Source organism: Streptomyces mutabilis, assembly GCF_014649815.1.
Classification (GTDB): domain Bacteria; phylum Actinomycetota; class Actinomycetes; order Streptomycetales; family Streptomycetaceae; genus Streptomyces; species Streptomyces mutabilis.
Genome location: NZ_BMTT01000029.1, coordinates 1 through 55,048 on the forward strand (window position 1 = coordinate 1; position 55,048 = coordinate 55,048).

At 71.7% G+C, this 55,048-nt stretch carries 56 protein-coding genes; 19 read left to right on the plus strand and 37 right to left on the minus strand.

Annotated elements, in window-relative coordinates:
- From IE142_RS32105 to metK, 5 genes are all read right to left on the minus strand, one after another.
- A partial coding sequence (locus IE142_RS32105) for an adenosylhomocysteinase (RefSeq protein ID WP_191888987.1) occupies window positions 1-234 on the minus strand: 234 nt, incomplete at its 3' end.
- Window positions 224-1,081 carry a methylenetetrahydrofolate reductase [NAD(P)H] gene (metF, locus tag IE142_RS32110; RefSeq protein ID WP_191888988.1) on the minus strand — a complete coding sequence of 286 codons (858 nt, stop codon included), beginning with the start codon at window positions 1,079-1,081 and terminating at the stop codon, window positions 224-226. The genes IE142_RS32105 and metF, both read right to left, overlap by 11 nt.
- Window positions 1,081-1,299, minus strand: coding sequence for a hypothetical protein (locus IE142_RS32115; protein WP_043385053.1), 219 nt, complete (start codon window positions 1,297-1,299; stop codon window positions 1,081-1,083). The genes metF and IE142_RS32115 overlap by 1 nt, the downstream gene beginning before the upstream one ends.
- A complete protein-coding gene (locus IE142_RS32120; protein ID WP_191888989.1) occupies window positions 1,296-2,282 on the minus strand; it encodes a carbohydrate kinase family protein in 987 nt (328 codons plus the stop codon). The genes IE142_RS32115 and IE142_RS32120 overlap by 4 nt, the downstream gene beginning before the upstream one ends.
- Window positions 2,283-2,312: 30 nt before the next feature.
- Window positions 2,313-3,521: a methionine adenosyltransferase gene (metK, locus tag IE142_RS32125; protein ID WP_191888990.1), complete on the minus strand. Its 1,209-nt coding sequence runs from the start codon at window positions 3,519-3,521 to the stop codon at window positions 2,313-2,315.
- Window positions 3,522-3,651: 130 nt separating this feature from the next.
- On the opposite strand from metK, the gene IE142_RS32130 reads away from it, so the two are divergent.
- Window positions 3,652-3,798: a hypothetical protein gene (locus IE142_RS32130; protein WP_154693846.1), complete on the plus strand. Its 147-nt coding sequence runs from the start codon at window positions 3,652-3,654 to the stop codon at window positions 3,796-3,798.
- A gap of 14 nt (window positions 3,799-3,812) precedes the next feature.
- On the opposite strand, the gene IE142_RS32135 is transcribed toward IE142_RS32130, so the two are convergent.
- From IE142_RS32135 to IE142_RS32200, 14 genes are all read right to left on the minus strand, one after another.
- The gene (locus tag IE142_RS32135; protein WP_191888991.1) at window positions 3,813-5,261 is read right to left on the minus strand and encodes an MFS transporter; all 1,449 of its coding nucleotides are present in this window, start codon (window positions 5,259-5,261) and stop codon (window positions 3,813-3,815) included.
- A gap of 163 nt (window positions 5,262-5,424) precedes the next feature.
- Complete coding sequence (locus IE142_RS32140; RefSeq protein ID WP_229831084.1) at window positions 5,425-6,390, minus strand: Gfo/Idh/MocA family protein; 966 nt, start codon at window positions 6,388-6,390, stop codon at window positions 5,425-5,427.
- Complete coding sequence (locus IE142_RS32145) at window positions 6,387-7,790, minus strand: NDP-hexose 2,3-dehydratase family protein (RefSeq protein WP_191888992.1); 1,404 nt, start codon at window positions 7,788-7,790, stop codon at window positions 6,387-6,389. The genes IE142_RS32140 and IE142_RS32145 overlap by 4 nt, the downstream gene beginning before the upstream one ends.
- On the minus strand, window positions 7,787-9,091 hold the full coding sequence (gene rfbH / locus IE142_RS32150; protein ID WP_191888993.1) for a lipopolysaccharide biosynthesis protein RfbH: 1,305 nt from the start codon (window positions 9,089-9,091) through the stop codon (window positions 7,787-7,789). The genes IE142_RS32145 and rfbH overlap by 4 nt, the downstream gene beginning before the upstream one ends.
- The gene (rfbB, locus tag IE142_RS32155; protein WP_191888994.1) at window positions 9,088-10,098 is read right to left on the minus strand and encodes a dTDP-glucose 4,6-dehydratase; all 1,011 of its coding nucleotides are present in this window, start codon (window positions 10,096-10,098) and stop codon (window positions 9,088-9,090) included. Before rfbB ends, rfbH begins: the two co-directional genes overlap by 4 nt.
- 141 nt (window positions 10,099-10,239) lie before the next feature.
- Window positions 10,240-10,575, minus strand: a complete 336-nt coding sequence (locus tag IE142_RS32160) for a hypothetical protein (RefSeq protein WP_191888995.1) — start codon at window positions 10,573-10,575, stop codon at window positions 10,240-10,242.
- A 244-nt stretch (window positions 10,576-10,819) separates the two neighbouring features.
- Window positions 10,820-11,089, minus strand: a complete 270-nt coding sequence (locus IE142_RS32165) for an acyl carrier protein (RefSeq protein WP_043385039.1) — start codon at window positions 11,087-11,089, stop codon at window positions 10,820-10,822.
- Window positions 11,090-11,188: 99 nt separating this feature from the next.
- Window positions 11,189-12,406 carry a ketosynthase chain-length factor gene (locus tag IE142_RS32170; protein WP_191888996.1) on the minus strand — a complete coding sequence of 406 codons (1,218 nt, stop codon included), beginning with the start codon at window positions 12,404-12,406 and terminating at the stop codon, window positions 11,189-11,191.
- The gene (locus IE142_RS32175) at window positions 12,403-13,671 is read right to left on the minus strand and encodes a beta-ketoacyl-[acyl-carrier-protein] synthase family protein (protein WP_191888997.1); all 1,269 of its coding nucleotides are present in this window, start codon (window positions 13,669-13,671) and stop codon (window positions 12,403-12,405) included. Before IE142_RS32175 ends, IE142_RS32170 begins: the two co-directional genes overlap by 4 nt.
- 354 nt (window positions 13,672-14,025) lie before the next feature.
- On the minus strand, window positions 14,026-14,943 hold the full coding sequence (locus IE142_RS32180) for an MBL fold metallo-hydrolase (RefSeq protein WP_229831087.1): 918 nt from the start codon (window positions 14,941-14,943) through the stop codon (window positions 14,026-14,028).
- Between the two features lie 46 nt (window positions 14,944-14,989).
- A complete protein-coding gene (locus IE142_RS32185; protein ID WP_229831090.1) occupies window positions 14,990-15,490 on the minus strand; it encodes a flavin reductase family protein in 501 nt (166 codons plus the stop codon).
- Between the two features lie 126 nt (window positions 15,491-15,616).
- Complete coding sequence (locus IE142_RS32190; protein ID WP_191888998.1) at window positions 15,617-16,879, minus strand: ketosynthase chain-length factor; 1,263 nt, start codon at window positions 16,877-16,879, stop codon at window positions 15,617-15,619.
- Window positions 16,876-18,147, minus strand: a complete 1,272-nt coding sequence (locus tag IE142_RS32195; protein WP_191888999.1) for a beta-ketoacyl-[acyl-carrier-protein] synthase family protein — start codon at window positions 18,145-18,147, stop codon at window positions 16,876-16,878. The genes IE142_RS32190 and IE142_RS32195 overlap by 4 nt, the downstream gene beginning before the upstream one ends.
- 85 nt (window positions 18,148-18,232) lie before the next feature.
- Window positions 18,233-19,399 (minus strand): DegT/DnrJ/EryC1/StrS aminotransferase family protein, encoded by a 1,167-nt coding sequence (locus tag IE142_RS32200; protein WP_191889000.1) that lies wholly within the window; start codon window positions 19,397-19,399, stop codon window positions 18,233-18,235.
- A 182-nt stretch (window positions 19,400-19,581) separates the two neighbouring features.
- On the opposite strand from IE142_RS32200, the gene fabG reads away from it, so the two are divergent.
- Genes fabG through IE142_RS32215 form a run of 3 tightly spaced genes read left to right on the plus strand, consistent with a single transcriptional unit; the run spans window position 19,582 to window position 22,193 of the window.
- Window positions 19,582-20,367, plus strand: a complete 786-nt coding sequence (gene fabG, locus IE142_RS32205; RefSeq protein ID WP_191889001.1) for a 3-oxoacyl-ACP reductase FabG — start codon at window positions 19,582-19,584, stop codon at window positions 20,365-20,367.
- A 30-nt stretch (window positions 20,368-20,397) separates the two neighbouring features.
- A complete protein-coding gene (locus IE142_RS32210) occupies window positions 20,398-21,339 on the plus strand; it encodes an aromatase/cyclase (RefSeq protein WP_191889002.1) in 942 nt (313 codons plus the stop codon).
- The gene (locus tag IE142_RS32215; RefSeq protein ID WP_191889003.1) at window positions 21,336-22,193 is read left to right on the plus strand and encodes an oxidoreductase; all 858 of its coding nucleotides are present in this window, start codon (window positions 21,336-21,338) and stop codon (window positions 22,191-22,193) included. Before IE142_RS32210 ends, IE142_RS32215 begins: the two co-directional genes overlap by 4 nt.
- A 97-nt stretch (window positions 22,194-22,290) precedes the next feature.
- On the opposite strand, the gene rfbA is transcribed toward IE142_RS32215, so the two are convergent.
- The gene (rfbA, locus tag IE142_RS32220; RefSeq protein ID WP_191889004.1) at window positions 22,291-23,250 is read right to left on the minus strand and encodes a glucose-1-phosphate thymidylyltransferase RfbA; all 960 of its coding nucleotides are present in this window, start codon (window positions 23,248-23,250) and stop codon (window positions 22,291-22,293) included.
- A gap of 280 nt (window positions 23,251-23,530) precedes the next feature.
- Here rfbA and IE142_RS32225 point away from each other — a divergent pair, with 280 nt between their 5' ends.
- From IE142_RS32225 to IE142_RS32245, 5 genes are all read left to right on the plus strand, one after another.
- A complete protein-coding gene (locus IE142_RS32225; protein WP_229831092.1) occupies window positions 23,531-24,589 on the plus strand; it encodes an acyl-CoA dehydrogenase family protein in 1,059 nt (352 codons plus the stop codon).
- Window positions 24,590-24,653: 64 nt separating this feature from the next.
- On the plus strand, window positions 24,654-25,124 hold the full coding sequence (locus IE142_RS32230; protein ID WP_209440695.1) for a nuclear transport factor 2 family protein: 471 nt from the start codon (window positions 24,654-24,656) through the stop codon (window positions 25,122-25,124).
- Window positions 25,125-25,142: 18 nt separating this feature from the next.
- Window positions 25,143-26,210, plus strand: a complete 1,068-nt coding sequence (locus IE142_RS32235) for an LLM class flavin-dependent oxidoreductase (protein WP_191889006.1) — start codon at window positions 25,143-25,145, stop codon at window positions 26,208-26,210.
- A complete protein-coding gene (locus tag IE142_RS32240; protein ID WP_191889007.1) occupies window positions 26,207-27,154 on the plus strand; it encodes a 3-hydroxyacyl-CoA dehydrogenase NAD-binding domain-containing protein in 948 nt (315 codons plus the stop codon). Before IE142_RS32235 ends, IE142_RS32240 begins: the two co-directional genes overlap by 4 nt.
- Window positions 27,151-28,383 (plus strand): NADP-dependent oxidoreductase, encoded by a 1,233-nt coding sequence (locus tag IE142_RS32245; RefSeq protein WP_306432635.1) that lies wholly within the window; start codon window positions 27,151-27,153, stop codon window positions 28,381-28,383. The genes IE142_RS32240 and IE142_RS32245 overlap by 4 nt, the downstream gene beginning before the upstream one ends.
- A gap of 78 nt (window positions 28,384-28,461) precedes the next feature.
- Here the strand turns inward: IE142_RS32245 and IE142_RS32250 are convergent, their stop codons facing one another.
- The 11 genes from IE142_RS32250 to IE142_RS32300 form a co-directional block, all read right to left on the minus strand.
- Complete coding sequence (locus tag IE142_RS32250) at window positions 28,462-29,406, minus strand: aromatase/cyclase (RefSeq protein ID WP_191889008.1); 945 nt, start codon at window positions 29,404-29,406, stop codon at window positions 28,462-28,464.
- A gap of 188 nt (window positions 29,407-29,594) precedes the next feature.
- Entirely contained in the window at window positions 29,595-30,425 is an 831-nt protein-coding gene (locus IE142_RS32255) for an NmrA/HSCARG family protein (protein ID WP_191889009.1), read from the minus strand.
- A 91-nt stretch (window positions 30,426-30,516) separates the two neighbouring features.
- Window positions 30,517-31,695 (minus strand): nucleotide disphospho-sugar-binding domain-containing protein, encoded by a 1,179-nt coding sequence (locus tag IE142_RS32260; protein ID WP_191889010.1) that lies wholly within the window; start codon window positions 31,693-31,695, stop codon window positions 30,517-30,519.
- An 82-nt stretch (window positions 31,696-31,777) separates the two neighbouring features.
- Window positions 31,778-33,250, minus strand: coding sequence for an MDR family MFS transporter (locus IE142_RS32265; RefSeq protein WP_191889011.1), 1,473 nt, complete (start codon window positions 33,248-33,250; stop codon window positions 31,778-31,780).
- 10 nt (window positions 33,251-33,260) lie between these two features.
- Window positions 33,261-34,346: a hypothetical protein gene (locus IE142_RS32270; protein ID WP_191889012.1), complete on the minus strand. Its 1,086-nt coding sequence runs from the start codon at window positions 34,344-34,346 to the stop codon at window positions 33,261-33,263.
- Between the two features lie 4 nt (window positions 34,347-34,350).
- On the minus strand, window positions 34,351-35,382 hold the full coding sequence (locus IE142_RS32275; RefSeq protein ID WP_191889013.1) for a hypothetical protein: 1,032 nt from the start codon (window positions 35,380-35,382) through the stop codon (window positions 34,351-34,353).
- Between the two features lie 21 nt (window positions 35,383-35,403).
- Window positions 35,404-36,450 carry an LLM class flavin-dependent oxidoreductase gene (locus tag IE142_RS32280; protein ID WP_191889014.1) on the minus strand — a complete coding sequence of 349 codons (1,047 nt, stop codon included), beginning with the start codon at window positions 36,448-36,450 and terminating at the stop codon, window positions 35,404-35,406.
- Between the two features lie 13 nt (window positions 36,451-36,463).
- Window positions 36,464-36,907, minus strand: coding sequence for a PPOX class F420-dependent oxidoreductase (locus IE142_RS32285; protein WP_052412426.1), 444 nt, complete (start codon window positions 36,905-36,907; stop codon window positions 36,464-36,466).
- Between the two features lie 20 nt (window positions 36,908-36,927).
- Window positions 36,928-37,638 (minus strand): class I SAM-dependent DNA methyltransferase, encoded by a 711-nt coding sequence (locus tag IE142_RS32290; RefSeq protein WP_191889015.1) that lies wholly within the window; start codon window positions 37,636-37,638, stop codon window positions 36,928-36,930.
- A gap of 166 nt (window positions 37,639-37,804) precedes the next feature.
- The gene (locus tag IE142_RS32295; protein WP_191889016.1) at window positions 37,805-38,260 is read right to left on the minus strand and encodes a nuclear transport factor 2 family protein; all 456 of its coding nucleotides are present in this window, start codon (window positions 38,258-38,260) and stop codon (window positions 37,805-37,807) included.
- A 58-nt stretch (window positions 38,261-38,318) separates the two neighbouring features.
- Window positions 38,319-39,170 carry an AfsR/SARP family transcriptional regulator gene (locus IE142_RS32300; protein WP_052412425.1) on the minus strand — a complete coding sequence of 284 codons (852 nt, stop codon included), beginning with the start codon at window positions 39,168-39,170 and terminating at the stop codon, window positions 38,319-38,321.
- 753 nt (window positions 39,171-39,923) lie between these two features.
- On the opposite strand from IE142_RS32300, the gene IE142_RS32305 reads away from it, so the two are divergent.
- Complete coding sequence (locus IE142_RS32305) at window positions 39,924-40,634, plus strand: response regulator transcription factor (RefSeq protein WP_229831094.1); 711 nt, start codon at window positions 39,924-39,926, stop codon at window positions 40,632-40,634.
- 129 nt (window positions 40,635-40,763) lie between these two features.
- Here IE142_RS32305 and IE142_RS32310 read toward each other — a convergent pair whose 3' ends face one another.
- From IE142_RS32310 to IE142_RS32325, 4 genes are all read right to left on the minus strand, one after another.
- Window positions 40,764-41,699, minus strand: coding sequence for an aromatase/cyclase (locus IE142_RS32310; protein ID WP_191889018.1), 936 nt, complete (start codon window positions 41,697-41,699; stop codon window positions 40,764-40,766).
- A gap of 176 nt (window positions 41,700-41,875) precedes the next feature.
- The gene (locus tag IE142_RS32315; RefSeq protein ID WP_043384981.1) at window positions 41,876-42,697 is read right to left on the minus strand and encodes an AfsR/SARP family transcriptional regulator; all 822 of its coding nucleotides are present in this window, start codon (window positions 42,695-42,697) and stop codon (window positions 41,876-41,878) included.
- A gap of 206 nt (window positions 42,698-42,903) precedes the next feature.
- Complete coding sequence (locus IE142_RS32320) at window positions 42,904-43,569, minus strand: HAD family hydrolase (RefSeq protein WP_191889019.1); 666 nt, start codon at window positions 43,567-43,569, stop codon at window positions 42,904-42,906.
- Window positions 43,570-43,716: 147 nt separating this feature from the next.
- Window positions 43,717-44,124: a nuclear transport factor 2 family protein gene (locus IE142_RS32325; RefSeq protein ID WP_191889020.1), complete on the minus strand. Its 408-nt coding sequence runs from the start codon at window positions 44,122-44,124 to the stop codon at window positions 43,717-43,719.
- A 220-nt stretch (window positions 44,125-44,344) separates the two neighbouring features.
- On the opposite strand from IE142_RS32325, the gene IE142_RS32330 reads away from it, so the two are divergent.
- Window positions 44,345-45,793, plus strand: a complete 1,449-nt coding sequence (locus tag IE142_RS32330) for a multicopper oxidase family protein (RefSeq protein WP_191889021.1) — start codon at window positions 44,345-44,347, stop codon at window positions 45,791-45,793.
- Window positions 45,794-45,993: 200 nt separating this feature from the next.
- Window positions 45,994-46,674, plus strand: a complete 681-nt coding sequence (locus IE142_RS32335; protein WP_191889022.1) for a ScbR family autoregulator-binding transcription factor — start codon at window positions 45,994-45,996, stop codon at window positions 46,672-46,674.
- Between the two features lie 45 nt (window positions 46,675-46,719).
- On the opposite strand, the gene IE142_RS32340 is transcribed toward IE142_RS32335, so the two are convergent.
- The gene (locus IE142_RS32340) at window positions 46,720-47,487 is read right to left on the minus strand and encodes an SDR family NAD(P)-dependent oxidoreductase (RefSeq protein WP_191889023.1); all 768 of its coding nucleotides are present in this window, start codon (window positions 47,485-47,487) and stop codon (window positions 46,720-46,722) included.
- Between the two features lie 158 nt (window positions 47,488-47,645).
- Complete coding sequence (locus IE142_RS32345; RefSeq protein WP_191889024.1) at window positions 47,646-48,299, minus strand: ScbR family autoregulator-binding transcription factor; 654 nt, start codon at window positions 48,297-48,299, stop codon at window positions 47,646-47,648.
- A gap of 598 nt (window positions 48,300-48,897) precedes the next feature.
- On the opposite strand from IE142_RS32345, the gene IE142_RS32350 reads away from it, so the two are divergent.
- The 7 genes from IE142_RS32350 to IE142_RS32380 all read left to right on the plus strand — a co-directional run.
- Window positions 48,898-49,944: a ParB/RepB/Spo0J family partition protein gene (locus tag IE142_RS32350; protein ID WP_191889025.1), complete on the plus strand. Its 1,047-nt coding sequence runs from the start codon at window positions 48,898-48,900 to the stop codon at window positions 49,942-49,944.
- Window positions 49,945-50,065: 121 nt separating this feature from the next.
- Complete coding sequence (locus tag IE142_RS32355; protein WP_191889026.1) at window positions 50,066-51,220, plus strand: inositol-3-phosphate synthase; 1,155 nt, start codon at window positions 50,066-50,068, stop codon at window positions 51,218-51,220.
- On the plus strand, window positions 51,217-52,122 hold the full coding sequence (locus IE142_RS32360) for an SCO3242 family prenyltransferase (protein WP_229831096.1): 906 nt from the start codon (window positions 51,217-51,219) through the stop codon (window positions 52,120-52,122). The genes IE142_RS32355 and IE142_RS32360 overlap by 4 nt, the downstream gene beginning before the upstream one ends.
- Window positions 52,123-52,228: 106 nt before the next feature.
- Window positions 52,229-52,843, plus strand: a complete 615-nt coding sequence (locus tag IE142_RS32365) for an EboA domain-containing protein (protein ID WP_191889027.1) — start codon at window positions 52,229-52,231, stop codon at window positions 52,841-52,843.
- Window positions 52,843-53,691, plus strand: a complete 849-nt coding sequence (locus IE142_RS32370; RefSeq protein WP_191889028.1) for a TatD family hydrolase — start codon at window positions 52,843-52,845, stop codon at window positions 53,689-53,691. Before IE142_RS32365 ends, IE142_RS32370 begins: the two co-directional genes overlap by 1 nt.
- A 3-nt stretch (window positions 53,692-53,694) precedes the next feature.
- Window positions 53,695-54,864 carry a metabolite traffic protein EboE gene (gene eboE, locus IE142_RS32375; protein WP_191889029.1) on the plus strand — a complete coding sequence of 390 codons (1,170 nt, stop codon included), beginning with the start codon at window positions 53,695-53,697 and terminating at the stop codon, window positions 54,862-54,864.
- Window positions 54,861-55,048 (plus strand): alkaline phosphatase family protein (locus IE142_RS32380; protein WP_191889030.1); only part of this gene is annotated, 188 nt, incomplete at its 3' end. The genes eboE and IE142_RS32380, both read left to right, overlap by 4 nt.

Sequence of the window (55,048 nt, forward strand, 5' to 3'; positions counted from 1 at the left end):
GACCTCGGCGCCCAGGGCGACCAGGGTCTCGATGAGCACGGCGGTCTGCACGGTCATGTGCAGCGAGCCGGTGATCCGGGCACCGGCAAGCGGCTGCGCCCCGGCATACTCCTTGCGGATCGCCATCAGACCGGGCATCTCGTGCTCGGCGAGGGTGATCTCCTTACGGCCGAAGGCGGCCAGGGAAAGGTCGGCGACCCTGAAGTCCGTGAAGTCGCTGCGGTCAGCGGGCACTGAGGCTCCTGATGGTCTGGACGTTGCGGTGGATGTCGAGGGCGGCGGTGGACCGGTTGAGGGTGATGTAGTGCAGCCCGGGGGCGCCCTCGGCCAAGAGCCGCTCGGCCATGGCCGTGGCGTGGTCGACGCCGATGCGGTGTCCGGCGGCCGGGTTGCCGCGCGCCCGCTCCAGACGGTGAGCGAGGTCCTCGGGGAAGGCCGCACCGGAGAGTTCGGCGAAGCGGCGGATCTGGCGGACGTCGGTGGCGGGCATGATCTCGGGGATGATCGGGGTGTCACAGCCCGCGGCGGCGACCCGGTCACGCAACCGGAGGTAGTCCTCGACGTGGAAGAACATCTGGGTGATGGCGTAGTCGGCGCCGGCCCGGCACTTGGCGACGAAGTGCCGGATGTCGCTGTCCCAGTCCGGCGAGCGCGGGTGCCGTTCGGGGAACGCCGCGACGCCGATGGTGAAGTCACCCAGGGAGCGGAGGAGTTCGACCAGTTCCCGGGCGTGGGTGAAGCCGTCGGGGTGGGGCACCCAGGGCCCGTTGGGGTCGCCCGGCGGGTCCCCCCGCAGGGCCAGGACGTCCCGGATGCCGGCGTCGGCATACTGGCCGATGATCCGGCGGAGTTCGGCCACCGAGTGGCCGACGGCGGTGAGGTGGGCGACGGGACGCAGCGTCGTCTCGGCGGCGAGGCGCCGGGTGACGGCGATGGTCCGGTCCCTGGAGGAGCCGCCCGCCCCGTAGGTGACGGACACGAAGTCGGGGCGCAGCGCCTCCACCCGGCGGATCGCCTCCCAGAGGGAGCGCTCGCCCTTCTCCGTCTTCGGCGGGAAGAACTCGAAGGAGAAGGTCGTCATCACCTGGCTCCCGTGTCGAAGCGGCCGGCCTGTGGGTGGTGGACCACGACGGCGTCGGTGGACTGCACCGGCGGCCCGCACATGGCGTGCGCATCCGCCTTGTGCTCCTCGGCCGCCTCCAGGACCGCCGGGAGCATGGTGCCCGTCGCCCGGCCGGCGGCCACCGGCCGGATGGTGCGCGCCTCGCGCGGCGCGGCGACCCGGGCGGTCGTCGTCATCGCACGCCCTCCAGGTGCGGGGCGAGAAACCGGGCCGCGTCGGCGCCGTAGGCACGGGTGAGGTGGCCGAGCAGGGCCTGCCGGTCGGGCTCGTAGGTCTGCGGGCCGATCGCGGCCAGGGACAGCGCCGCCAGCGAGCAGCCGAGGCGGGCGGCCGGGACAGCCGATAGGCCGCGGTCGGTGGCGGCGAGGAAACCGGCGCGAAAGGCATCGCCCACTCCGGTGGGGTCGGCCACGGGGACGTCGGGTACCGCGGGCACGGTCACGTCGAGGCCGTCGGCGGCACGACGGATGCGCGCGCCGCCCGCGCCCAGGGTGGTGACCCAGGCGCCGACCCGGTCCAGCACGTCGGCGTCGCGCCAGCCGGTCCGCTCCTGGAGCAGCGCGGCCTCGTACTCGTTGGTGAACAGCCAGCCGGCGCCGTCCACCAGTTCACGTGCCTCGCCGCCGTCGAGCCGCGCCAGTTGCTGGGAGGGGTCGGCGGCGAAGGGGATGTGCAGCTCGCGGCACTGGCGGGTGTGGCGCAGCATCGCCGCCGGGTCGTTGGGGCCGACGACGACCAGCCCCAGCTCGTCCGGGCGGACCGGCAGCCGGGTCAGGTCGATGTCGCGGGCCTGGGACATGGCGCCCGCGTAGAAGACGGCGATCTGGTTGTTGTCGGCGTCGGTGGTGCACATGAAGCGGGCGGTGTGCCGTTCGGCGGACACCAGGACCCCGCCGGTGTCGACCCCGTGCTCCTTGAGCCACACCTCGTAGTCGGCGAAGTCGCTGCCGACGGCACCGACCAGCAGGGGGTGCAGGCCGAGGCGGGCGAGTCCGTAGGCGATGTTGGCGGCCACGCCTCCCCTGCGTACCTCGAGACGGTCCACCAGGAAGGACAGTGAGACGTGGGCCAGTTGGTCGGGGATCAGCTGGTCCGTGAACCGGCCGGGAAAGACCGTCAGATGGTCGGTGGCGACGGACCCGGTCACCGCGATGCGCACGTGGGCACTCCCTCGAGCTCGGCGGTCGGCTCAGAGCCCGGCCGCGGCCTTGAGCTGGGCGGCGCGGTCGGTGCGCTCCCAGGTGAAGTCGGGCAGTTCGCGGCCGAAGTGGCCGTAGGCGGCGGTTTGGGCGTAGATGGGCCGCAGCAGGTCGAGGTCGCGGATGATAGCGGCCGGGCGCAGGTCGAAGACCTGGTCGATGGCCTGCTCGATGCGTTCCTGGGCGACCTTGCCGGTGCCGAAGGTCTCCACGAACAGGCCGACCGGCTCGGCCTTGCCGATGGCGTAGGCGACCTGGACCTCGCAGCGGGCGGCCAGACCCGCGGCGACGACGTTCTTGGCGACCCAGCGCATCGCGTACGCCGCCGAACGGTCCACCTTGGAGGGGTCCTTGCCGGAGAAGGCGCCGCCGCCGTGCCGGGCCATGCCGCCGTAGGTGTCGATGATGATCTTCCGGCCGGTCAGCCCGGCGTCGCCCATCGGTCCGCCGATCTCGAACCGGCCGGTGGGGTTGACCAGCAGACGGTAGTCGTCCGTCTCCAGCTTGATGCCGTCGCCGGCGAGACCGGCCAGGACGTGCTCGACGACGTGCTCGCGGACGTCCGGGAGCAGCAGGCCCTCCAGGTCGACGTCGCTCGCGTGCTGGGAGGAGACCACGACCGTGTCCAGCCGGACGGCCCGGCTGCCCAGGTACTCGATGGTGACCTGGGTCTTGCCGTCGGGGCGCAGATACGGCACGGTGCCGTCCTTGCGGACCTCGGTGAGCCGCCGGGACAGGCGGTGGGCCAGCTCGATCGGCAGCGGCATCAGCGTCGGGGTCTCGTCGGTGGCGTAGCCGAACATGATGCCCTGGTCGCCGGCGCCCTGCCGGTCCAGCTCGTCCTCGTCGCCCTCGACCCGGGCCTCGTAGGCCGCGTCGACGCCCTGCGCGATGTCCGGTGACTGCGCGCCGATCGAGACCGACACGCCGCAGGAGGCGCCGTCGAAGCCCTTGGCGGAGGAGTCGTAGCCGATGTCCAGGATCGTCTCGCGCACCAGCTGCGCGATCGGCGCGTACGCCTTGGTGGTGACCTCACCGGCGATGTGCACCTGGCCGGTGGTGATCAGGGTCTCGACGGCCACGCGGGAGGACGGGTCCTCGCGCAGCAGGGCGTCGAGGACCGTGTCGCTGATCCGGTCGGCGATCTTGTCGGGGTGGCCCTCGGTAACGGACTCCGAGGTGAACAGGCGACGGGACATGGCACTCCAGATGGTTGCGGCCCACAGCACGAAGGACGTGGGAGACCCGGCAAGGTCACCCGTACCGCAACCACGATGGACAGCCGGGAACGAGAGGCGCTCGAGGGGCGACGGAACAGGAGCGGAGTGGTTGTTCACGACCACCGCCCGGCGCCGCTTGGGCCCTGCTGGGCAGCACTGGGCCGCGGCGGCCGTCGCGCTCACCCGCCCGGACGCGGGGGATGACGACCATGACAACACCGGGCCCGCGCCGGGCGACAAGCCGCGGCCCGGGTGATCCGAGGACAGGCCCTAAGCGGTGCCGGAGGCGGCCGGGTCCGGCCCGCGCAGGCGCCCGGGACCGGCGAGAGCGGCGAGTGCCGCGGCCGCGAGGGCGACGGCCGACATGACGAATGCCGTCGTGTAGCCGGACTCCGCGGGGAATCCGGTGCCCGGGACGGTGCGGGAAGCGACGAGCGACGCGGTGATCTGCGCGCCGAGTGCGCTGCCGATGGTCCGCATGATGGTGTTGATGCCGGTGGCCTCGCCGACCTGCTGGGGGGTCACGGCGCCGACGACGAGGTTGGCCAGGGCGGCGTAGGCGAAGCCCACACCGATACCGAGGACGCCGGAGCCGATGTACATGGCCCCTTCGCTGCCGTGTGCGACGGCATAGACGACGAAGCCCGCCACACCGATCAGGCAGGCGAGCACGAGCGGCAGTTTGAAGCCGACGGCCGCGCCGATGCGGCCGGCCAGGGGGCTGGAGACGAGCATGGTGACGGCGAGCGGCATCATGACGAGCCCGGATTCGGTCACCGAGGAGCCGAATCCGTACCCGGCCTCGGGCGGGGTCTGGGCCAACATCGGGACGAGGGTGAAGGCCCCGTACGTGCCGAATCCGATGACGAGCGCGGCAGCGTGGGAGGTGGCGACGGCGGGGCGGCGCAGCAGATCGATGTCGATCAGCGGTTCGGCCACACGTCGTTCCACGGCCAGGAACAGCGCACCGAGGATCACGGCGGCGGCGAACAGGGCGATGACGACCGGGGAGCCCCAGCCCCAGGCCTGACCCTGGCTGATGGGGAGCAGCAGGGCGACGACGGCGCCGCTCAGCAGGAGGGCTCCGGCCCAGTCGATCCGTCCGGGCGTGCGGCTGGGTGACTCCTTGATGAACGCGATGACCGAGGCGAGGCCCAGCAGGGACACGCCGAGTCCGAGCCAGAAGATCCAGTGCCAGCTCAGGGCGTCCACGAGCGGGCCGGGCAGGACGAGTCCGATGCCGAAGCCGATGCCGAAGGTGGAGCTGATCAGGCCGAGGGCGACGGGCACCTTGCCGGGCGGGAACTGGTCGCGGACGATCCCGAAGGCAAGCGGGAAGGCGGCGGAGCCGACACCTTGTACGGCGCGGGCGGTGATCAGCAGCGCGAGGGAGTTCGACATGGCACACAGCAGGGTGCCGAGGGCGAACACGGTAAGGGTGATGATCAGGACGCGGCGTTTGCCGAACATGTCACCGGCCCGGCCGAGCAGGGGGGTGGCGACGGTGGCCGTGAGCAGGAACGAGCTGAGCACCCACGAGATGCCGGTAGTGCCGGCGCCGAAATCGCGTTGCAGGTCCGGAAGCGTGGGGACGACCATGGTCTGCATCAGCGAGAACGACAGGACGGCGAGCAGCAGGGCGGTGAAGGGGGCCGTGATGCCGGGGGTGTCGGTCGCTGAGGGAGCCGGCGGGCGGCCCGGGGTGGTGGTGTCGGTCATGGCTGGTTCCTTCGGCGTCTGGACGGAGCGGTCCTGGGGCCGGCCCTCTGGCATGGGCACCGGTCGCGCCGGGCCCGCGCCTCGAAATGATCACGCGGGCGGGTGGATTCCGGCTCGAGCGGCGCTCGCGCCGCATCGGCCCGGACGCGCCGCCCCGGTGTCCTCACAGTCGCACGGCCTGGTGGCGGATGGTCTGGAGCAGGTCCGCCTGGTGCAGTGAGGCTGGGTCGGTGGTGCTGTGGGTGCGAACGGCGTGGGCGAATGCCGCGAGGGTGTTGGTCACTTGGTCATCGGCCTCGAGGGGGAGGTACTCCGTCATGGTGGCACGTTCGAGACGGACCTGAGGCCGGTGGTCGGCGGGCGGGGTGAAGGCCCGGTCGACCGTGATGCGCCCTTCGCTGCCCCACAGTTCGTACGTGGAGCGGTATCCGTGGTCGAGGCCGAAGGCGAGCTGGGCCGTGACGCGCCGCGGGCTGTGCAGCAGCGCGGTGCCGGCGATGTCGACCGCGTGGTCCGGGTCGGAGGTGAGGGTGGCTCCGGTGACCCGGAGGTCCCCTCCGAGGAAGTACAGGGCAGCCCTCACCGGGTAGACACCGGTGTCCCACAGGGCCCCGCCGCCGAGGTCGGCACGCAGCCGGATGTTGCCGGGCGGAAGCCGGGGGACGGCGAACGTCGCCCGCAGGGAGTGGAGCCGGCCGATCGCGCCTTGTTCGACCAGCTCGCGGACCGTGCGGTGCTGGGCGTGGTGGACGAACATGACGTTCTCCATCAGCACCAGTCCGTGCCGGGCGGCGAGGCGGGCGAGTGCCCGGGTGCGTTCCGCGTCCAGGGTGAGGGGCTTTTCGGCGAGGACGTGTTTGCCCGCGTGCAGGGCCCGCTCGGTCCACTGTTCGTGCAGGGCCGCGGGCAGCGGGATGTAGACGGCGTCGATGTCGTCCCGGGCGAGGAGCACGTGGTAGCCGTGGACGGGACGGCAGCCGAAGGGCCGGGCGGTCTCGCGTGCCGTGGCCGCGCTGCGGCTGGCGACGGCGGCCGGCTCCACGTCCGGACTGCCGGCCATCGCGGGCAGCATGCGGCGCCGTGCGATGTCGGCGCAGCCGAGGACGCCGATGCGCAACGGCCGGGTCACAGCCGCACCGCGTTCGTGGTCAGGCAGGACAGCAGGGTGCGGGCCTGGACGTTGAGGTAGTGGTTGTGGCGCAGCAGGGCGGACAGTTGGCCGGGGGTTGCCCAGCGGTAGCCTTCGGGCGCGCTGTCGTCGGTGGCCTGTACGAACAGGTAGCGGCTCTCGGCGTTGAGGAACCGGCCGCCTTCCTCGGAGTGGACGGCTTGGTACCGGATGCGTGCGGGGTCGGCGGTCATGACGTCGTCGAGGAAGGCGGGCCGCTCCTCGGCGGGCAGGTGCGCGTAGTTGGCGGGGGTGTACTGCACGGTGGGGCCGAGTTCGATGGTGTCCGCGAAGCCGGCCTCGAGGCGGGCGTGGACGAGCAGGTGGGGGACTCCCGCGAACGTCCGGGTGAGGAAGGCGGTGACGCCGAGACCGCGCGGGGCGAACAGCGGCTGCGTCCAGTGGGCCACCTCGCGGCTTGCCGCCCCGACGGAGACCGCCACGACGTCGAAGTAGCGGCCGCTCTCGTGGACGATGGAGTCCTCGCGGTACTCCCAGCCCGGCAGCCCGGCGAGCGGGACGCGCTCGGCCCGCAGGTCGTGCCGGGCGCGCTGGGCAGTGATCCAGGAGAGCAGTTCGGTGTCGCTGTGCAGGGCGGTGGTCTGGGTGTCGGGGATGGGAGCACAGGCCAGGACGGTGCGGGCGTCCATGTTGACCACGTTGTCCAAGCGCAGCAGTTCGCCGATCTGGCCGAGGGTCAGCCAGCGGAAGTCGTCGTGTTCGGGGACGTGACCGACGGCTTCGACGAGCATGTTGCGGTTGCTCTTGCGGTAGAACCAGGAGCCGTGCTCGGACTGGAGCACGTCGGCGAGGACACGGCCGCGGGCGGGGTCGGTGAAGTACTCCAGGTAGCGCACTTTCGTGCCGCGGTGGGCCTGGGTGTAGTTGCTGCGGGTGGCCTGCACGGTGGGCGAGAGCTGGAGGAGGTTGCGGTTCCCGGGTTCCATCTTCGCTTGCAGCAGAAAGTGCAGGACGCCGTCGATCTCCTTGACGAGGATGCCGAGGATGCCGACTTCCGGCTGTTTGATGATGGGCTGGTGCCACTGCTGGTGCCTGTGGCGCGGTGTGGTGACGCGCAGGCCCTCGACGCTGAAGAACCGGCCGCTGTCGTGGACGAGGTTGCCGGTTCCCTCCTGGAAGGACCAGTTGTCCATGGCGGCGAAGGGGATGCGGTCGACCCGGAAGGCGTGGGCTCTGAGGCGTGCTTCGAGCCAGGCGGGCACGTCACCGGTGGACAGGTCGGAGCCGGTGGTGGTGGCCGAGCGGGCGATGCGGTGGGCGGTGGCGGCGTCGTGACGCGGCTGGGTACGGGGCCGTTCCGTCGTCCGGTGCGCCGGGCCAAAGGCAGTGGGCAGGATCATGTGTGGGCTCCCACGAACTCCCTGACCGACTGGACCACGTAGTCGAGCATCTCATCGGTCAGGGCCGGATACACGCCGATCCAGAAGGTCTGTTCGGTGACGATGTCGCTGTTGGTGAGGTCGCCGGCCACGCGGTGCGTCTGGTTGAGGTAGGCGGGGTGCCGCGTGAGGTTCCCTGCGAACAGACGCCGGGTGCCGATCCTGCGGTTTTCCAGGAAGTCGACGAGCGCGGCTCGGGTGAAGGGCGCCTCGGTGTCGACGGTCAGGGCGAAACCGAACCAGCTGGGGTCGCTGCGCTCGGTGGCGCGGGGCAGGATCAGATGCGGCACGCCGTCCAGGCCCTCGCGCAGCCGGTTCCAGTTGTGCCGGCGGGCGGCGCAGAAGTCGTCGAGCTTGTCGAGCTGGGTGAGGCCGAGCGCCGCCTGGATGTCGGTGGCCTTCATGTTGTAGCCGACGTGGGAGAAGATGTACTTGTGGTCGTAGCCCTCGGGGAGGGTTCCCATCTGGTAGGTGAACCGCTTGAGGCACTTGTTGGTCTCACCCGGCTCGCACCAGCAGTCGCGTCCCCAGTCACGCAGGGACTCCACGATCCGGGCGAGTGCGAGGTTGGAGGTCAGGACACAGCCTCCTTCCCCCATGGTCAGGTGGTGCGCCGGGTAGAAGCTGACCGTCGTCAGGTCGCCGAAGGTCCCGGTCAGCCGGCCGTCGTAGGTGGAGCCGACCGCGTCGCAGTTGTCTTCGATCAGGAACAGGCCGTGGTCGTCGGCGAGCTGGGCGATCTCGGCCACCTCGTACGGGTTGCCGAGGGCGTGCGCGATCATGATGGCGCGGGTGCGGGGGCCGATGGCCTGGGCCACCCGGTCGGCGGTCGTGTTGTAGGTCCCCAGCTCGATGTCGACGAAGACCGGGACGAGCCCGTTCTGGATGATGGGGTTGACGGTGGTCGGGAAACCGGCGGCGACCGTGATCACCTCGTCGCCCGGTCGCAGCGCGCGGTCCTCGAGCAGATGCGAGGTGAACGCGGTCATCGCCAACAGGTTCGCGGAGGAACCGGAGTTGGTCAGGTGCGCTTTGCGGTGGCCCAGCTTGCGGGCGAAGCGCGATTCGAAGGTACGCGAGCTCTTGCCGGCGGCGATCCGCATCTCCAGGGCGGCTTCCACCAGCGCCGTCCGGTCGTGCTCGTCGAGGCAGGCGCCCGCGGGCCATATCTCGGTGGTGCCGGGAACGAAGGGGCGGTCGTCCGAGGCGTCCACGTGGAATTTCCGTGTCGCGTCGAGGATCAGTTCCTTGTGGGCCTTCATGCTGTGCTTCCCTTCCGGCGCCGGGCGCCACTGTCGTCGCTCGGGTGCTTGACGGGCTTCCACCAGGCCGGGTTGGCGCGGAACCAGTCGACGGTGGCGGCCAGTCCTTCGTCGAAGGGGATCCTCGGGGCGTACCCGAGTTCCTCACGGATCTTGGTTTCGTCGAGGGAGTAACGCTGGTCGTGGCCCTTGCGGTCGGTGACGCGGTGGATCAGGGAGGGGGCGGCGCCGCACAGGTCGAGGAGGCGTCGGGTGATGTCCAGGTTGGTCAGCTCGTTGCCGCCGCCGACGTTGTAGATCTCGCCCGGGCGGCCCCGGGTGAGGACGAGTTCGATCGCCCGGCAGTGGTCGTCGACGTGCAGCCACTCGCGGACGTTGGTGCCGTCGCCGTACAGCGGTACGGGCAGCCCCTCCAGGAGGTTGGTGGTGAACAGCGGGATGAGCTTTTCGGGGTGCTGGTAGGGGCCGTAGTTGTTGGAGCAGCGGGTGATCGTCACGTCGAGGCCGTGAGTGCGCCAGTAGGCACGGGCGATGAGGTCGGAGGACGCCTTGGAGGCCGCGTAGGGGGAGTTGGGCCGCAGCGGCCACTCCTCGGTCCAGGAGCCCTCGTCGATGGATCCGTAGACCTCGTCGGTGGAGACGTGCACGAAGCGCTGGACGCCTGCGGTGAGGCAGGCGTCCAGCAGGGTCTGGGTGCCGGCCACGTTGGTGCTGACGAAGTCGGCCGCGGAGTGCAGCGACCGGTCGACGTGGGACTCGGCGGCGAAGTGGACGACCGCGTCGTGCCCGGGCAGCAGGTCGTTAAGGAGCGTGCGGTCGCAAATGTCCCCGGTGACGAAGGCGAGGCGGGGGTGGTGGAGCGGGAGGTTGTCGCGGTTGCCCGCGTAGGTGAGTTTGTCCAGGACGGTGACGTCGGTGTGCTCGTGGCCGGCGTATCCCCCGTCGAGCAGGGTGCGGACGAAGTGGGAGCCGATGAATCCGGCGCCACCGGTGACCAGCAGTCTCATCACGTCACCGGGCCCGGGCGCGGGGCGATGCCCCGTACGACAGTGATGTCTTCATGGAGATCTCCTCGTGGCGTGAGGTGGTCAGGCGGTTCGGACGACGCGTGCGCCGGCGGGCGGGGGCGAAGTGGTCGGCGCCGGGTGTCAGCAGCCATGCCCCGGGGAACCGGCGGACGTCGACGGTGGTGGGTGCGGGCCGCGCACCGCGGCCGCTGCGGTGTGCCGCGCCCCGCACGGAATGTCGATCACGGTCCAGCCCGGCGGGTGGCGTCCGGTGTCGGCGCCCAGGCAGTCGGCGGCCGGGGAGCGGCTCAGACCGGTGCCGAGACCTTTGCGACAGGGCTCCTCGCGGGTTCGGATCCGGCCGAACAGGATGCGGCGTTCCTCGCCCGGTGCGGCCTCGGCCAAGTCCGCCCGCTCGTCCGGGTGCAGCGCGCGCGAGCAGGCCTCGACGGTTACCGCACCGGGTGTCCGCTCCACGTCGACACCGAGGGGAACGGGTGCCAGGGCCTTCGGTCTCCGGTACCGGTTGGGCTGTCATCAGGTTTCCCAGGGTGGGAGGGGACGGGGTGCGGGCGGCGACAGCCGTCGCGCCGTCAGGTGCGCGGCGGCTGTCGCGGTCGGCTGGACGGGGGCCGGGGAGGCGCGTCGTGGCGGGGCGCCGGGGTCCGCCTTCACGGCGGGCCGTGGGCGACCGACCCCTTAGGGCACCGCCGGCGGGGCGTCAGGCGCTGGCCATGCGACCCAGTTGTGCATTGACGGCGGCCACGAGGGCGCGGGGCGTGGGATTGTCCGTGAAGATCTCATCGTGGAGCTCGACACCGTATTCCCGCTCGATGCGGCCACCGGTCTCCAGGAGGGCGAGGGATTCGTAGCCGAGCTGTTCGAAGTCGGTGTCCAGGATGTCGCCGTCGAGATCCACGCTCTCGTCCGCGCCCGCGCCGTCCAGGAGGATGCGCTTGAGGTCCTGGAGGGTGAATTCCTGCTGTGACATGTGGGTCCCTTCATCGGTCTGCCGCATCCGGGTTGCGCGGATGCGGGGCTTGGGGGCGTCTGCCGCCGGGTGAGGGAGGCGGCGGACACCGGCATCGGCTCAGTCGACGGCTCGCACGACCATCGCCGAGTTGAATCCGCCGTGCCCGCGGGCGATGACGAGCGCGGTGCGCACCGAAGCCGGGCGCGGATGGGTGGTCACCAGGTCGATGTCGTATTCGGGCGACGGCTCCACATGAACGGTCGGCGGGATCAGGCCCTCGCGGATGGCCAGGGCGGCCATGACCACGTCGACGGGGGCGCCGCCGCCGCAGAGCCGGCCGATCGCCGTCTTCGGCGCGGTCACCGGTACGGCGAAGGCACCGAAGACCGCGATGAGCGCCTCGGCCTCCTCCCGGTCCATGCGTGCAGTGGCCGCGGCATCGGCGAAGACGAGGTCGATCTCCCACGGCCCGAGGGCGGCGTCGGCGAGTGCCAGCTCGATGGCGCGACGCAGCCCCGGTTCCCTGCCGTCACCGGGCCGTGGGTCGAAGGTGGAGGCGTAGCCTGCGATCTCGCAGTAGACGTTGTCGGCACCCCGCTCGATCGCCGCGCGCTCGTCCTCCAGGATCAGCAACGCCCCGCCCTCCCCGGGGACATGGCCGTCGGCGGCACGGTCGAACGGCAGATAGGAGCGCTCCGGGTGCTCTCCGGCGGAGATCTGGCCGGTGGCCAGATGGGCGGCCCAGCCCCAGGAGCACAGTGACGCGTCGACGCCCCCGCTGACGATCAGCCGACTGCCCCGGCGGATCCGCCGGCGCGCCTGGGCGAGCGCGTCGAGGCCGCCCGCCTGGTCGCCGACGAGCACGCCCGCGTGACCGCGCAGTTCGTGGCGAACGGAGATCTGCCCGCTGGTGGCGGCGTGGAACCAGGCGAAGGACTGGTAGACGCTGACGTAGCGGCTGCCCCGCGACCACAGGTTCCGCAACTCGTTCTGGCCGAACTCGATGCCGCCGAACCCTGCGGCGGTGACGACGCCTCCGCCGTACTCGGGGACATCGGCGGGGCGGACTCCGGCGTCCTCGAAGGCGTGCGCGGCCGCCGTCAGCGCGAGCTGGCTCGACCGGTCGGTCTGCCGGACCAGACGGTCCGGCAGATGGTCCCGCGGGTCGAAGTCCCGGATCTCGCCCGCGAGTCGGCTGGGGTACGGCGAAGGGTCGAAGCGGGTGATGCGGCCGATGGCGTTCTTTCCCGCGCGCGTGGCCGCCCAGGAGTCCGCCACCCCGATCCCGTGCGGGGTGGCCATGCCGACACCGGTGATCAGGGTCCTGGCCTTCATGCCGCGCTCCCGTCCGGACGGGACAGCACCATGGCGCTCTGGAGGCCGCCGAATCCGCTGGCGACGGTGAGCACCGTGTCGGTGCGGTGTTCGCGCGCGGTGATCGGCACGTAGTCCAGGTCGCACTCCGGGTCGGGAGTGTGCAGGTTCGCGGTCGGTGGAACGACGTGGTGGCGCATCGCCAGGACCGAGGCGGCGATCTCCAGGGAGCCGACCGAACCCAGGGAGTGCCCGACCATGGACTTGATCGAGCTGATCGGTGTGCGGCGGGCGTGGGCGCCGAGTCCGCGTTTGAGGGCGGCGGTCTCGTGGCGGTCGTTCTGTCGGGTGCCGGAGCCGTGGGCGCTGACGTAGTCGACGTCCTCGGGGCTGGTGTGCGCCTCGTCGAGCGCCGCGGTGATCGCCTCGGCCAGCTCGCGTCCGTCGGGACGCAGCCCGGTCATGTGGAAGCCGTTGCTGCGGGTGGCGTGCCCGGCGATCTCGGCGTAGATCCGGGCGCCTCGGTCACGTGCGCCGGTGAGCTCCTCCAGGACGAAGACCGCGGCCCCCTCTCCGAGCACGAATCCGTCACGGTCGGCGTCGAAGGGGCGGGAGGCGGCCCGGGGCTCGTCGTTGCGGGTGCTGGTCGCCTTGATCGCGTCGAACGAGGCGAGCGTGATCGGTGAGATCGGCGCGTCCGTGGCACCGGTGATCATCACGTCCGCCGTGCCGTCCCGGATCAGGTCGGCCGCGTGGGCGACCGCGTCGAGCCCCGACGTGCAGCCCGTCGACACGACGGTGGCGGGGCCCTCGGCACCGGTCGCCCAGGCCACCTCGACGGCGAACGAGCTCGGCACGCACTGCCGGTACAGATGCCTGGAGGCGTAGGCGTGGTCCACCAGATCGAGTCGTCCGTCGTCGCTGACCACGCGGTACTCGCTGTCGAGGCGGCGGACGGCACCGGCTCCGCTTCCGATGCTCACGCCCGTGCGGTGCGGATCGAACGCGACGGTGGCGAGTCCGCTGTCCGCAATGGCCTCACGCGCGCCCACCACGGCGAACTGGGCGGCGCGGTCCATGCGCTGGATCTCCTGCGGAGTCAGGCCGTGCCCGGCCGGATCGAAGTCGATCTCGGCTGCCACCCGGGAGCGGAAGGAGCCGGCGTCGAAGAGGGTGATGCGCCGGGTCGCGGTGCGGCCTTCGGTCAGCAGGTCCCAGAAGTTCTGAACACCGGTACCGCCCGGCGCGAGGACGCCGACGCCGGTGATCACTGCCCGTCGGTTCACTGGTGGCCTCTCCTGGTGTCGGTGGCGCGCGGCCCGAGGGCCCCTTTGCGGCCAGGTCCGGGGTACTGGCACAGCGCGGCTCAGGACAGAGCGGCGGAAGCACCTACGAGCCTCTCCGCCCGGCGGGCGCGCATCAAGGAGCTCTTGGTCAGGCGGAAGTGAGATTCGGTCAGGGCTTCTCAGAATTCATCGGAGCAGGTGAGAGAAACTACAGAGAAGGTGCAGCGAGGCGGGGAAGGGGCGGCGCGGGCGGCCGGGGATCCTGGCGTTCCGCGGTGCGGAGGAGCCCGTACGTGAAGAGTCCCCCGGCCCGTCAGGGCCGGGGGACTCGGGTGATCGCGGTGCGCAGGGCACTCAGGCACAGCAGACGGGCAGCCCGCCGTTGAAGGTGACCATCTCGGAGAAGAGTTCGCCGATGTCGAGCGGGTGGCCGGGGGGCGCGCCGGACGCCTCCGCGTAGGCGCGGTGCAGATTGGGCACGAGACGTTCGCTGTCGAGGAGTCCGGCGAATTCCCCCAGGTCCGCCTCGCGCGCCGCCTGCAGCGGGGTGAGTCCTGCGGCGATGCCCTCGGTGGCCAGGTACTGGACGTGGCGCAGATAGCGCTCGGTGGCGTCCAGGAGTTCCGGGCCGCCCACCGGGCCGTGCCCGGCGACGACGGTCCGCGGCGCGAGGGCGCGCAGTTCCGCGATGGCGGTGAGCGAACCGGCGACGGACCCGGTGAGGCAGAACGGCGTGGCGCCCGACATCACGATGTCTCCGGTGAACAGGACACGCTCCGCGGGCAGCCACGCGACGGTGTCGTTGGTGGTGTGGGCGATCCCTGGGTGCAGGAGTTCGACGCGGGTCTCGCCCAGGTGCAGCGTGAGCGTCTTTCGGAAGGTGAGGCTGGGCAGTCGCACCGTGACGCCACCCCACTGGACGTCGGGCCACAGACCGGTCAGATGGAGACCTGCCAGGTCCATCTCCGCCCGGGTCGCCTCCTGCGCGACGATCACCGCTTCATCGGCGAAGACGCTGTTGCCGAACGTGTGGTCGCCGTGGGGATGGGTGTTGACGACGTAGCCGGGGGCTCGGGGCGAGACCGTGGCGACCGCGTCCTTCAGGGCCAGTGCGCGGTCACGGGTGGCGGCGGTGTCGATGAGCGCCGGCCGGGCGCCGGCCGTGATGAGACCGGCGTTGTTCAGGCACCAGCCGCCGTCCGGCTGGACGTACGCGTACACATGCTCGGCGACCTGTTGCAGATACGCGCCGAAGCGGGGTTTGGGTGTCACTTCCGTCTCCCAGGGCAGGGCAGCGCCCGGCGGCTCGGCCGCGCGGTCAACTGGCCGGGGTGAGTGCGCAGCTCTCGGGCCGCGTGAAGTCTCGGTTGTAGTAGACGAGCGGCTCCGACCCGCCGGTGAACACCGCGTCGACCCGGCCGACCAGGATGCTGTGGTCGCCGCCGTCCAGGACCTCGTGCAGCGTGCAGGCCAGGCGGGCGGCGGCGGTGCTCAGTCCGGGCAGGCCGTACTCGCACGGCTCCATGGAACCGTCGGCGAACTTGTCGTGGCCGGAGCGGGCGAAGTGACGCGCGACTGCGGACTGGTTCACGGACAGGACGTTGATCAGGAAGCGGTCCGCCGCGACGAACGCTTTGTGGCAGGAGGCGGTCTTGGCCGGGCAGACCAGGACCAGGGGCGGGTCGAGGGACAGCGAACTGAACGAGCTCGCGGTGAATCCCCAGCGACGGCCGGTGCCGTCCATGGTGGTCACCACGGTGACCGGACTGGGGACATGGGCCATGGTGCGGGCGAACTCCGCGGGGTCGATGGCGGACAACGGTCCTCCTGGATCTCCAGACAGCGGTGCAGCTCCCGGTCGAGTGCCCGTGGCCGCGCGGTGCCGGCCACGGGCTGGGGTGGTGCGGTGGACGGCCGGGGGGCTGCCCCGGTCCGGAGGCACTGGTCACGGCGACGCGCGGACCACCATGGCCGAGTTGAAGCCGCCGCGGCCGCGGGCGAGGACGAGGGCAGTGCGCAGGCCCGGTGCCGGGCGGGTGCTGGTCACCAGGTCGACGGGGCAGTCCGCCGCGGTCTGCCGGACGTTGACGGTGGGCGGGATGGCCTGGTCGCGCAGGGCGAGGCAGGCCGCGGCCAGGTCGAGGGAGGCGGCACCCGCGGCGAGGCGTCCGGTCATCGTCTTGGGTGCGGTGACGGGCACGCCGCGTTCACCGAACAGACCGGTGAGGGCCTCGGCCTCCTCCCGGTCGGCGGTGCGCCGCCCGGCCGCGTCGGCGAACACCACGTCGACGTCGGCGGCGTCCAGGCCGGCGTCCCGCAGGGCGAGTTCGGCGGCGGCACCCAGCCGTGCGCCGCCCGGTGTGCCGGGTGGCGCGTCGAAGGTGGCCGCGTATCCGGTGACCGAGCCATAGGTACGGGCACCGCGGCCGGCGGCTCGCGCCGCGTCCTCCAGAACGAGCAGAGCACCGCCCTCGCCGACGACGTGGCCGTCGGCGTCGGCGGAGAACGGCAGGTAGGCACGGGCCGGGTCCGCGCTGGTGCTCAGCTCTCCGCCGGCCAGATGCGCCGCCCACCCCCAGGGGCAGATGGAGGAGTCCACTCCCCCGGTGACCAGGAGCCCGACGCCCTTGCGCAGCTGCCGCCGGGCCTGGGCCACGGCGTCCAGGCCCCCCGCCTGTTCGGTGACGAGCACGCCGCTGGGGCCCCGCAGCCCGTTCTTGATGGAGATCTGGCCGGTGTTGACGGCGTAGAACCAGGCGAAGGACTGGTACGCGCTGACGTACTGGCCCCCCTTGCTCCACAGCGCCTGCAGCTCCCGCTGGCCGAACTCGAAGCCGCCCGCGGAACCGGCGGTGATGACGCCGGCGGCGTAGTCGGGGAGTCGTTCGGTGTCCACGGCGGCGTCGCCGAGCGCCTCGTCGGCGGCGACCAGGGCGAGCCGCGTCATGTGGTCGGTCTGCGGCAGCAGCCGGCTCGGCAGGTGCTCGGTGGCGTCGAAGTCCGGTACCTCTCCGGCGAGGCGGGCCGGGTAGGAAGCGGCGTCGAAGCGCGACAGCGGCCGGATGCCGCTCTCGCCCCGCAGGACGGCCGACCACCACTTCTCGGTGCCCAGGCCGTTGGGCGCGGCCACACCGATGCCGGTGACGACCGGTGCGCCGGTGTCCGCCTCGGTGGCGCCGGTGGGCTTGCGCAGGGTTTCGGTGCTCATGCTGCCGCTCCCAGGTGTGGGCGGGTGAGGACCATGGCGCTCTGGAAGCCGCCGAACCCACTGCCCACGCTGAGCACGGTGTCGGTACGGTGTTCACGCGCCGTCAGCGGCGTGTAGTCCAGGTCGCAGGCCGGGTCGGACTGGTGCAGATTCGCGGTGGGCGGCACGGTGTTGTGCTCGATCGCGAGGGCGCTGGCGGCCACTTCCAGGGCGCCGATGGCTCCGAGGGAGTGCCCGATCATCGATTTGATGGAGCTGACGGGGACCACGTAGGCGTGGGCGCCGAGGCTGCGCTTGAAGGCCGCGGTCTCGTGCCGGTCGTTCTGCTTGGTGCCCGAGCCGTGAGCGTTGACGTAGTCGACGGCGGACGCGTCGAGCCGTGCCTCGTCGAGGGCGACCCTGATGGCCTCGGCCATCTCGACCCCGTCGGGGCGCAGGCCGGTCATGTGGTAGGCGTTGCACCGGCTGGCGAACCCGGCTACCTCCGCGTAGACGTGAGCGCCGCGGTGGCGAGCGCTCTGCAGCTCCTCCAGGATCAGGACGGCCGATCCCTCGCCGAGCACGAAGCCGTTGCGGGTGGCGTCGAAGGGCCGTGAGGCCGTCTCGGGCTCCTCGTTGCGCGGTGACGTGGCCTTGATGGCGTCGAAGCAGGCGACGGTGATCGGGGAGATGGGGGCCTCGGTGGCGCCCGCGATCATCACGTCCGCGCTGCCTTCGCGGATGAGTTCCACCGCGTGGCCGACGGAGTCCAGGCCGGAGGTGCAGCCGGTGGAGACCATGGCGACCGGCCCCTGGGCGCGCTGGCGCCGGGCCACCTCCACCGCCATGGAGCTGGGCACGAAGTAGTCGAAGAGGTGAGGGACGGCGAGGGTGTGGTCGACGTTCCAGCCGCTGCCGCCGCGGCTGACGACGTTGTACTCGATGTCGAGCCCCATGGTGCAGCCGACGGCGCTGCCCAGGGTGACACCGGTGCGCGTGGGATCGAGCTCGGCCATGTTCAGCCCGCTGTCGCCCATGGCCTCGGCGGCAGCGGTGACGGCGAACTGGGCGGCGCGGTCCAGACGGTCGGCCTCTTCGGGACTGAAGCCGTGCCGCAGCGGGTCGAAGTCGGCCTCGGCCGCGATGCGGGAGCGGAATCCGGAGGCGTCGAAGAGGCTGATGCCACGGGTGGCAGTGGTACCGGAAGTGAGCAGGGACCAGAATTCCTTGGTCCCCACTCCTCCGGGCGCGACGACGCCGATCCCGGTGATGACGACGCGACGGGTCATGGGGTGTCCTTCATGGGGGTCAGTCCTCCTGCGATGCTCTCGGCACGCCGCCGGCGCGGTGGTGCCGCGGACGCGGGCCGGGTCGTCATGCGGCCGGCGCTCCGGCGGTGGCGGCGGCCGTCCGGGCCGCCACGGCCCGTCGCAGCGCTGTGGCGACCGTGCGCACGTCGGTGTCGCTCAGGCCCGGGTGCAGCGGCAGGCACAGGGTGCGGTCGGCGGCCCAGTCGGATCCCGGCAGCGTGATGTCCGGTGAGCCGTAGGCGGCGACCTTGTGCAGCGGGGCGTAGCGGAACGTCGTGTAGATGCCGGCGCGGTACAGGTCACCGGCCACGTCGTCCCGGATTTGCGGGTCCATCTGGACCCAGTAGAAGTAGTGCGTGGACTCGTGGCCCGCGGGCAGGGCGGGCGGGGTCAGCAGGCCGGGGACGTCGGTGAGTTCCCGGTCGTACTGGGCGACGATCTGCCGGCGCCGGCCCACCAGCTCGGGGAGCCTGCGCAGCTGCACGGCGCCGATGGCCGCGGTCAGGTCGTTGCCGATGACGCGCCGGCCGGGTTCCGGCACCTCCAGTTCCCACCAGCGGGCGGAGACCTTGGCGTAGCCGAAGCCGCTGGGCTGGGCGAGCCCGTGATAGGCCAGGCGTCGTACGCGGGCGGCCTGCTGCGGGTCCTTGACGTAGATCATGCCGCCGTCCCCGGTCACCAGGACCTTCATCGCGTCGAAGCTCCACATGGCGAGGTCCCCGAAGGTGCCGACGGCCCGGCCGTGCACCCGGGAGGCGACGGAGCAGGCGGCGTCCTCGATGAGGGTGATGCCGCGTTCGCGGCAGTGGTCGGCGATGCGGACGGTGTCTCCGGGGTAGCCGCCGTAGTGCAGGACGACGACGGCCTTGGTGCGCTCGGTCAGCACCCGCTCGACGTCCTCGAGGGTGGGGTTCAGGGTGCGCCGGTCGACGTCGCAGAAGACCGGCCGCGCTCCGGTGGTGACCACCGCGTTCGCTGCGGCGAGGAAGCTCAGCGAGGGCAGCACTACCTCGTCGCCGGCCTTTAGGGCGAGCGACTCCATGGCGAGGAACAGGCCCGCGGTCCCGGAGTTGATGAAGACGACATGCTCCGGGCCGACGCCGAGGTGCTCGGCGAACGCCGCCTCGAAGGCCTTCGTACGGGGGCCGTGGCCGAGCCAACGGTCCTGGAAGACTCCGGCAACTGCGTCGAGTTCTTCATCCCCGACCTGGGGCTGGAAGAGATTGATCATAGCCGCCTCTCACGTCCTGATGACACCCCCGAGCCTGGAAAGCCCCGCTCGACCCGGAATCGAAGACCGGTGGTGTTCCGGCCGGAGCGGGTCGTCCCGAGGAGGCTTCGAGCGCCTTTCCAGGGGCGGCCCCGAGCCTCCCTGTACGCACGTCACCCGCCGAGGTCGAGGAGATGGATGTCATGACGGATCAGGGCAAGCGGGTCGCTGTGGTCACCGGCGCCACCAGCGGGATCGGGCTGGCGGTGGCCCGTCGGCTCGCCGCGTCGGACCACCGGGTGTACATCGGTGCACGCAGTGCCGACCAGGTCGCCGCGACCGTCAAGGATCTCCAGGCCGAGGGCTGGGAGGTGGACGGAGCCGTCCTCGACGTGCGCTCCGCGGAGCAGGTCCGGGCGTGGATCCAGGGTGCCGTGGACCGCTTCGGCGGAGTCGACGTGGTCGTCAACAACGCCGGCCGGTCCGGTGGCGGAGTGACCGCCGACATCGACGACGAGCTGTGGCACGACGTCATCGACACCAATCTCCACAGCGTCTTCCGCGTCACACGCGAGGCGCTGACCACGGGCGGCATGCGCCACAAGTCGTGGGGCCGGATCATCAACATCGCGTCCACCGCGGGCAAGCAGGGTGTCGTCCTGGGCGCGCCGTACTCGGCGTCCAAGCACGGCGTCGTGGGGTTCACCAAGGCGCTGGGCAACGAGCTCGCACCGACCGGTATCACCGTCAACGCCGTGTGCCCCGGCTATGTGGAGACCCCCATGGCCCAGCGGGTGCGTGCGGGTTACGCGGCCGCCTACGACACTTCGGAGGCGGCCATCCTGGAGAAGTTCCAGGCCAAGATCCCCCTCGGCCGCTACTCCACTCCGGAGGAGGTCGCGGGCCTGGTCGGCTATCTGGCCTCCGACACCGCCGCGTCCATCACCTCGCAGGCCCTGAACGTCTGCGGCGGCCTCGGCAACTTCTGATCCCATCGACCGCTCGGAGGAGTACCCACCATGACGATCCGTGAGGTGGAGCACGAGATCACCGTCCAGGCCCCGGCCACTGCCGTGTACCGGCTGATCGCCGAGGTGGAGAACTGGCCGCGGATCTTCCCGCCCACCATCTATGTCGACCATTCCCCCCAGGGACCGGGCGAGGAGGTCATCCGGATCTGGGCCACCGCCAACAGTGAGGCCAAGACCTGGACGTCGCGCCGGACGCTGGACCCGGAGGCGCTGCGGATCACCTTCCGGCAGGAGGTGTCCGCTCCCCCGGTCGCGGCGATGGGTGGCGCCTGGGTCATCGAACCGGTCTCCGACACCTCCAGCCGGGTACGGCTGCTGCACGACTACCGCGCCGTCGACGACGATCCGAAGGGCCTGGAGTGGATCGACGAGGCCGTCGACCGCAATTCCCGCTCCGAGCTGGCGGCCCTCCGCAAGAACGTCGAACTCGCCTATGCCTCGGACGACCTGACGTTCTCCTTCGAGGACACCGTGCAGATCGCCGGGTCCGCGAAGGACGTCTACGACTTCGTCGACCAGGCCGGCCTGTGGTCCGAGCGGCTGCCCCACGTGGCCACCGTCCGTCTGACCGAGGACACCCCGGGGCTGCAGGAACTGGAGATGGACACCCGTGCCAAGGACGGCTCGGTGCACACGACGAAGTCGTACCGGGTGACGTTCCCGCACCGGAAGATCGCCTACAAGCAGACCACGCTGCCGGCGTTGATGACGCTGCACACCGGCTACTGGACGTTCACGGAGAACGAGGCGGGAGTCGCCGCCTCCTCGCAGCACACCGTCACGATCAACACCGACAACATCGCGGCGGTCCTCGGGCCGGACGCCACCGTCGGGGACGCCAAGGAGTACGTGCGGACCGCGTTGAGCACCAACAGCCGGGCCACGCTCGGCCACGCCAAGGACCACGCCGAGCAGCGAGCCGGCCGGTGAGCCCCCGGGAGCCGCGGACCTGGTTCGTCACCGGAGCCTCCCGGGGACTGGGCCGCGCCGTCACCGAGGCCGTCCTGGACGCCGGCGACACCGTCGTGGCCACGGCACGCCGTGCGGAGACACTGGACGGCCTGGTCGAGACCCACGGTGAGCGGGTCGTGCCGCTGCCCCTCGATGTCACGGACCGCGCTGCGGTCTTCGCCACGGTGGCCGAGGCCGTCGAGCGGACGGGCCGCATCGACGTGGTCCTCAACAACGCCGGCTACGGGCTGTCCGGCGCGGTGGAGGAGGTGACCGAGCAGCAGGTCCGCGACCAGTTCGAGGTGAACGTCTTCGGCATGCTGTGGGTCACCCAGGCCGTGCTGCCGGTGCTGCGCCGGCAGGGCAGCGGCCATCTGCTGCAGATGTCCAGCATCGCGGGTGTCACCACCTACCCGAACCTCGGCCTGTACTGCGCGAGCAAATGGGCCCTCGAAGCCGTCGGCGAGACTGTGGCGCAGGAGGTCGAGGCGTTCGGTGTCCGCGTCACACTGGTCGAGGCCGGCGAGTTCCGCACCGACTGGAGCGCGGACAGCATGGTGCGGGCCACCCCCATGAGCGACTACGACGAGGTGCTGGCCAAGCGCCGCCACGGGATGTCCGGCGCCTACGCGCATCTCCAGCCCGGTGACCCGCGCCGGGCGGGCGAGGCACTGCTGGAGCTGGTCGACGCCGACGAGCCGCCGCTGCGCCTCCTGCTGGGCAACGGCGCGGCCGACCTGGCGCCGCGGGTGCTGCGGCGTCGCCTTGCCGAATGGCGTGCCTGGGACCGCCTGTCGCGGACCACCGATTCTCCCCCGCGGGACGCCTCGTGACCACGGACGCCTCGGCCGCCCCCGCGTCCCCTGCCGCCGTGCGGCAGGGGACGCGGACACCACGTCCGCGCCCCTGAAGGACCGGCCTCGCCGGCGGTCAGGCCTTGAGACCCACGGCGGCGCCGATTCCGCGGCGCGGGCCGTGTTCCGCTCCGATCGACCCTCCGCGTTCCTCGGGTCCCGCTCCGCGCAGCGACTCGGCGACGTCCATGACGTAGCGGCCGTACCCGGAGTGGCCGAGCCGTTCGCCGAGCCGGTAGCACTCCTGGGGGCTGATGAACCCCTTGCGCAGGGCCACTTCCTCGACGCAGGCGATCCTCAGCCCTTGGCGGCGCTCCAGGGCCTGGATGTAGGTCCCCGCCTCGAGCAGCGAGTCATGCGTGCCGGTGTCCAGCCAGGTGAAACCCCGGCCCAGATCCACCAGGTGGGCTTTGCCGCGGGCCAGGTAGTGCCGGTTGACGTCGGTGATCTCCAGTTCGCCGCGCGGCGAGGGGCGCAGTTCCCGGGCGATGGAGACGATGTCGTTGTCGTAGAAGTACAGGCCGGTGATCGCACGGTTGGAGCGCGGCCTGGCGGGCTTCTCCTCCAGCGAGACGAGCCGGCCCCGGTCGTCGGCCTCGCCGACCCCGTACCGCTCCGGGTCCCGCACGGGATAGCCGAACAGCAGGGCGCCGTCGGTGTGCGGCACGTGCTCCTGGAGCAGCAGCGAGAAGCCCGGCCCGTGGAAGATGTTGTCGCCCAGGATCAGCGCGACCGACTCGTCGCCGATGTGGCCGGCGCCGATGGTGAACGCCTCCGCCAGACCGCGTGGGGCGAGCTGCTCGGCATAGGAGAGGCTGATGCCGAGCGAGCTGCCGTCACCGAGCACGGCCCGGTACTGCGGCAGGTCCCGTGGTGACGAGATGACGAGGATGTCGCGGATGCCGGCCAGCATCAGCACCGACAGCGGGTAATAGATCATGGGCTTGTCGTAGACGGGGAGCAGCTGCTTGGACACCCCCAGGGTGATGGGGTGCAGCCGGGTGCCGTTGCCCCCGGCCAGGATGATGCCTTTCAACGGATCCTCACCTCACGTCGTCGTCGGCCGCAGGCCGTCACGAGCACCTGGCGCACCGAGCATGGGCGGCTCCGGTCGAAGGCGGGTCGTGACCGCGCGGAACACCCCTCCACGACGTCGAGCCGGCTTCCAGCGGGTCTGGATCCGCCGCATCCACAGTCGGGGCAACTGCCCACCCCTTCTGCGGCACCGCTGCGACGAGCGAGGAAAGTGGTTGCTGATGACAAGCTGGCCGACTACCGGTACGGATCTGCGGGTTCGGGCGCGGGAGCTTGCAACGGTGGCCGCGCACCATGCCGACAGGGCTGACGCCGAACGCCTGCTGCCGGCCGCCGTGGCCGAGGGGATCCGCGACGCGGGGTTCGCACGGCACTTCGTCCCCGCCCGCTGGGGTGGCCGGGCCGGCTCGGCCGGCGAACTCCTGGAGTCCGTCTCCGTTCTCGCGGAGGGCTGCACCTCGGCGGGCTGGTGCGCCTCGGTGATCGCCGGCGCCGGCCGCATGGGTGCCTTCCTGCCCGAACAGGCTCAGCAGGAGCTGTGGGCGAAGGGCGCGGACACCACCGTCGTGGGTGCGCTGATACCGCGCGGCAGCGCCACCGCGGTGAAGGGCGGCTGGCGGGTGACCGGCGAGTGGAGCTTCACCAGTGCCGTGGACTTCTCCGACTGGGCGTTGGTGTGCGCGCTGGTGCCGCAGGACGGTGAGCGGGTGCCCTGGTTCTTCGCCCTGCCGCGCGAGGACTACCGGGTGGCCGACACCTGGACGTCGACCGGCATGCGCGGGACGGGCAGCAACACGCTGCTCGCCGACAACGTGTTCGTCCCGGCGCACCGCGGCTTCCCGCGGCACGACATGATCACGGGCCGCAGCGTCGGCTCGAACGCCCGCTGTCACACGGCGCCGCTGCGGCTGCTGAGCGGCCTGCTCTTCGGCGCGCCCGCCCTGGGGGCGGCCCGGGCCGCCCTGCGCGCGTGGGCGGACTCCGCGCCCGGCACGGCCGACGACGGTGCGGGGGCGCTCGCGACGCTGGCCCGCGCGACGGCCGCGGTGGACAGCGCCGCACTGCTGCTGGAGCGGGCCGCCCGGGTGGCGGACGAGCCCGAGGCCGGGCCCCTGGAACTGGTGCGCTCTCCGGCGGACTGCGCGTACGCCGTGCAGCTGCTGGTGGACGTGGTCGAGACGCTGCTGCGGGCCTCGGGCAGCACGGGCCAGCTCGCCGGTCACCCGCTGCAGCGCGTCTGGCGGGACGTGCACAGCCTCGCCAGTCATGTGGCGCTCCGCTTCGAGCCCGTCGGCCGTGCCTACGGGCGCCACCTCCTGGACAGTCCCGGTGCCTTGTGAGCCCCGCGGACCACGACGACGTACCGACGCCGGTCAGCCGGCGACTCGAGGAAAGGCGGTTCGCGTGAGCGACTCGACCCCCGACACCCACGGCACGGTGCAGGACGCGACTGTCCCCGCCGAACTGTACGTGCAGGTACAGCAGTTCTACGCCCGCCAGATGGGCCTGCTCGACGACGGGCGGCCCGATGACTGGGCCGGCACCTTCACCGAGGACGCCGTGTTCCAGGAGGCCAGCCGGCTCGACGAGCCGCTGCGCGGCAGGGAGGCGATCCGTGCCTCGTCGCGGGCGCGCCAGAAGCGGCTCGACGAGCAGAAGATCGACTTCCGGCACTGGCTCGGCATGCTGGACGTCTCCCGGAACGACGACGGCTCGCTGCGCACCCGTGCGTACGCGCTGGCCATGCGCACGCCGCGCGGCGGCGCGCTCGACATCTTCGCCAGCGTGGTCTGTCACGACCACCTGGTTCCTGTGAACGGCAGCTGGCAGGTCCGCCACCGCGATCTGCACCACGACGGCTCCGGCCGTGACTGACCCTGCTGAGGAGCTTTCGTGAAATTCGGGATCGTCTTCTTCCCCACCGTCGGCCCCGCCGACAAGCCCGCCCAGCAGTACTTCGACGAGGCGCTGCGCCTGGTCGACCTCGCCGAGGAGCTCGGCTTCGAGCACGTGAAGATCGTGGAGCACTACTTCTTCGCGTACGGCGGCTACAGCCCCGACCCGGTGACCTTCCTGGCCGCCGCGGCGGGCCGGACCCGGCGGGTGCGCCTCGGCACCAGTGCCACCATCCCGGCGTTCCAGCACCCGGTGAAGCTCGCCGGCAAGCTGGCCATGCTGGACAACATCTCGTCCGGCCGGGTGGACGCGGCCTTCGGGCGCGCTTTCCTGCCCGACGAGTTCGAGGCCTTCGGCATTCCCCTGGACGAGTCCAAGGACCGTTTCGTCGAGGGGGTCGACGCGATCAAGCGGCTGTGGGCCGAGGACGATGTCGTCGTCGACGGCCGATTCCACCGGTTCGGTCCGGTGACGCTGCTGCCCCGGCCGGTGCAGGAGCCGCACCCGCCCGTGTTCGTGACCACGGCGCGCAGCGCGGAGTCCTGCGCGGAGGCGGGCCGTGCGGGCCACAACCTGCAGACGGTGCCCAACGTGATGTCGACCGAGGAGCTGCAGTCCCGGCTCAGGACGTACCGCGCGGAGTGGGCGGCCTCCGGCCGCGCCCCGGGCACGGAGCAGATCCACTTCAGCTACCCGTGCGTCGTCGACGCCGACGGCGAGCAGGCCCGTACCAAGGGGCGCTACGACGACGACCGCAACTCGGCGGCGATCCGGGAGGCCGTCGCCGCCTGGGGAACCACGCGCTCGGACGCCTACCCGGGGTACGAGAAGCTCGTCGAGGCCACCAAGCACTCGCACTTCGACTCCAAGCTGGCGCAGCGGAAGCTGCTCATCGGCGCCCCCGAGCAGGTGCGAGGTCAGCTGGAGCAGATCGCCGAGTGGTTCGGGGACGACATCACGATCAGTCTGGGTGTGCACTCGGGGCATCTGTCCTTCGAGGACGCGGCGACCACGATGCGGCTGATGGCCGAGCAGGTCATCCCGAAGCTGGGAGAGGGCCGATGACGCGGTCGCAGCGGCAGCGCACGGTCACCGTCATCGGTGCCGGCACCATCGGCCTGGGCTGGATCGCCTTGTTCCTCGGGCACGGGCTGCGGGTGCGGGTCAACAGCCGCAGGCCCGAGGCCGCGTCGATCGTGGCCGAGGCACTGGAGCTGTACGCCCCGTACCTGCCCGACGGCACGGCGGACCCGGCGACGTTCGCGGAGCGGCTGGAGTTCGAGCCGGATGTCGAGCGGGCCGTGGCGGACGCCGACGTCGTCGTCGAGAACGCGCCCGAGAACCTGGCGCTGAAGCAGGAGCTGTTCGAGCGGATCGGCAAGGCGGCCCCGGAACGGGCGCTCCTGCTGTCCTCCACGTCGACCCTGAACCCGGACGACATGGGCGCGCGGATGGCGGACTCCGGCCGTCTGGTCGTCGCCCATCCCTTCAACCCGCCGCACGTGGTGCCGCTGGTGGAGGTCGTCGCGGGCGAGCGTACGGCGCCGGAGGCGGTCGACGAGGCCGTCGCGTTCCTGGAGTCGGTCGGCCGGGTACCGGTGGTGCTGCGCAAGCCGATCCTGGCCTTCGCGGCTAACCGGCTGCAGTCGGCGCTGCTGCGCGAGTCCGTCCACCTGGTGCGTGAGGGAGTGGTCTCGCTGGAGGAGCTGGATCGCGTGGTCACCCACTCCATCGGTTTGCGGTGGGCGACCGTCGGGCCGTTCCTCGCCTTCCACCTCGGCGGCGGCAAGGGCGGTCTGCGCAAGTGGCTGACCACCCTCGGGGCCGGCCTCGAGCAGGGCTGGGAGCTGCTCGGCCGCCCGCCGATGGACGACGAGACGATCCAGTTGCTCATCGGCCAGGCGGAACAGGCGTACGGGGCACGGTCCTTCGAGGAGCTGGTGCGCGAGCGCGACACGAAACAGACCGCGATCCTGCGCACGCTCGCCGAGGTGTCCGCGCAGGAGTGATCCGCGCGGGCCCGGATCCGCCGGGCGACGGCGGCCACGGCCCCGGCGCCGACCTCCACGGAGTCGTCGGCGCCGGGTGCACCGACGGCCAGGAGGCGCCGACCGGCACCGCCCGCACCGTCCTCCGGCCGCCGCACCACCGGGCCGCCTGGCCGAGCGCCGCTCGGGGCCGTTTCGGGGTCCGCGTCTTGAGCGGATCTCGAAACGAGCTCGAGCCGTTCGCGCGATCATGGTCCGTACGACGGATGCGGGCGCGGGCCACTGCGTACCGCATCCCCGAATCCACGATCGAGGAAGCGGTGATCGCCATGAAGGCTGTGGCCTTGACGACGTTCGGCGGACCGGAGGTCCTGACGCTGTCGGACGTCGCGGCTCCCCAGGCCGGCCCCGGCCAGGTCCGGGTGCGGGTCCGGGTCGCGGGCGTCCAGCACTTCGACGCCCGTATCCGCAGGGGCTGGACACCGCCGTACCTCGGCGCGGTCGAGCCACCGGTGGTGCCGGGGAACGAGTTCGCGGGCGTCGTGGACCAGGTCGGCGAGGGCGTCACCGGCCTGGAGGTGGGCGCCGAGGTGCTCGGCTTCACGACGCTCGGCTGCTACGCCGAGTACGTGGTGGCGCCGGCGGCGCAGGTCGTGCGCAAGCCGGCCGGCATGCCGTGGCAGATCGCCGGCGGCTTCTCCGGCAACGGCCAGGGCGCGCACATGGCGTTGCGGGAGCTCGGGGTGGGCCCCGGCGACACCGTCCTGATCCACGCGGCGGCGGGGGCGCTCGGCACGTTCTCGGTGCAGCTGGCCAAGGCGTGGGGCGCCACCACGGTCATCGGTACGGCAAGCGAGGAGAACCACGCGTACCTGCGGTCCATCGGAGCGGTCCCGGTGACGTACGGAGACGGGCTCGTCGAGCGGGTCAGGGCCCTGGCTCCGCAGGGTGTCGACGCCGCGATGGACAATGCGGGGCCCGACGCGCTGCGTGCCTCGGTGGAGCTGGTCAAGGACCGCCACCGGATCCGCACCATGGTCTCCGACGAGGCGGCCCAGGAGCTGGGGGTGCCGCCGCTGACACCCGCGCGCTCCGCCACCCGCCTTCAGGAGCTGGCCGACCTGTACGCACAGGGGCAGATCGAGCTTCACATCCGGGCCGCCCATCCGCTGGAGCGGGCCGCGGACGCGCACCGGGCACTGGAGACCGGTCACGGCCGCGGCAAGATCGTCCTCACCGTGGCTGACTGAGCGCCGCTTCTCCGGCCGGGTCCGGTGTGTGGGAGGCCCGCCCCCTCGGGTGGGGGCGGGCCTCTCCCGCACCGGGCCTCAGCGCGTTTCCAGGTGTTCCTTCACGCCGTCGAGGAGCAGCCGGACCTTGGCGCTCAGCTCCCGCCGGACGAAGGCGGTGGCGTCGGCGGTGCTCTTGCCGCGGCCCAGCATCCCCTCGATGCCCTCCCGGTCGATGACGACCGTCTGCTCGGACGTGACACGGGTGCCGCCCGGTGCCGGCGCCAGGTGCCAGCGGACGTGGTGGCTGCGGCCGATGGGCGGCAGCACCAGCTGCTTGTAGGCGAGAGTGCGCGGGGGGCGCCCGACCCGCGCGGTCCGCATGGCGAGCAGCCCACCGGACGTCTCCACCGTGTCGATCTCGACGAGCTGCAGCCCGTCGGCATCCTGCAGGGGCGTGGCCCGCGCGACGTGCGACAGGATGCCGGGCCAGGCGCGCACGTCGTACAGGGCGCGGTACACGGCCTCCTCCGGCGCCGCGATGTCGACGGCGTCGGTGACGGTCAGCAGCAACTCGGCGGCGTCGGACGACATCTCGGCGGCGGCGCGGACCGCGGCCGTCTCGCCCTCCGCGACGGTGTCGATGACGCGGGCGGTGGCCTCTCGCGCCGCGGGGTCGTCCCCGGTCAGGGTGTAGTGGTGCAGCAGCCGCACGGTGCACTTCCGCTCGGACAGCGGTTCGACGACCCAGGTGCGGCGCATGGTCTCCAGCGGGGCCGCGGGCGACTCGGGCCGGAAGTCGATGCGCAGTCCGGCGTCGTCCACGCGGCGCAGGGCCACCCAGTGCACGACCTCGTCGCCGGTCGTGGTCCACATGCCGATGCGCTCGAAGTCGCCTTCGGTGCCGAGGAGTTCGACGTGGACGAAGGGCTGGAAGATCCAGGGCCAGTTGTCGAGGTCGGCGAGCAGCCGGTGGACCGCCTCGGCAGGTGCCGCCACCGTGACCTCGTGCGCGGCACGTGCCGCCCGCTCATGTACTGCCATGTGTGCTGGTCCTTCCGCGGTCGGGGCTGTGGTGCACTGCCTCGGTAGAGGGTCGCCAGGGCGTCTGGAGGTCTGGTCGAGGTCCGCGCGAAGCCGTGCGCCGCGGTGCGTGCCGCCGTAAGGCGAACGCCCGTGAGCGCCCGGCAGGCTCGCCGGGGCTCACGGGCGCGGGACGCGAACGGTGCGGGTCAGGAGGCGGCCAGCCGCTGGGACAGGAACCGCTCCAGGGTCAGCAGGCCCGGGTGCTCCTTGCGCAGCGCCGGGATGTCCGCCTGGTAGCCCTCCTCGGCGAACCACTCGAACATGCGGTCCTCGATGGGCTGCGGCTCGAGGCGGGTCGGCGTCCCGGTGAGCCGCTCGTAGATCTCGGCGACCTCGGTGAAGGTGACCTCGTCACCGGCGAGCGCGACCTGCCGGCCGAGGTACTTCTCCGGCTTGTCGAAGGCCTCGGCTGCGAAGTGGCCGATGTCGTCGGAGGCGATGAACTGCATCGGCCGCTCGGGCTTCACCGGCAGCTGCATCACGCGCTCGCCCTGGACCCCGGCGAAGTGGAGCAGGTTGTTCATGAAGAACACCGGCCGCAGGATGGTGGCGGGAATGCCGAGCGACAGGACGTGCTGCTCGATCTCGGCCTTGGTCTCGAAGTGGTCGATGCCGGAGCCGCGCTCGGCGCCGTCGACGGAGCTGTAGACGAGGTGCGCGACGCCGTTCTCCTTGGCGACGTCGGCGACCGCCTTGCCCTGGCGCACCTCGGCGGCGAGCGTCTCCGGCTCGTACCCGAGCGCCTGCACGCTGAACACGCCGTGTACGCCGGCGGTGGCACGACGCAGCGACTCGACGTCATTCTGGTCGCCCTGGACGAGGACGGCGCCCTGCTCCTTGAGCGCCTGGGCCTCCGGCTTGTCGGGGTTGCGCACGAACGCGTGCACGGTCCAGCCGCGCGAGAGCAGCTCGCGGGCCGTGGCGCCGCCCTGGTTCCCGGTGGCACCGAGGACGAGAATGATCCTGTTGTCGCTCAACGTCTTACTCCTTGATCGCTGTTGAACCGAGTCTCGGACCTCAAGCGCGCTTGAGGTCAAGGGGGACCGGGAGGGAAAGAAGTGACCTGGGTCACTTTCCGGCGAGAGCCAGCAGGCGCGGCACCATCTGGTCGGGTCCCGGGTCCGCCGCCAGCGCCCTGGCCCCGTCCTGGACGGACGCACGCAGCCCTTCGTCGTGCAGCAGCGACTTCAGGAGCGCGGCGTCGACGTCGCCCGGTTCGCGGTTCAGGCCGAGCCCGCACCGCTCGAGCATCGCCGCGTTGATCCAGTTGTCGGCGCCGTGCGGCATCGCCAGCTGCGGGACCGCGGCATGCAGGGCGGCCAGGGTCGTCCCCGCACCGCCGTGGTGGATGATCGCGTCACACGTGGTCAGCAGGGTGCTCAGGGGCGTCCAGCCGACGAGCCGCACGTTGTCGGGCAGCGTGCCCAGCGTTTCCAGATCCGGATCGTCGCCGAGTGCGAGCACGAACTCCGCGTCGATGCCGGCGGCGGCACCCAGCACGCTCTCCAGGCTGCCGACACCGCTCACCCGGGGCACCGTGGTGCCCAGCGTGACACAGACTCGGGGGCGGTTCTTGGGCTCGGCCATCCAGTCGGGCAGGGTGCCGCCCCCTTGGAAGGGGACGGCCCGCATGCTCCAGCCCTCGCCCTCCCCGTGCATCATGTGCTCCGGGGCGAAGTACAGCGACGTGATGGACGGCAACTCGGCCGGGACGCCGACCCGTTCGTACAGCGAAGTCAGGTGCGGCAGGTACCGCTCGGGCAGCGTCCCCTCGCGCAGGAAGCTGAATCCGTGGTCGACCGCCGGCACGCCCAGAGCTCGCGCGGTGACCAGCGCGGCACCCTGCAGCCGGGAGTAGACGATCAGGTCCGGCTGCCATGCCTCGGCGAAGCGCAGCGTGCCCTCCAGCATCAGATCGCTCACCCGGGCGAACTTCTCCAGGATGGTGTCCGGTGTCTGCGGATTCTCGGCGACGGCCAGCCCGAGCTCTCGCATGGCGCGCGCCTTCTCCTCGGCCGACCCCGACCGCCGGAAGACGGCGGCGAAGTCGGCACCGGGCGACACCTCGCGCACCGCGAAACCCGCCTGGGCCGCGGCCGCGGTGGAGACTCCCGAGGTGGCGACGGCGACATCGTGCCCTGCGACGCGGAAGGCCCATGCGAGGCCGGAGGAAGGATAGAGATGGGCCAGCCCCGGAGAGACGGCGAACAGCACGCGCATCGCGTCGACCTCGATTCCAAGAGACACCGTGATATGTGGAAACTGGACGGCTACCGGCGCAGAGACTGCCCCGAACCCCTCGACGGGTCCTCGAGAAGCGGCCGAGACGTCACGAGGCCGGACTGCCGGAGTCCGACCGCTGCCGCGGCGATGCGTCCGCACCGCCCGCGTCCTGCCGGTCCGCCGCCGGCCGCATACGGGGCAGCAGGGCGGCGGGCACCAGGGACACCAGGGTCAGCCCCGCGGCCCACCAGAAGGTGTGACCGTAGGCGCCGGCCTCGGCTGCCGGAGCCGTCGAGGTGTCCGCCAGTTGCAGTCCCAGGACCAGGGCGATCACCGCGGTGCCCGACGAGGCGCCGATGCGCTGAACGACGCTGATGGTGCCGGTCGCCCGGGAGATCCGCCCCTCGGGAACGTCCCGGTAGGCGGCCGTGGCGATGGCGACCCCGAGCAGACCGACCCCGAATCCGCGTACCACGAGCGCGGCGCTCAGCAGTGCCGCGGGCGGGTCCGCGGACAGCTGGGTGAAGGGCAGCGTTCCGGCGAAGGTGAGGACGGTACTGCCGATCACCAGCGGCCGGGCCCCGTACCGGTCTGCCAGCACACCTGCCACCGAGATGCCGATCAGCGACCCGATGCCCTGCGGTGCGAGCAGCCAGCCGATGTCGTCCGCCTCGTAGCCGCGTACCCGCGCGTAGAACAGCGGCAGCAGCAGCAGCGGACCGTAGACGGCGATGCCGTGCAGGAAGGTCATCACGGACGAGGCGGTGAACGTCCGGTGGGCGAACAGCCGCAGGTCGATCAGGGGGGCGTCCGCGCGCAGCGCGTGCACGACGAACGCGACGAGCAGTGCGGCACCGACGCCCAGGAACAGCACCGGCAGCGCGCGGGAGGCTTCTCCCGCCTCGCCGATGCGGGAGAAGCCGTACACGAGCAGCACCAGGGCGGGCGGCAGCAGCGCCAGGCCGATCCGGTCCAGCGGCACCTCGCCGGACGGGTTCCCGGCCGGCAGCACCCGCCACGACAGGACCAGCGCCAGCAGGCACAACGGTATGTTGATGATGAAGATCCAACGCCATCCGGCAGTTCCGACGATCACCCCGCCGAGCACCGGCCCCAGGATCGGCGCCAGCTGGCCGGGGATGCCGACCAGGCTCATGATCCGTCCGAAGCGCTTCGGCCCCGCCGCCTGGGCGAGGATCGCCATGTTCAGCGGGAGCACGAGTCCGCCCCCGACACCCTGGACGACGCGGAAGACGACCAGGCTCTCCAGCGACCAGGCCAGACCGCACAGCACCGAACCGGCCAGGAAGGCGGCCAGCGCGGACATCCACATGCGTCGGGCGCCGAAGCGGTCGATGGCCCATCCCACCACCGGAGTCACCAGCGCCATGGTCAGCAGGTAGGCCGTGCTGACCCAGGCGACCGCGCTCTCCGAGGCGTCGAACTCCCGGGAGGTGGCGTCCAGGGCGACGGTGACGATGGTGGCGTCCAGCAGAGCGGCGAACGAGCCGACCATCTGGACGCCGGCCAGGACCAGCAACGGCCGGCCCAGGGGCGGCGCCTCGGATTTCGTTGCCATGGAAGCGGGCTCAGTCCTTCCACAGGGCGGCCAGCGTGGCCCCGTCGCCCGATGTCGTATAGCCCGCGACGTCCCCCTGGGCATTGATCTGGTACCCCTCGGCGGCACCGGCCCCCAGGACGCCGAGCTTCGTCACCGTGCCGTCGGGAGCCCACCGCACGGCGTGCGCCTGGCCCCCCGGGCTGTGGGTGTACCCGGTGCTGTACCCCGCGTCGTTGATGGCCCACGAGGAACCGCCGGTGTCCCCCGGGGGCAGTTCGAGCACGGTCGGGGTGCCGTCGGCCTCCCAGCGCAGCGGGCGGATCAGCGGCTGGTCGCCGGCCACGAACGAATGGCCCACCGCGACACCCTTGTTGTTGATCCAGCTGGCATGGCTGGAGTCGTCCCCGGGCAGCGGTGCGAGCACGGTGGGCCTTCCGTCGGCGGCCCACCTCAGGGACGTCAGGACGCCGCCCGGAGTGCCTGAGTAGCCGACCGACACGCCATGGTCGTTGATGCCGCCGACGCCCCCTGCCGGGTCGCCGGGCAGCGTGGCCAGCTCGACGACCTTTCCCCTCGGGCTCCACTTGACCGGCCGGTGCACACCCGCCGGGGTGCTGGAGATGCCCACGGCGGTGCCGTGTTCGTTGATGCCGTAGGCGCGCGTGTCGGTGGCGCCGGGCAGGCCCGGCAGCCGGACCGCACCGTACCGGGTCCACTTCACGGCGTCCTCGACCTCGTCGGGCCCGGCCGACATGCCGACGATCGTGCCGTCCTCCCAGACCGTGTACGCCACGCTCTCCACGTCGCCGGGCAGGGTGCCCAGGTCCTTGACCCGACGGCCGTCCGCGCTCCAGCGCACCGCGTGCATCTGCCCTGCGGCGTTCCCGGCGTAGCCCACGACCACACCGTTGTCGTCGATCCCGAAGGCCACGCCGAACGTGCCGCCGGGCAGCGGGGGCAGGACGGTGGCCGCGGGTGCGGCATGGGCCGAGGCGAGAGGGGTGGCGGCCAGGGTCACGCCCGCCGCGAGGACGGCGAGCACACGGCGTACGAGACCGTCCCGGCCCACCGGGCGGACGCGCCCGGTCCGCTGCACGGCAAGAAGGTTCGGCATCAGGTCAGTCCTTCCACAGCGTCGAGCGGTTCTTGCCGTCGGCCGTGCTGGTGAAGCCCGCCGTCGCGCCGCAGTCGTTGATGCCGTACACCCCGGAGTGGCCCACTCCGCCCGGCAGGTGGACGGGCGTTCCGTCGGCACCCCAGCGCACCGCTCGGCGCTGGCCGTCGGGCGCGACCGAGAAGCCGATCACCGTGCCCGCGTCGTTGACGCCGAACGCGTTGGCCGAGGTGTCGCCCGGCAGCGGAGCCAGCTCGGTGACCTCGCCGTCCGGGCGCCAGCGCAGCGCGTGCGAGGTCTCACCGGTGGAGGAGTTGCCGACCACGATGCCGGTGTCGCTGGCCGATATCGCCTGGGCCCCGGTGTGTCCCTCCGGTGCGGCGAGCGCGGTGACCTGGCCGGCCCGGTCCCACAGCACCGCGCGACTGCCGCCCTGCGCGTCCTTGGAGTAGCCGACGGCGATCCCGGTGTTGGTGATCCAGGCGGCTCCCGAGGCCTGGTCTCCCGGCAGCGGGGGCAGCAGGCTGAGCTTGTTGTCCGCGTTCCAGCGCAGCGCCTGGTAGACGCCCTCGCTGTCGCTCGCGAAACCGACCACGGTTCCGACGTTGTTGACGGCGTAGGCCCGGGAGATGGTGGAACCGGCGGGGGCGGGCAGCTCGGTGATGGTGCCGGTGCGGTTCCACTTCACGGCGCGCTGGGCGCCGCCGACGACGTACGACCGGCCCACCAGCAGCGTGCCCTTGTCGTTGATGGTGTACGCGACGCTCTCGGTGTCCCCGGGCAGCGTGCCATAGGCCTTGGCCCGGCCGGCCCTGTCCCAGAGCACGGCGCGGTTGGAGCCCTCGCTGTTGTTCGAGTAGCCGACGACCAGCCCGCCGTCGTTCACGTCGAAGGCGAGGCTGTTGTTCCCGCCCGGGAGCACTCCCAGGTCGGTGCCGGCGCTCTGCTCCGCGCCGAAGGCGGCGGTGGCCGAACCTGCCGTCACGACCGCCGCGACGGCCACGGCCGCGAGGCGCAGGGCGGTTTGGGTCTTCATGGCGTTCCTCCTGTGGGGGCGTCAGCGGTGCTCGGCACGCGGCCGCAGACCGAAGGCCTCGGCGAGGAGCTCGTAGCAGCGCATCCGCGCCTTGTGGTCGTGGATGGAATTGATCACGATGACTTCGTCGACGCCGAGGGTGTCCGCGAGTCCGGTGATACGGGCGTGCACCTGCTCGGGCGTGCCGACGGCGTTGCGGACGTACGGGTCGTGCCCGTCGTGGCCCGGTCCGGGGTCGGGGGCCAGGGCGACGTCGGCGCCCAGCTCCTCGATCGCCTGCTGCGGCGAGGGGACCGGTCCCGCGATCCCCGCCTCCATGCGCTTGCGGAACAGGCGGTGTCCGGAGAACAGGGCGTTGGCCTCGTCCTCCGTCTCCGCGCAGTACACCCCGATGCCGAGGATGACGCGCGGCCGGTCGCCCGGCGCGTGCGCGGCGAACGCGTCGCGGTAGCTGCGCACCGCCTGCTCGGTCTGGTCCGGTCCCAGGAAGTGGGCGTAGGCGTAGGGCAGTCCGAGCCGCGCGGTCGCCTCGGCGCTGGCCGCGCTCGCGCCCAGCACCCAGATGTCGGGGCCGCCCGGCATGTCGGGCGAGGGGCGCAGGCCCTCGTAGGGGTGGCCCGGCGGGAACTCCTCGCGGTGCAGGAAGGCCCGGAGCTCCTCGATCTTCTCGAGGAAGTCGTTCCCGCCGGCCGGGTCCGCCGCGTCGCGTCGCAGCGCGCGCACCGCGGGCTCCCTGGACAGGTGGGCGCGGCCGATGCCGAGGTCGACACGGTCCGGGTAGAGGGCGTGCAGCACCCGGAAGACCTCGGCGACCTTGAAGGGGCTGTAGTAGGGCAGCAGTACGCCCCCGGAGCCCACCCGGATGCCGCTCGTCCGCGCCAGGATCTGGCCCACGAGGATCTCCGGCGCCGCCCCCGCCTGGAACGGGGAGGCGTGGTGCTCCGCGACCCAGTAGCGGTGGTAGCCGAGCGAGTCCGCGAGGGTGGCGAGCTCCAGGGTGTGCTGGAGCGCTTCGGATGGGGTCGACCCGTCGGGCACGGGCGACTGGTCGATGACGGACAGCTGCATGCGCGTGTCTCCTTCAGCTCCTGGCGCGCGGCCCCGGCGACGGGGCCCGGTACGGCGCGGCGCCTGCGACGTCACGGGCCTGGGTGGTGCGGTGCTCCGGGTCCAGGCCGAGGGTGAGGATCCGGGTCGGATGGATCCGGATGATGTCGTTGCTGTAGCCGGTGGTGGGAGCGCCGGTGATCGCCTCGGCCCACCCCCGGATCTCCACGCAGCGCACCTGCCACGGGTCCGTCGAGGGAATGTCGTCGACCACCAGGCTCACCAGCGGGTTAGCCGCGACGTTACGGAACTTCTGGGTCTGGCCCATGCTGTGGCCGCCGATGTCGATCGTGCCGGTCCCGGTGTTCACCGAGAACGCGACCGGCCGGGCCTGCGGCTGCCCCTTGGGGCTGACGGTGGCGAGCCGGCCCAGCGGCGCCTCGCGCAGATAGGCCAGTTCCAGGTCGGTGAACGGCATCGCTGCTTCCTCCCCCGCGCTCAGGCCGCGGTGCCGACGAAGTAGCCGGGGCGCGCCTCTGCGGAGGCGACGTAGTCGACCTTCAGACCCGCCTGACTGAACGCGGCCTCGTACTCGTCCGGGGTGAACAGCGTCAGCTCGTCGATCTCGCTGCGGTGCTGGACGCCTTCTCGGTCGGCGAGGACGTAGTGGAGCTCCATGCGCGTGAGGTTGCCCACGCGCGTCGAGTGCGAGACGCGGGTGATGGTGCGCCCCTCATGGGTGAGTGCGTGGCCGGAGACATGGTGGTCCAGGAACGTCTGCGGGAAGTACCAGGGTTCGATGACCACCACTCCGCCCGCGGTCAGATTCCCGGCGAAGGTCCGCAACGCCGCGTTCAGATCCTGCGTGCTGCGCAGATAGCCGATCGAGCTGAACATGCACACGATCGCGTCGAAGGAGCTCCCCAGCCGGAAGTCCCGCATGTCCGCGTGGTGCAGCGGGGTGTCGGGCAGTCGCTGCTTCGCCACCTCCAGCATGGGCCGGGACAGGTCCACGCCCTCGACCCGGTCGAAGAGGCCGGCGAAGGCTTCCAGGTGGATGCCGGTCCCGCAGGCGACGTCGAGCAGGCTCTGGGCGTCCCCCTTCTTCTCCCGGATCAGGCCGGCCACTTCTCGTGCCTCGGCCCGGTAGTCCTTCCTGTCCTGGTAGAGCAGGTCGTACATCTCGGCGGCGCTGTTGTTCTCGTACATGAGGCATCCCAGATCGTCGCGTTCGGTTCGCCGGGGCAGGTCTGCGCGCCGGCCGATGCTGAGCGGCCCTCATCGTCGGGACGCCGCCTTGAACACGGCTCGACGTCCGGTCCACGGGCCGCTCGGGTGTCCGCGCCAGAGGTGACGGACGGAGGCTGAGTCGAGGTCAGGCGGGCACGCCGTCCGCTTCCAGGTGGCGCCGCCGCACCAGCCAGCGGCCCGCCTGGCGCACGAGTTCGTCACGGCAGAGCACGTGCCCGCGGATCTTCAGGGACCCGCCTTCGGGCGTGGCCATCGCCAGCCCGTAGTACCGCGTGCGCAGTGTGCCGTCCGGCTGCGGCTGTACGTCGATCATGGCGAGCCAGTGCCGGAAGTCGCCCGTCCCCTGCGCGCTGATGTGGGCGAGCGCGTCCCGCATGGACTTCAGGATGGCGGCCCGCCCGGTGTCGGGCGTCTCCTGGAAGTTCGATCCGAGCACGGCGTCCTCGGTGAACGTCTGGGACCAGGCCACCGGGTCGGCGGCGCTTCCGTCCAGCAGGTTCATCTGGCGGGAGTAGAACTGCTGTATCTGCGCGTACAGATCCGCGGAGACGTAGGGGGCCTGGGGTGGGGAGACGGTCATGCGTCCCGCCTTTCCTCGCCGGGAGGCGAATGCTCATGGAATCGGGCGGCACATCGCTTCAGGCGCCGCTGGCGGCGGCCCGCGGCACCAGTTCGCGCACCGGGCGGAGCCGTGCGGGGGCGTTCAGCGCGGCACCGGTCCGGGCGGGTTCGGTCGACCTGGCGCCGAGGAGCCGGATGTGCATCTGCTGCAACTCGTGCGAGGGCTCGAGCCCCAGCTCCTCGGCGAGCAGGCGCCGCACGTCCTGGTAGGCCTGCAGCGCCTCGGCACGCCGCCCGGCGGCCCCGAGTGCCGCGATGAGCTGGGTGTGGAACCACTCGTTGAGCGGGTAGTCGTTGATCAGTTTCCGTAGCTCCGGTATGGACTCGCGGTGCCGTCCGAGCTGTTCCTCGGCCTGGATCCGCAGCTCGTAGGCGCGTATCCGCAGCTCCTCCAGGTGCACGATGTGCCCTCTGAGCAGGTCGCCGGCGGGCGAGTTCGACAGTGCCGGGCCACGCCACAGAGCAAGCGCCTGCCGTACGGTGCTCAGGGCCGAGGCCGGGTCCTGGTCGCCGAGTTCGCGTCGGGCTCGTGCCACCAGGCGCTCGAAGACCTTGACGTCGACCTCGTCGTCTTCGACCTGGATGGCATAACCGGGTGCGCTGGTGACGATCAGCTCGCGGTCGGCCGGCGCCAGTCCCTCTCCGACGAACATCCGCCGCGCGTGGTAGATGTACGTCTGCAGCGTGGTGACGGCGCTGCGCGGCGGCTTGTCCCCCCACAGTTCCTGGATGAGCGACTCTGCGGTGACGATCTCGTTGGCCCTCGCCAGGAGCAGAGCGAGGGTCTGGCACATCTTGGGAGTTCCCGGCCGGCAGATCCTGCCGTCATCAGCGACTATTTCGAACGGGCCGATCAGTTTGAACCGCATGGAATTAACTCCTCATCGCAGACAGATGACGGTTTTCCAGAACTGCAGGCGTTTCATTCGCCCCCTCCGGGGGACCAACTGCCGGGATTTGTGAAGAGTCTCTTCGGGCACGAATCGGCACGTCAAGGAACCAACTTCAGAACTGGGTGAAGTTACGTCAGGGATCTGCCGGTCGGCGCAGTGTGTGCCCTCATGGTCGGGGCGTGGTGCGGGGCAGCACCCGGCCGGCCGCGCCCGCCGCGGACCTGCGGACGACCGTCGGAATTTCACAGGATGATGTCCGGGCGGTTGCCCGGCAAGGAATGACGGCAGGCAGCCGGCGCCCTCGGCGAGAACCCACCGGGAAATGGCTGTGCGGGTTACCTCCGGGACTGTGCCGGTTCCCTCCGGCAGCAGGAGCCGGCCGACGACGCCATGGGCCTGTTCTGCTCGGCCCCGGTCTGTACGAGACCGCACGGAAGTACTCGCCGGGGCAGCCGCGGGAGAGGCCGGAAGCCGGCTCCGCGCAGCCGAGACGGGGCAAAGGCCCGGTCCACCCGCCCGACCAGCGACAACAGGGCCCGTCCCCACTCCGGGCGCAGGTAAGAGTTTTGACAAACCGGCCTGCTGGTTTGTAGCGTCGGTGGCGCACGTCCGCGGTTGCCGACAGAGACGGGCTTGGGGGAACAGGTGGACCGGAAGACCATGAGGTTCGCGGAAGCGCGGGCACCTCGTCATCATCACGCGGACACCGCGCTCCGCACGGCCGCCCACGTGAACAGGCCTCTCCCGCAGGGGAAGGCCGGCACCGCGCAGCGCGGCGGGTTGCGGGTGCTCGTCGTGGAGAGCGAGCCGCGTGCCGCGGAGGCCCTGATCCAAGGGCTGCGACGGCACGGGCACCGGGCCGAGAGCGTAGCCACCGGCGCCAGGGCGCTGCAGCTGCAGCACGGGGCCGACCTGGTACTCCTGGACCTGGACCTGCCCGACCTGGACGGCATCGAGGTCTGCCGTTCCATCCGCTCCACCGGGGAGATCCCGCTCATCGCCGTCAGTGCCCGCGACTCCGAACTCGACCGGGTGCTGGGCCTGCAGGCAGGAGCCGACGACTACATCGTCAAGCCGTACGGCTTCCGGGAACTCATGGCCCGGATCGAGGCGATCATGCGGAGGGTCCGCCCGCCACGGCTCGCGGAGCAGGTCATCCAGCACGGCCCGCTGCGCGTCGACGCGCGGACCCGGCAAGTCCACGTCAACGGCCGGCGCATCGACGTCACCCGCAAGGAGTTCGACCTCCTGCACCTGCTCTGCTTCCAGCCCGAAACGGTCGTCTCGCGCAGACAGCTGATGGCACAGGTCTGGGACGACTCCTGGTCGCCCCCCGGCCGCACCATCGACACCCACGTCAGCAGCCTGCGCAGCAAACTGGGCGCCAGCACGTGGATCATCACCGTGCGCGGAGTCGGCTTCCGTCTCGGGCATCCCTGAGAGGCCGTCGGGCGCCTCGGCCGCCCCGGCTGCCGTGGAGGGGGACAGGCGCGCGCCGGCCTCCTCCGCCCCGCCGGACGGTCCCGTGCGAGGCGGAGGCAGGCCGACCGGCACTGATCAGCCGCGCGGTCAGCGCCTGGCCTCGGCATACTCCTTGGCGCACCGCAGCGTGGCCAGGCTGTTGGCGCTCAGCGCGCTGCGCACGTACTCCTTGGCGTCACCCACGCTCGCCTGCGGCCCCAGGTACTCGGTGATGCCGGCCGCATCGAGGGCGACCGTGTGCCGCGCCGAGGCCAGTACGCCGTCGCCGTCCTCCTCGAACGTCCAGGACCCGATGTGCAGGGCGAGCAAGGCCGGCGTCCGGGCGGCCTTGTAGGCGATCCTGCGGTGCGGGAAGCACACGCGGTACGCCTTGGTGGTGTGCACGCTGCCGTCCTCGAGCCGCGTGTCCGTCTCCAGCGTCTGCAGACCCACCGGGTCCTCGACGAAGCGGACGGTGAGGATGTGCGGCAGCCGGTCGCCCCACAGATGCGCGTCGTTGACGAAGTCGTAGACGTCCTCGACGGAGCCTGCCACGCGCACGGTGTCCTCGAAGGAGAACGTGAGATCTCGGCCGGCGTGGGCCTGCTCGAGACTGTCCTTCAGGGATGCGAGCTGCAGGCGGGAGTTCTGGTCGACGGCCCGCGCGATCCACTCCAACGCCTCCGCGTCGTCGTCCAGGGCGCGGCAGGTGTGCAGCAGCCGGATCCGGGACCGGTGCTCGCCCAGGGGCTCGATGACATAGCTGCCGCGCAGGGAGTCGATGGGCGCGGCGGTGGCCTCCTGCCAGAAGTCGATGCGCAGGGCCCGCTCGTCGAACACACGACGTGAGGTCCAGCTCACCGCCTCCCCGTTGGCGGTCGCCCAGACGCGGATCTGCTCCTCGTCGCCCTTGCGCTCCACCTGCTCGACGAAGACGGTGGGCGGAAAGATCCGCGGCAGGTCCTCGACGCCCGACAGCAGCCGGTACACGTCGGCGGCCGGGGCAGCGACAGTGATCTCGTGCTCAACCTCATGGGTCGTCATGTGCGGCTGTCTCCTCTTGTCGTTTCCGGGATGCGCATGCGTCTGGCATGAGACCGGCCTCCAGGGAAAACCGCCTTTGCGGTTTCGTAACAACCGGCCATGCAGCCGATCCGGCGCTCGGACTCCTGACCGCACGCGGCCGAGCCGTCGGGCCATCGGCTCGGATCTTGCCGCGTTCAGGCGGCGTAGAGGTCGAAGGTCGAGGTGCGCCGGGGTCCGGCGGCGACGTCCAGCTTGGGGTCGACGGCCAGCATGGCCTGGTGCAGCCGCCGCACCTGCGGCGAGGGTTCCACTCCCAGCTCCTCTATCAGCCGGGTCCGCAGCCTGCGGTAGACGTCCAGGGCCGCGCCTTGCCGACCGGAGCGGTACAGGGCGACCATGGCCTGCGAGTGCAGTCCCTCGTGCTGCGGGTAACGGGCTGTCAGTTCGGTGAGCTCCGAGATGAGTTCGGCGTGCCGGCCGAGCCGCAGGTCGGCGTCGATGCGCCACTCGACGGTGCCCAGCCGGCTCTCCTCCAGCCGCAGCACCTCGATCTCCAGGACCGGCCCGACCCGGACGTCCACGAGTGCGGGCCCGCGCCACAGGCCGAGGGCACGCCGGAAGCAGTCCGACGCGCCCTCGTCGTCGCCGTTCTCGAAGGCGCAGCGCCCCTCGGCGACCAGGCGTTCGTACTGGTAGGCGTCGACGGACTCGGGCGGGATCTGGAGCAGGTAGCCGCCGTGCCGGGTCACGAGCACGTCCTTCGCGGCGCCGGGGACGTCCGGCCCCATCGCGGTGCCCAGGAGCCGGCGCAGCTGGAGGATGTACGTCTGCAAGGTGGTGCGCGAGCTTTGCGGGGGCTCGGTCCCCCAGAGTTCCTCCGTCAGCGTGTGGACGGGTACGACCTGCCCCGGCCGGAGCCCCAGCAGGGAGAGGATCTGGCGCGGCTTGGCCGCGTTCGGGACGATCGCTCCCCCGTTGACTTGGGCGCTCAAGGAGCCCAGCACCTGAATCTCCATGGATACCCCCACGCGTCGCGGCTCATCCTCGGCGGCTCGTGGTGCCGCAGCGAGCACAGTAGCGAAAATGGCGGACGATGCCGGTTTTCCTCCAGCCGTGCTCGAGGGGATCTCCACGGCGCCCGGACCGGGGTGCCGCGCCGACGGCTTCCGAAGCCACGGAAAGGACGGGGCGTCAGGTGGTCCGGGCCTCTCCGGGCGGCCCCCTACCGCCAGACGTTCCCGGCGGCCGCCTCCGCGTCGACCCTCCGCAGCAGCGCCTCGTCGATCGCCCGCAGCGTGCCGACGATGTGGCGGACGCCGGTCTTCTCCATCATCTGCCGCTGGTAACCGTGTCCTCCCTCGCCGGGGTGCCCGATGAAGGGCGTTCCCAGTTCCCTCGCGGCCTCCGCCACGCGCGCCACGTCGTCGATGAACAGCACCCGGTCGTGGCGGAGCCCGAAGAGCTCGGTGATCTCCCGGATTCCGGGGCGGAAATCGTTGGTGCACACATAGCCGGGATCGTCGAAGTGATCCGCGACGTCGCCGAGGTGGCGGGTGAAGTGCGCGCGCTCGAGTCCTCCGTAGCAGATCACGCGCACGTTCAGCGACCGCAGTGTCGCCAGCAGTTCGGTGGCGCCGTCGAGCATGTGCACCGGGTTCTCCCGCACGTACTCCTCCCGCTGGGCGAAGTAGTCCTCCAGTATCTGCTGGGCGGTGCCGCCCAGGCTGTCCGCGGCCCGCTGGGCCGCGACGAGTTGCGGCTGTGACAGCAGGTCCCGCTCGAAGGCGGACGTATAGGTGCCCCCGCGGGACTCGACGAGGCGACGCATGACAGGGCTGAAGCTGTCGTTGAGGAGGACGCCGTCTATGTTCACCGCGACCAGGCTCAAGTGCGAAAGGTGGCGAGGCAAGAGGTCTCCCGGATGAGTCGGTGAGCAGGCCGCCACCGACAGTACTGGCAGCCCGGTGTCCTGCCCCCGGGCCGGGGCCACGAGGCGGGCCGAGCCCGGCGTTCCGGCCGGGCCGGCGAGAGGCGGTCAAGCGCCGTCGACGTCGATGCGGCGGTCCCGGACCAGCAGGCCACGGCCGGGGGCCGCGGCCCGCACCAGGACGTCCGTGCAGGTGCACACCTGGTGCACCCGTGACCTGCCGCGGGCGTCGGTGGCGTAGACGATCGTGTTCGCCCGCACCCGCAGGAGCCCGCCGGGACGTTCCTCGATGTCGAACATGCCGGTCATGTGCCGTCGCTGCTCCCCGGCCGCCGCGCCTGCCGCCGTCGCCGCGCGGGCGCCCTCGGTCAGTGCGGCGCGGCCCCGCAAGGGCTCCGGACGGGTGGAGATCCGGCAGACCGCGTCGTCGGTGAAGGTGGCCGCCCACCCCTCGGCGTCGCCCTCGTCCAGGCGTCGCATCTGCCGGGCGTAGAAACCCGCCACCTCCGCGTACATCGGCTCTCCGTTCCGTGGGACCACGCACCGTACGGCGGCGAGCGGTCCGTGCACGACGGCGCTCGCGGCCCGGCCAGAGTCCGGCACAGCGCACGCGTCCGGGTCGAGCAGCCATCGAGCGCCACCGGGTGCGGATGCGTCCGGGTGCGAGCGAAGCCCGAGTTCCGCCTGCTCATCTGCTTGCGTGCATCGAGCCCCGGACGCAGCAGGAGGATCAACCATGGCCACACGTCGCCGGGTGCTCGGGGCAGGGCTGTCCATCGCAGGAGGCGGGCTGACCGGAGTTTCGCTCCTGCCCGTGCTGAACGCGCGGGGCGCCACCGCGGCGGCCGCCACCCCAGCCGCGGCGGCGCCGCTGTTCGCCGTTGCGATGCCGCTGGTGCCGGTTCTCGCGCCGGTGTCCACCGCCGGCGGGGCGGACGTCTACGAGATGACCATGCGCACCGTGACCAAGGAGATCCTCCCCGGTCTCCACACGGAACTGCGCACCTACAACGGCCAGTTCCCCGGCCCCACCATCAAGGCCCGCCGCAACCGGCCCGTCGTCGTCCGCCAGCGCAACGAACTGGACGTGCACACCTCGGTGCACCTGCACGGCGCCGCCCTGCCACCGAGTGAGGACGGCGCCCCCATGGACGTCATCGCTCCCGGTGCCGAACGCCGGTACAGGTACCCCAACAGGCAGCCGCACGCCTCGCTCTGGTACCACGACCACGCCCACCACGTGGAGTCCGAGAACGTCTACCGCGGACTGCACGGCAGCTACCTGCTCACCGACGAGGAGGAAGAGGCGCTGCCGCTGCCCAAGGGCGAGTACGACGTCCTGATCGCGATCCGTGACGCGCACTTCGACACCGCCGACGGCACGCTGCTGTACCGGATGGGCGACCGGGCCCGCACCACTCTCCTGGTGAACGGGGCGCCGTACCCGTACTTCGAGGTCGCCTCCCGCTCCTACCGGCTGCGTTTCGCGAACCACTCCAACCAGCGGTTCCTCGAGCTGCGCCTGGCGGACGACGGCGACATGGTGCAGATCGCCTCCGACGGCGGGCTGCTGCCACGCCCGCACACCACCAAGGCGATCCATCTGAGTCCCGGTGAACGGGCCGACGTGGTCATCGACTTCTCGCGCTATCCCGTCGGCACCCGGCTCGTTCTGAAGAACACCGGTCTGGGGGCGGTCGAGGACGTCAGCCAGGTGATGCGTTTCGACGTGGTGCGCACCGCCGAGGACGACAGCTCGGTGCCGAGGGTCCTGCGCAGCCTGCCGCGGCTGCCCGTGCCCACCGCAGAGCGCACCGTCGTGCTGCGCATGGACGAGGACGGCCGGGCGCACCCGAAGGCGTACATCGACGAGAAGCTGTACGACCCCGCACGCGTCGACATCCGCATACGCCCCGGCGCCAGCGAGATCTGGACGGTCACCAGCGCCAACACCAAGGCACCGCACAATTTCCACATGCACCTGGTGCAGTTCCGGGTCCTTCAGCGGAACGGGGCCGCGCCCGGACCCGAGGAGTCGGGCCTGAAGGACACGGTGCGGTTGCTGTCCGGCGAGACGGTCACCCTGCAGGCCACTTTCGACACCTACCGGGGCACGTACGTCTACCACTGCCACATGCTGGATCACTCCGCCATGGGCATGATGGCGACGATGAAGATCGGCTGAGGATCCGCCGCCCACTTCCGACCATGGCGCTGGTTTTCACCGGTGGCGACGAGGAGAAGAAACGCGCCCATTTCGCCTCTCGGGACGGGCCCGGGCCGCGAGCCTGAGGCGGAGTGGGTATGTAAGGTACCCTCTAGACGGTTTCTTTTCGCTCGTCCGTCGCCTGCCGGACACGGGCACTGAGCACAAGGGATGGTCTCGTGGCGCGACAAGCACGTGCAGTCCGAACCCGCCGCGCCGTGCTGGAAGCGGCGGCGAAGGTGTTCGCCGAGTACGGCTACTCGGCGGCCACCGTCTCGGACATCCTCAAGGTCGCCGGCGTGACGAAGGGCGCACTGTACTTTCACTTCGATTCCAAGGAAGCCCTCGCGCGAGGGGTCATTGAATCGCAGGTTGAGCAGCCCCTGCCGGCTCAGGAGCTCAAGCTCCAGGAGTGGGTGGATCAGGGCATGCTGCTGGCGTACCAACTGCCGCGAGATCCGGTGGTGCACGCCGGCGCCGTACTCTCCTCGGACCCTCTGGGCAGGGAGCATTACGGCAGCGCCTGGCCCATCCTGATAGAGCGCTCCACGCAGACGCTCGCCCTGGCCAAGGAACGCGGGGAGATCCTCCCCCACGTCGCACCGCGGGAGACCGCCGAGTTCATCACCAGCGCCTTCCACGGCGTCCAGCTCTTCTCCCAGCTCGAGTCCGGCCTGGCGGACGTCGAGCGCCGGGTCGCCGTGCTGTACGGGCATGTGCTGCCCACGATCGCACTGCCCGCCGTGCTGGCGCGGCTGGACGTCGCCGCCGACCGCGGTGCGCGGCTGTACGCGCAGATGGAGGCCGTGGCGGAAGCGGAGTACGCGGAGCGGCCGACGCCCGTGGGAACTGCCGACTGACCCACGGGCAGGACCGCGGGTTCCCGCCCGCGGGCCGGCCGGCTCTCACCAGGTGGTGCGCCCGCCGTCCACGGGCAGGGTGGCTCCGGTGACGAACGAGGCGCGTTCGCTGCACAGCCAGGCGGCCGCCTCGGCGACTTCCTCCGGTTCGGCCATGCGGTTCTGCGGCGCGGACGCCATGCTCTTCGCCTGCTGCCCGGGGACCTGGGCGAACCAGTCCTCGACCATCTCCGACCGGGTCAGGCCCGGGGCTATCGCGTTGACCCGGACGCCGTCGGCCGCGCACTCGACGGCGGCCGCCTTGGTCAAGCCGATCACGGCGTGCTTGGCCGCGATGTAGGGGGCCGGTACGGAGGGGGCCACCAGGCCGGCCACGCTGCTCGTGTTCACGATCGAGCCGCCGTGTGCGGTCATCGCCCTGATCTCGTGGCGCAGGCAGTTCCACACACCCCGCACATTGGTGTCCATGACCAGGTCGTACGCCGCGTCCTCGAGGAGGTGCAGCGGGGCCACGTCTCCCCCGGCACCCGCGTTGTTGAACGCCACGTCGAGGCGTCCGTACGTCTGGACCGCGTGAGAGACGGCCCGTTCCACATCGGCCGAGATCTGGACGTCGCCCGCGCAGTGCGAGGCCTGCGCGCCGCCCGCGCGCAGTTCGGCGGAGAGTTCCGCGAGGCGGTCCTCCCGCCGGGCGACCAGCACCACCCGCGCCCCTTCGCGTGCGAACACCCGGGCAGCGGCGGCACCGATGCCGCTGCTTGCGCCGGTGATCAGGGCGACCTTCCCCTCGAGCGAACCCGGTCCCTGCGTCATTGCGCGTGATCCCCCCTGTGTCCGGCGTCGTGTCGCGGCGGCGTACTCCGCCTCGGGCACCCGTCTCGGCGCTGCCCCGGTCCGCAGCGTAGTGCCCGTGTTCGGCGTCCGAAGAGAGATTCACGACGGAGACAGCCGTTCGTCACCGAGGGGGCCGGTCACGTCGCCGGGCCCCGGGCTAGGCATCCGTCGGGTGCCGACGCGGTGCCGCCCTGTTCGAGGCCGACCGCCGTTCGCGGGGGAGTCGCCGAGGGCAGCAGCAGCCTCCAGAAGCCGGTGAGCCTCTGGCCGTTGAGCCACTCCCTGTCCGAGCGGCTCAGCATCGCGAGGCCGAGCGTCGCGGCCACCACGGCGTTCACGACGTCCTCCGGCGAGGTCTCGGGCGCGAGCGACTTCTCCCGCCCGGCCCGGGTCACGAGGCGGTCCACGTGGTTCTGCCACTGTCGGCACAGGTCGACACCGGGGTGCCGTGCCCCGTCGCAGCTCAGCAGGAACCCGGCCCGCACCACCACGTCCCAGAGCAGCAGTTCACCCACGCGGTGCGAGAGATCGGTCAGTTCCTGCAACGCGCTCAGCCCTGCCGTCGGCAAACTCTCCACGGCGTGGCGCAAGGTCCGGGCAGCGGCGCTCTCGACGGCACCGGCCAGGTCCGCCTTGGTGTCGAAGTGAAAGTGCAGGGCGCCACGACTGACCCCGGCGCCCGAACTGATGTCGCTCAGGCTGGCCTTCTCATAGCCGTACCGCTCGAACTGCTGGGCCGCCGAGCGGATGAGTGCACGTTGGGTACGGGCGGCCCGATCCTGTTGGCTCACTGTTTGCTCTCCCGCTGACAGAGGGTCTCCAAGAGAACTATAAAACCAACTCGCCGGTTTTAAAGTCAGGATTAGGACGATCCGATGCGACACACCGGCCCAGTGGAGGCCTCGGCCTCGACGGCGATGCCGGGCTCTCGGAAAGCAAAACAGGCAAAGCGGTATGCTCTCAGAGCCCCTCTGCGGAACACAACTCGCCGGGACTGGGGCGGACAACGCTTCACGGGAACCCGAAACGTGCCGCCCGCAAGGACGTCGATGCCGCTAGAGCGGTGACCGCAGGCCGGTTGGAGGCGGGTTCGAGCCCTGCTGCAGCCTGTCTCGGCAGCGGCATGAAGGGGCCGTATCGCTCTCCGGAGAGCGAGGAACTGGGTGACAGAAAAACCGGCTGCACGGTACTGTCGGGGCTGGTTCTACGCCACGTGGACTCCGGCGACGGAGCGCAGGTACCCAGCCACCACTGAGCGATCCCCTCTCGTCCGTCCTCGCGCGGCGGACCGGTCATGAGGGCTCAAGGCGGCCGACACCGCTCAGGGACACGTATCCGGAAGACCTTCCACGTGTGCGCCACCACAGGAGTGCTGTCAGGAGGGGCAAGTTGTCTCTGGCCGACGAGTTGACGTACCCGACTGCCGACATCGAGGAGATCGAGTCCTCGGCCGTCCGGATCGAATCACTGCCGCTCACACGCGTACGGATCGACTCGCTCGTCCTGTCGGACTCGCCCCGCCTGGACGCTGAGGACCCCCATCACGTTCGCATGCTCGCCGAGGCAGGAGATCGTCTGCCCCCCATCACCGTGCACCGGCCCACCCTGCGCGTCATCGACGGCGCACACCGGGTCCGTGCCGCCCTGCTGAACGGACGTACCGAGATCGAGGCCAGGCTGCTGGACTGCGATCCGACCGACGCCTTCGTCTTGTCGGTCAGGGCCAACGTCACTCACGGTCTGCCGCTCTCCCGCGCCGACAGGGCATCCGCGGCGGCTCGTATCATCCTGAGTCACCCGGACTGGTCGGACAGCGCGGTCGCCACCGCTACCGGGATCTCCGACAAGACCGTCTCCCGTATCCGCGCGCAGTCATCGGCCGGGGGCGTCGCACAGTCCACCATGCGGATCGGCCGGGACGGCCGGGTGCGCCCCGTCGACAGTACGCAGCGCCGCCGCCACGCGGCCGCGATCTTCCATCAGCAGCCCGACGCCGGTCTGCGCGAGGTCGCCCGTGCCACCGGGCTCTCCCCCGCCACGGTGCGTGACGTACGCGAACGCATCAACCGCGGTGAGGACCCCGTCCCGGGCCGCTACCGCACGGCACAGCAGGACAGACGCGCCGAGGCCGGCCCCGTCGCCACCGCGCCGGCCCGGCAGCGGCCGCCCGCCTCCGGGCGAGCGGCACGCGGTCCGGTCGTGGTGGACCGGCAGAAGCTGCTCGTCAAGCTCAGCGAGGACCCCTCGCTGCGGCACACCGAAGCCGGCCGGCGCGCCCTGCGCTGGCTGCACCACTACTGCGTCGACGGCGACAGCATCGAGACTCTCGGCCGCGGACTGCCCCCGCACTGGGCGCCCGAGGTCGCCGACCTCGCCCGCAGTTGCGCGGCGACCTGGAGCGAGCTGGCCGCCCACCTGCAGCAGCGCGCCGAGTAACGCCCCTGGGGGCCCGCGCACACGGCCGGGAGACGGTGCCGAGGACCGGCCGGTTCCCGCCGGGCGCCGCGCTCCAGGTACCCCGCTCGTCCAGCAACCGAAGCATTCCAGGAGGCCTTCCGTGTCCGAGCATGCCGAGCCGTCCCTTCCCCGTACCGGCCCCGAGGGAGGAGCCGGTACGGGCGTGTGGCTCATCGGGGCCCGCGGCTCCGTCGCCACGACCACGGTCGTCGGATGCGCCACGGTGGCCGCCGGCCTGTGCCCACCGACGGGCCTGGTCACCGAGACCGAGCCGTTCGCGGCGGCCGGCCTGCCGGCCCTGTCCTCCTTGGTCTTCGGCGGCCACGACACCGCCGACTGGCCGCTTCCCAAGCGCGCCGAGGCCCTCGCCGAGCAGGGCGTTCTTCCGCACAGGTTCGTGCGGGCCGCGCACCGGGAACTGGCCGCCGCGGACCGGGAGATCCGAGCCGGCGGGCCGTCGGCCGGTGACACCCGCACCGACGAGGAGCTGACCGCGGCCTTCACCGCTGACATCGAGGACTTCACCCGCCGCGCCGGGGTCGCCCGGACCGTCGTGGTGAACGTCGCCTCCACCGAGCCCGCACCCGCCGAGGGCGCCGCACGGCTGCCTGCCAGCTCGCTGTACGCCGCGGCCGCCCTGCGCGCGGGCTGCGCGTATGTGAACTTCACTCCGTCGACGGGGATACGTCACCCGGCACTCGCCGAAGCGGCACGGACCGCGGGAGTGCCGTACACGGGCCGGGACGGCAAGACCGGTCAGACCCTGCTGCGGGCGGTGCTCGCCCCCATGTTCCGTCAGCGTGCCCTGGACGTCCGGGCATGGTCCGGCACCAATCTGCTCGGCGGGGGTGACGGGGCGGCGCTCGCCGACGCCGCGGCGGCCGCGGCGAAGAACGCGGGTAAGAACCGGGTCCTGGAGGACAGTCTCGGGGCGCTGCCCGAGGGCGAGGTGCACATCGACGACGTGCCCGCGCTCGGCGAGTGGAAGACTGCCTGGGACCACGTGGCCTTCGAGGGCTTCCTCGGCTCGAGGATGGTCCTGCAGACCATCTGGCAGGGCTGCGACTCGGCGCTCGCCGCGCCACTCGTGCTCGATCTGGCCCGCCTCGCCGCCCGCGCCCACGAGGCGGGGATCACCGGAAGCCTGCCGGAGCTCGGCTTCTACTTCAAGGACCCCGACGGCGGCTCATCGGCGCTGTCCGAGCAGTACGCCGCCCTGCTGCACTTCGCCGCGCGTCTGGCGGAGGCCCGGTGAGCAGCCCTCGCGACTGGGCCGAACTCCTGCGGGTGTCCGCCCTGTTCACCGTCCCCGGCGACGCGCTCGCCGGGGCCGCGGCGAGCGGGCTGCGCCCGGGGGCCCGCACCGCGTTCGCCGCCGGTGCCTCCCTGTGCCTGTACGGGGCGGGCATGGCGCTGAACGACTGGGCGGACCGGGAGGAGGACGCCGCCGAGCGTCCGGAGCGCCCTCTCCCCTCGGGACGCATCGCCCCCGCCCGGGCGCTGGCGGCGGCTGCCGGGCTGACCGCGGCCGGAATCGGCCTCTCCCTTGCCGCCGGACGCCCCGCAGCGCTCACCACCACCGCTCTGGCCGGCACCGTCTGGGCGTACGACCTGCGGCTCAAGCACTCCCCCGCGGGTCCGGCCGCGATGGCCACGGCCCGCGGCCTGGACCTGATACTCGGAGCGGTGGCCACCGCCGCCGTCCAAGGGGACGGCCACGGTCCGGGCCGGGCGGTACGGCGCGCCCTGCCGCCCGCCGCCGCGCTCGGCGCCCACACCTACGCGGTCACCGCCGTCTCCCGCTGCGAGACCCGGGGCGGCGCGCCGGGCAGGTCGCTCGCCGCGCTCGCGGCGACGGCCGTGATCGGCGCACTGGCCGCCGGCGGACGGGACCGGCGCGGCAGCGGCTCGCCCCGGGCGCTGGCCCGTGCCGCACTGGCCGGTGCCTATGTGGCGACGGCGGCGCGGCCGTTCCTGCACGCCGTGCTCAACCCGTCGCCGCCGCTGACCCAGCGAGCCGTCGGCGGTGGCATCCGGGCCATGATCCCGCTCCAGGCGGCCCTCGCGGCGCGCTCGGGATCGCTGGTCCCGGCGACGCTGCTCACCGGGCTGGTCCCGGTGGCCCGCCGACTGGCCCGGAAGGTGAGCCCCACATGATCGCGCGCTCTTCGGCCACCGGACACCGGCGGGCCGTGCGCCCGGCCCGCCGGCCCGGCGAGCGTCGACACCCCTCCCCCGGCCCGTTCGGGCAAAGGAAACTCGCATGCTGATCACCCGCGAGGAACTACTCGCCCGCCTCAGTCCCGAAGGCGCCGACTGGCTGGACCTGGCGCTCGCCGAGGCCCAGGAAGCCACCCGCCGCGCCCCGGGCGCACCGCCGGAGCCGGGCGCACCGGGGTGGCAGCTGCGGTTCGCGGCGGCCGGCCGCGCCTGCGGGCCCCAGGCCGCGGAGGCGGCCCGGGTGCTCCTGTTGCGCACGGCTTGTCCCGACGCGGCAGCCGTGGCCCGGCTTTACGAGCGGGGCACCGGCGCCGAACGCCGCGCCGTGCTGCTGGCCCTGCCGGATCTCCCGCTCGCCCCGGACGAGGGCGTACCGCTCGTCGAGGACGCGCTGCGCACCAACGACACCGGGCTCATAGCCGCGGCCGTCGGGCCGTACGCCGCCGCGCACCTGGACGCCCACGCCTGGCGCCACGCCATCCTCAAGTGCCTGTTCACCGGGGTGCCCGTGGCAACCGCCGAGGTGGCGGACCGGGCCCGCGGCGACCGCGAACTCGCGCGCATGCTGGGCGACTTCGCAGCAGAGCGCACCGCCGCCGGACGGCCCGTCCCCGACGACCTCGACCGCGTACTCGCCCTGACGGCCGAGGGGGCCTGATGCGCATCTTCGATCCGCACATCCACATGGCCTCGCGTACCACCGACGACTACGAGGCCATGTACGCCGCCGGCGTCCGCGCCGTCGTGGAGCCCTCCTTCTGGCTCGGGCAGCCGCGCACCTCGCCCGCCTCCTTCCGTGACTACTTCGATGCGCTGCTCGGCTGGGAGCCGTTCCGCGCCGCGCAGTACGGCATCGCCCACCACTGCACGATCGCCCTCAACCCCAAGGAGGCCAACGACCCGCGGTGTGTGCCGGTCCTCGAGGAGCTGCCGGGTTATCTGGTCAAGGACGGTGTGGTCGCCGTCGGTGAGACCGGCTACGACTCGATGACGGCGGCCGAGGACTCCGCGCTCGCCGCCCAGCTCCAGCTGGCCGCCGACCACGGGCTGCCGGCCCTGGTGCACACCCCGCACCGGGACAAGCTCGCCGGTCTGCGGCGCACCCTGGACGTCGTCCGCGAGTCCGCGCTGCCGGCCGACCGGGTCCTGGTCGACCACCTCAACGAGACCACGGTCAAGGAGGCCAAGGACAGCGGCGCCTGGCTCGGCTTCTCCGTCTATCCGGACACCAAGATGGACGAGAAGCGGATGGTCGCCGTCCTGCGCGAGTACGGTCCGGAGCGGGTCCTGGTCAACTCCGCCGCGGACTGGGGCAGGAGCGACCCCCTCAAGACCCGCAGGGTCGCCGACCTGATGCTGGCCGAGGGCTTCACCGAGGACGACGTCGACCGGGTGCTGTGGCGCAACCCGGTGGCCTTCTACGGCCTCAGCGGACGGCTCGCCCTGGACGTCGCCCCGCCCGGCCCCACCCACGAGGGCAACTCCGTCCTGCGCGGCGGGGAGTGAGCGATGCGCTTCCGCCACCCGGACGGCTCCACCGTCCACCTCGCCTACTGCACCAACGTCCACCCGGCCGAGAACCTCGACGGAGTCCTCGCCCAGCTCCGCGACCACTGCGAACCGGTACGCCGCCGACTGGGCACCGAGTGCCTGGCAATCGGCCTGTGGCTGGCCCGGGACGCGGTGGGCGCGCTGAGCACCGACCCCGCCGCGCTGCGCGGCCTGCGTACCGAACTGGACCGGCGCGGCCTGGAGGTCGTCACCCTCAACGGCTTCCCCTACCAGGGCTTCGGCGCCGAAGAGGTCGAGCACCGGGTGTACCGGCCCGACTGGACCGACCCGGAGCGCCTCCGGTACACCAGCGACCTGGCCGGACTGCTCGCCCGGCTGCTGCCTTCGGATGTCGCCGAGGGCACCATCTCCACTCTGCCGCCGGCCTGGCGCACCGGCTCCGACGAGACGGCGGCGGCAACGGCGCACACGGCCCTGACGGAACTGGCGCGCCGGCTGGACTGGCTCGAGTCCGAGACCGGCCGCTCCATCAGGATCGCCCTGGAGCCGGAGCCCGGGTGCGCGGTCGAGACCACCGCGGACTCGTTCGGCCCGCTCGCCGCTCTGCCCGGGCACCGCTTCGGCCTGTGCCTGAACACCTGCCACCTGGCGGCGAGTTTCGAGGAGCCCGAGGCGGCTCTGGCGGCCCTGGAGCGGACGGGGATCGCCGTATCCAAGGTGCGGCTCTCCGCGGCCCTGTACGCCGGTGATCCCCGCGATCCCGCGGTCCGATCGGCGCTCGCCGCCTTGGACGAGCCGCGGTTCCTGCACCAGACGCGGGCCAGGGCAGCCGGGACACTGCACGGCACCGACGGGCTCGGCCAGGCCCTGGCCCGGGGCGTGCTGCCGGATGCCGTCCACTGGCGGGCCCACTTCCACGTCCCGCTGCACGCCCCGCCCGCGCCGCCGCTGAGCTCCACCCTCGAGGTGCTGGTCGAGACGCTCACCGTGCTGGTCGGCGGTCCGCGTCCGGTCACCCGCCGCCTGGAGGTGGAGACCTACACCTGGCGGGCCCTGCCGCCGGGACTGCGGCCCCGCGCCCGTACCCAGCTCACCGACGGCATCGCCGCCGAGCTGACCCTCGCCCGCGACCTGCTGACCGACCTCGGCCTGAAGGAGCTGCCATGACCCGACCCGAAGACCAGGGCACCGGCGGCGGCACGGTCCGGCCCACCCCGCTCCTGGTCCTGGACGTCGTCGGCCTCACCCCCCGTCTCCTGGACCACATGCCCCGCCTCAAAGCCCTCGCCCGGTCCGGCTCCCGCGCACCCCTGGGCACCGTCCTGCCCGCCGTCACCTGCGCCGCCCAGTC

Excerpts from the sequence above, each read along its gene's own strand:
- metF (WP_191888988.1), bottom strand. The coding sequence starts at position 1,081 with ATGACGACCTTCTCCTTCGAGTTCTTCCCGCCGAAGACGGAGAAGGGC.
- IE142_RS32115 (WP_043385053.1), bottom strand. The coding sequence starts at position 1,299 with ATGACGACGACCGCCCGGGTCGCCGCGCCGCGCGAGGCGCGCACCATC.
- metK (WP_191888990.1), bottom strand. The coding sequence starts at position 3,521 with ATGTCCCGTCGCCTGTTCACCTCGGAGTCCGTTACCGAGGGCCACCCC.
- IE142_RS32135 (WP_191888991.1), bottom strand. The coding sequence starts at position 5,261 with ATGACCGACACCACCACCCCGGGCCGCCCGCCGGCTCCCTCAGCGACC.
- IE142_RS32145 (WP_191888992.1), bottom strand. The coding sequence starts at position 7,790 with ATGATCCTGCCCACTGCCTTTGGCCCGGCGCACCGGACGACGGAACGG.
- rfbH (WP_191888993.1), bottom strand. The coding sequence starts at position 9,091 with ATGAAGGCCCACAAGGAACTGATCCTCGACGCGACACGGAAATTCCAC.
- rfbB (WP_191888994.1), bottom strand. The coding sequence starts at position 10,098 with ATGAGACTGCTGGTCACCGGTGGCGCCGGATTCATCGGCTCCCACTTC.
- IE142_RS32165 (WP_043385039.1), bottom strand. The coding sequence starts at position 11,089 with ATGTCACAGCAGGAATTCACCCTCCAGGACCTCAAGCGCATCCTCCTG.
- IE142_RS32170 (WP_191888996.1), bottom strand. The coding sequence starts at position 12,406 with ATGAAGGCCAGGACCCTGATCACCGGTGTCGGCATGGCCACCCCGCAC.
- IE142_RS32190 (WP_191888998.1), bottom strand. The coding sequence starts at position 16,879 with ATGAGCACCGAAACCCTGCGCAAGCCCACCGGCGCCACCGAGGCGGAC.
- IE142_RS32195 (WP_191888999.1), bottom strand. The coding sequence starts at position 18,147 with ATGACCCGTCGCGTCGTCATCACCGGGATCGGCGTCGTCGCGCCCGGA.
- IE142_RS32200 (WP_191889000.1), bottom strand. The coding sequence starts at position 19,399 with ATGATCAATCTCTTCCAGCCCCAGGTCGGGGATGAAGAACTCGACGCA.
- fabG (WP_191889001.1), top strand. The coding sequence starts at position 19,582 with ATGACGGATCAGGGCAAGCGGGTCGCTGTGGTCACCGGCGCCACCAGC.
- IE142_RS32210 (WP_191889002.1), top strand. The coding sequence starts at position 20,398 with ATGACGATCCGTGAGGTGGAGCACGAGATCACCGTCCAGGCCCCGGCC.
- IE142_RS32240 (WP_191889007.1), top strand. The coding sequence starts at position 26,207 with ATGACGCGGTCGCAGCGGCAGCGCACGGTCACCGTCATCGGTGCCGGC.
- IE142_RS32250 (WP_191889008.1), bottom strand. The coding sequence starts at position 29,406 with ATGGCAGTACATGAGCGGGCGGCACGTGCCGCGCACGAGGTCACGGTG.
- IE142_RS32265 (WP_191889011.1), bottom strand. The coding sequence starts at position 33,250 with ATGGCAACGAAATCCGAGGCGCCGCCCCTGGGCCGGCCGTTGCTGGTC.
- IE142_RS32270 (WP_191889012.1), bottom strand. The coding sequence starts at position 34,346 with ATGCCGAACCTTCTTGCCGTGCAGCGGACCGGGCGCGTCCGCCCGGTG.
- IE142_RS32275 (WP_191889013.1), bottom strand. The coding sequence starts at position 35,382 with ATGAAGACCCAAACCGCCCTGCGCCTCGCGGCCGTGGCCGTCGCGGCG.
- IE142_RS32280 (WP_191889014.1), bottom strand. The coding sequence starts at position 36,450 with ATGCAGCTGTCCGTCATCGACCAGTCGCCCGTGCCCGACGGGTCGACC.
- IE142_RS32285 (WP_052412426.1), bottom strand. The coding sequence starts at position 36,907 with ATGCCGTTCACCGACCTGGAACTGGCCTATCTGCGCGAGGCGCCGCTG.
- IE142_RS32290 (WP_191889015.1), bottom strand. The coding sequence starts at position 37,638 with ATGTACGAGAACAACAGCGCCGCCGAGATGTACGACCTGCTCTACCAG.
- IE142_RS32295 (WP_191889016.1), bottom strand. The coding sequence starts at position 38,260 with ATGACCGTCTCCCCACCCCAGGCCCCCTACGTCTCCGCGGATCTGTAC.
- IE142_RS32300 (WP_052412425.1), bottom strand. The coding sequence starts at position 39,170 with ATGCGGTTCAAACTGATCGGCCCGTTCGAAATAGTCGCTGATGACGGC.
- IE142_RS32310 (WP_191889018.1), bottom strand. The coding sequence starts at position 41,699 with ATGACGACCCATGAGGTTGAGCACGAGATCACTGTCGCTGCCCCGGCC.
- IE142_RS32315 (WP_043384981.1), bottom strand. The coding sequence starts at position 42,697 with ATGGAGATTCAGGTGCTGGGCTCCTTGAGCGCCCAAGTCAACGGGGGA.
- IE142_RS32325 (WP_191889020.1), bottom strand. The coding sequence starts at position 44,124 with ATGTACGCGGAGGTGGCGGGTTTCTACGCCCGGCAGATGCGACGCCTG.
- IE142_RS32330 (WP_191889021.1), top strand. The coding sequence starts at position 44,345 with ATGGCCACACGTCGCCGGGTGCTCGGGGCAGGGCTGTCCATCGCAGGA.
- IE142_RS32340 (WP_191889023.1), bottom strand. The coding sequence starts at position 47,487 with ATGACGCAGGGACCGGGTTCGCTCGAGGGGAAGGTCGCCCTGATCACC.
- IE142_RS32365 (WP_191889027.1), top strand. The coding sequence starts at position 52,229 with ATGCTGATCACCCGCGAGGAACTACTCGCCCGCCTCAGTCCCGAAGGC.
- IE142_RS32370 (WP_191889028.1), top strand. The coding sequence starts at position 52,843 with ATGCGCATCTTCGATCCGCACATCCACATGGCCTCGCGTACCACCGAC.
- eboE (WP_191889029.1), top strand. The coding sequence starts at position 53,695 with ATGCGCTTCCGCCACCCGGACGGCTCCACCGTCCACCTCGCCTACTGC.